This window comes from Hymenobacter chitinivorans DSM 11115, assembly GCF_002797555.1.
GTDB classification, from domain to species: domain Bacteria; phylum Bacteroidota; class Bacteroidia; order Cytophagales; family Hymenobacteraceae; genus Hymenobacter; species Hymenobacter chitinivorans.
Genome location: NZ_PGFA01000001.1, coordinates 1,999,591 through 2,055,347, shown reverse-complemented (window position 1 = coordinate 2,055,347; position 55,757 = coordinate 1,999,591). Strand labels below are relative to the sequence as shown.

At 61.6% G+C, this 55,757-nt stretch carries 57 protein-coding genes (2 of these 57 only partly in view); 41 read left to right on the top strand and 16 right to left on the bottom strand.

Annotation, left to right across the window (positions count from 1 at the left end; all coding sequences use genetic code 11):
- The 7 genes from CLV45_RS08675 to lepA form a co-directional block, all read right to left on the bottom strand.
- Nucleotides 1-119, bottom strand: partial view of a hypothetical protein gene (locus CLV45_RS08675; RefSeq protein ID WP_100335964.1) — the beginning only. It extends 247 nt beyond the left edge of the window; only the first 119 of its 366 coding nucleotides appear in the window; it begins with the start codon at nt 117-119; its stop codon lies beyond the left edge, outside the window.
- Nucleotides 120-423: 304 nt separating this feature from the next.
- Complete coding sequence (locus tag CLV45_RS08670) at nt 424-2,304, bottom strand: OmpA family protein (protein ID WP_245882799.1); 1,881 nt, start codon at nt 2,302-2,304, stop codon at nt 424-426.
- Nucleotides 2,305-2,384: 80 nt separating this feature from the next.
- Nucleotides 2,385-3,035: a 7-carboxy-7-deazaguanine synthase QueE gene (locus tag CLV45_RS08665; protein WP_394338482.1), complete on the bottom strand. Its 651-nt coding sequence runs from the start codon at nt 3,033-3,035 to the stop codon at nt 2,385-2,387.
- A gap of 138 nt (nt 3,036-3,173) precedes the next feature.
- Nucleotides 3,174-4,088: a bifunctional 5,10-methylenetetrahydrofolate dehydrogenase/5,10-methenyltetrahydrofolate cyclohydrolase gene (locus CLV45_RS08660; protein ID WP_100335963.1), complete on the bottom strand. Its 915-nt coding sequence runs from the start codon at nt 4,086-4,088 to the stop codon at nt 3,174-3,176.
- Nucleotides 4,089-4,122: 34 nt separating this feature from the next.
- Nucleotides 4,123-4,596, bottom strand: a complete 474-nt coding sequence (locus CLV45_RS08655) for a hypothetical protein (protein WP_157807378.1) — start codon at nt 4,594-4,596, stop codon at nt 4,123-4,125.
- A gap of 16 nt (nt 4,597-4,612) precedes the next feature.
- Complete coding sequence (locus tag CLV45_RS08650) at nt 4,613-4,810, bottom strand: hypothetical protein (RefSeq protein ID WP_100335961.1); 198 nt, start codon at nt 4,808-4,810, stop codon at nt 4,613-4,615.
- A 105-nt stretch (nt 4,811-4,915) separates the two neighbouring features.
- Nucleotides 4,916-6,703, bottom strand: coding sequence for a translation elongation factor 4 (lepA, locus tag CLV45_RS08645; protein ID WP_100335960.1), 1,788 nt, complete (start codon nt 6,701-6,703; stop codon nt 4,916-4,918).
- Nucleotides 6,704-6,835: 132 nt separating this feature from the next.
- On the opposite strand from lepA, the gene CLV45_RS08640 reads away from it, so the two are divergent.
- The 5 genes from CLV45_RS08640 (at nt 6,836) to CLV45_RS08620 (ending at nt 10,317) form a co-directional block, all read left to right on the top strand.
- Complete coding sequence (locus CLV45_RS08640) at nt 6,836-7,675, top strand: hypothetical protein (RefSeq protein ID WP_100335959.1); 840 nt, start codon at nt 6,836-6,838, stop codon at nt 7,673-7,675.
- Nucleotides 7,676-7,740: 65 nt separating this feature from the next.
- On the top strand, nt 7,741-8,142 hold the full coding sequence (locus tag CLV45_RS08635) for a GlcG/HbpS family heme-binding protein (protein WP_100335958.1): 402 nt from the start codon (nt 7,741-7,743) through the stop codon (nt 8,140-8,142).
- Nucleotides 8,143-8,310: 168 nt separating this feature from the next.
- Complete coding sequence (locus CLV45_RS08630) at nt 8,311-8,664, top strand: hypothetical protein (protein ID WP_100335957.1); 354 nt, start codon at nt 8,311-8,313, stop codon at nt 8,662-8,664.
- Between the two features lie 97 nt (nt 8,665-8,761).
- Nucleotides 8,762-9,364, top strand: coding sequence for a Uma2 family endonuclease (locus tag CLV45_RS08625; protein ID WP_245882797.1), 603 nt, complete (start codon nt 8,762-8,764; stop codon nt 9,362-9,364).
- An 89-nt stretch (nt 9,365-9,453) separates the two neighbouring features.
- Nucleotides 9,454-10,317, top strand: coding sequence for a carboxypeptidase-like regulatory domain-containing protein (locus tag CLV45_RS08620; protein ID WP_100335956.1), 864 nt, complete (start codon nt 9,454-9,456; stop codon nt 10,315-10,317).
- A gap of 475 nt (nt 10,318-10,792) precedes the next feature.
- Here the strand turns inward: CLV45_RS08620 and CLV45_RS08610 are convergent, their stop codons facing one another.
- Complete coding sequence (locus tag CLV45_RS08610) at nt 10,793-11,530, bottom strand: hypothetical protein (protein ID WP_100335954.1); 738 nt, start codon at nt 11,528-11,530, stop codon at nt 10,793-10,795.
- 298 nt (nt 11,531-11,828) lie between these two features.
- Between CLV45_RS08610 and CLV45_RS08605 the strand changes: the two genes are divergently transcribed.
- From CLV45_RS08605 to CLV45_RS08585, 5 genes are all read left to right on the top strand, one after another.
- Nucleotides 11,829-12,092, top strand: coding sequence for a hypothetical protein (locus CLV45_RS08605; RefSeq protein ID WP_100335953.1), 264 nt, complete (start codon nt 11,829-11,831; stop codon nt 12,090-12,092).
- Between the two features lie 53 nt (nt 12,093-12,145).
- Complete coding sequence (locus CLV45_RS08600) at nt 12,146-12,598, top strand: hypothetical protein (protein ID WP_100335952.1); 453 nt, start codon at nt 12,146-12,148, stop codon at nt 12,596-12,598.
- A gap of 92 nt (nt 12,599-12,690) precedes the next feature.
- On the top strand, nt 12,691-16,191 hold the full coding sequence (locus CLV45_RS08595; RefSeq protein WP_100335951.1) for a methylmalonyl-CoA mutase family protein: 3,501 nt from the start codon (nt 12,691-12,693) through the stop codon (nt 16,189-16,191).
- Between the two features lie 35 nt (nt 16,192-16,226).
- Entirely contained in the window at nt 16,227-16,739 is a 513-nt protein-coding gene (locus tag CLV45_RS08590; protein WP_100335950.1) for a hypothetical protein, read from the top strand.
- Nucleotides 16,740-16,961: 222 nt separating this feature from the next.
- The gene (locus CLV45_RS08585; protein WP_100335949.1) at nt 16,962-17,519 is read left to right on the top strand and encodes a transposase; all 558 of its coding nucleotides are present in this window, start codon (nt 16,962-16,964) and stop codon (nt 17,517-17,519) included.
- A 351-nt stretch (nt 17,520-17,870) separates the two neighbouring features.
- On the opposite strand, the gene CLV45_RS08580 is transcribed toward CLV45_RS08585, so the two are convergent.
- Nucleotides 17,871-18,566: a hypothetical protein gene (locus tag CLV45_RS08580; protein ID WP_100335948.1), complete on the bottom strand. Its 696-nt coding sequence runs from the start codon at nt 18,564-18,566 to the stop codon at nt 17,871-17,873.
- 394 nt (nt 18,567-18,960) lie between these two features.
- On the opposite strand from CLV45_RS08580, the gene CLV45_RS08575 reads away from it, so the two are divergent.
- Nucleotides 18,961-19,788, top strand: a complete 828-nt coding sequence (locus tag CLV45_RS08575) for an acyl-CoA thioester hydrolase/BAAT C-terminal domain-containing protein (RefSeq protein WP_100335947.1) — start codon at nt 18,961-18,963, stop codon at nt 19,786-19,788.
- A gap of 242 nt (nt 19,789-20,030) precedes the next feature.
- Here CLV45_RS08575 and CLV45_RS08570 read toward each other — a convergent pair whose 3' ends face one another.
- Nucleotides 20,031-20,702, bottom strand: a complete 672-nt coding sequence (locus tag CLV45_RS08570; RefSeq protein WP_157807377.1) for a hypothetical protein — start codon at nt 20,700-20,702, stop codon at nt 20,031-20,033.
- A gap of 531 nt (nt 20,703-21,233) precedes the next feature.
- On the opposite strand from CLV45_RS08570, the gene CLV45_RS08565 reads away from it, so the two are divergent.
- From CLV45_RS08565 to CLV45_RS08455, 25 genes are all read left to right on the top strand, one after another.
- Nucleotides 21,234-22,304 carry a DUF3667 domain-containing protein gene (locus CLV45_RS08565; RefSeq protein ID WP_100335945.1) on the top strand — a complete coding sequence of 357 codons (1,071 nt, stop codon included), beginning with the start codon at nt 21,234-21,236 and terminating at the stop codon, nt 22,302-22,304.
- Nucleotides 22,305-22,371: 67 nt separating this feature from the next.
- Complete coding sequence (locus tag CLV45_RS08560; RefSeq protein WP_100335944.1) at nt 22,372-22,710, top strand: cupin domain-containing protein; 339 nt, start codon at nt 22,372-22,374, stop codon at nt 22,708-22,710.
- 151 nt (nt 22,711-22,861) lie between these two features.
- Nucleotides 22,862-24,691: a peptidoglycan D,D-transpeptidase FtsI family protein gene (locus CLV45_RS08555; protein WP_100335943.1), complete on the top strand. Its 1,830-nt coding sequence runs from the start codon at nt 22,862-22,864 to the stop codon at nt 24,689-24,691.
- Between the two features lie 55 nt (nt 24,692-24,746).
- A complete protein-coding gene (locus CLV45_RS08550) occupies nt 24,747-25,112 on the top strand; it encodes a hypothetical protein (RefSeq protein WP_100335942.1) in 366 nt (121 codons plus the stop codon).
- A 5-nt stretch (nt 25,113-25,117) separates the two neighbouring features.
- Nucleotides 25,118-26,002, top strand: coding sequence for a tetratricopeptide repeat protein (locus CLV45_RS08545; protein ID WP_157807376.1), 885 nt, complete (start codon nt 25,118-25,120; stop codon nt 26,000-26,002).
- A gap of 187 nt (nt 26,003-26,189) precedes the next feature.
- A complete protein-coding gene (locus CLV45_RS08540; protein WP_100335940.1) occupies nt 26,190-26,873 on the top strand; it encodes a hypothetical protein in 684 nt (227 codons plus the stop codon).
- Between the two features lie 102 nt (nt 26,874-26,975).
- Nucleotides 26,976-28,091 carry an alpha/beta fold hydrolase gene (locus CLV45_RS08535; RefSeq protein ID WP_100335939.1) on the top strand — a complete coding sequence of 372 codons (1,116 nt, stop codon included), beginning with the start codon at nt 26,976-26,978 and terminating at the stop codon, nt 28,089-28,091.
- An 80-nt stretch (nt 28,092-28,171) separates the two neighbouring features.
- A complete protein-coding gene (locus CLV45_RS08530; RefSeq protein ID WP_100335938.1) occupies nt 28,172-28,657 on the top strand; it encodes a hypothetical protein in 486 nt (161 codons plus the stop codon).
- 37 nt (nt 28,658-28,694) lie between these two features.
- Nucleotides 28,695-29,291 carry a hypothetical protein gene (locus CLV45_RS08525; RefSeq protein ID WP_100335937.1) on the top strand — a complete coding sequence of 199 codons (597 nt, stop codon included), beginning with the start codon at nt 28,695-28,697 and terminating at the stop codon, nt 29,289-29,291.
- 71 nt (nt 29,292-29,362) lie between these two features.
- Nucleotides 29,363-29,881 carry a hypothetical protein gene (locus tag CLV45_RS08520; RefSeq protein ID WP_100335936.1) on the top strand — a complete coding sequence of 173 codons (519 nt, stop codon included), beginning with the start codon at nt 29,363-29,365 and terminating at the stop codon, nt 29,879-29,881.
- 77 nt (nt 29,882-29,958) lie between these two features.
- Nucleotides 29,959-30,738: an isocitrate lyase/PEP mutase family protein gene (locus CLV45_RS08515; protein ID WP_100335935.1), complete on the top strand. Its 780-nt coding sequence runs from the start codon at nt 29,959-29,961 to the stop codon at nt 30,736-30,738.
- Nucleotides 30,738-31,796: a bifunctional transcriptional activator/DNA repair enzyme AdaA gene (locus tag CLV45_RS08510; protein WP_100335934.1), complete on the top strand. Its 1,059-nt coding sequence runs from the start codon at nt 30,738-30,740 to the stop codon at nt 31,794-31,796. The genes CLV45_RS08515 and CLV45_RS08510 overlap by 1 nt, the downstream gene beginning before the upstream one ends.
- A 113-nt stretch (nt 31,797-31,909) precedes the next feature.
- Nucleotides 31,910-32,794, top strand: a complete 885-nt coding sequence (locus CLV45_RS08505) for an aldo/keto reductase (RefSeq protein ID WP_211289917.1) — start codon at nt 31,910-31,912, stop codon at nt 32,792-32,794.
- Between the two features lie 83 nt (nt 32,795-32,877).
- Nucleotides 32,878-33,339, top strand: a complete 462-nt coding sequence (locus CLV45_RS08500) for a DUF1572 family protein (protein WP_100335933.1) — start codon at nt 32,878-32,880, stop codon at nt 33,337-33,339.
- Nucleotides 33,340-33,465: 126 nt separating this feature from the next.
- Nucleotides 33,466-34,563 (top strand): OmpA family protein, encoded by a 1,098-nt coding sequence (locus tag CLV45_RS08495; RefSeq protein WP_100335932.1) that lies wholly within the window; start codon nt 33,466-33,468, stop codon nt 34,561-34,563.
- A gap of 96 nt (nt 34,564-34,659) precedes the next feature.
- Nucleotides 34,660-35,199: a hypothetical protein gene (locus CLV45_RS08490; RefSeq protein ID WP_100335931.1), complete on the top strand. Its 540-nt coding sequence runs from the start codon at nt 34,660-34,662 to the stop codon at nt 35,197-35,199.
- 48 nt (nt 35,200-35,247) lie between these two features.
- Complete coding sequence (locus tag CLV45_RS08485) at nt 35,248-36,093, top strand: polysaccharide deacetylase family protein (RefSeq protein WP_245882788.1); 846 nt, start codon at nt 35,248-35,250, stop codon at nt 36,091-36,093.
- A 17-nt stretch (nt 36,094-36,110) separates the two neighbouring features.
- A complete protein-coding gene (locus tag CLV45_RS08480; protein WP_100335929.1) occupies nt 36,111-36,812 on the top strand; it encodes an XAC2610-related protein in 702 nt (233 codons plus the stop codon).
- A 157-nt stretch (nt 36,813-36,969) separates the two neighbouring features.
- Complete coding sequence (locus CLV45_RS08475; protein WP_100335928.1) at nt 36,970-37,920, top strand: hypothetical protein; 951 nt, start codon at nt 36,970-36,972, stop codon at nt 37,918-37,920.
- Nucleotides 37,921-38,055: 135 nt separating this feature from the next.
- Nucleotides 38,056-38,196 (top strand): hypothetical protein, encoded by a 141-nt coding sequence (locus tag CLV45_RS24880; RefSeq protein ID WP_157807375.1) that lies wholly within the window; start codon nt 38,056-38,058, stop codon nt 38,194-38,196.
- A gap of 249 nt (nt 38,197-38,445) precedes the next feature.
- Nucleotides 38,446-38,580 (top strand): hypothetical protein, encoded by a 135-nt coding sequence (locus CLV45_RS25450; protein ID WP_262496868.1) that lies wholly within the window; start codon nt 38,446-38,448, stop codon nt 38,578-38,580.
- Nucleotides 38,581-38,841: 261 nt separating this feature from the next.
- Nucleotides 38,842-39,471, top strand: coding sequence for an FKBP-type peptidyl-prolyl cis-trans isomerase (locus tag CLV45_RS08470; RefSeq protein ID WP_100335927.1), 630 nt, complete (start codon nt 38,842-38,844; stop codon nt 39,469-39,471).
- Nucleotides 39,472-39,570: 99 nt separating this feature from the next.
- Entirely contained in the window at nt 39,571-40,149 is a 579-nt protein-coding gene (locus CLV45_RS08465) for a hypothetical protein (RefSeq protein ID WP_157807374.1), read from the top strand.
- A 113-nt stretch (nt 40,150-40,262) separates the two neighbouring features.
- On the top strand, nt 40,263-42,206 hold the full coding sequence (locus CLV45_RS08460) for a KUP/HAK/KT family potassium transporter (RefSeq protein ID WP_100335925.1): 1,944 nt from the start codon (nt 40,263-40,265) through the stop codon (nt 42,204-42,206).
- 201 nt (nt 42,207-42,407) lie between these two features.
- The gene (locus CLV45_RS08455) at nt 42,408-43,976 is read left to right on the top strand and encodes a S8 family peptidase (protein WP_157807373.1); all 1,569 of its coding nucleotides are present in this window, start codon (nt 42,408-42,410) and stop codon (nt 43,974-43,976) included.
- Between the two features lie 223 nt (nt 43,977-44,199).
- Here the strand turns inward: CLV45_RS08455 and CLV45_RS08450 are convergent, their stop codons facing one another.
- Entirely contained in the window at nt 44,200-45,999 is a 1,800-nt protein-coding gene (locus tag CLV45_RS08450; protein WP_100335923.1) for a M61 family metallopeptidase, read from the bottom strand.
- A gap of 215 nt (nt 46,000-46,214) precedes the next feature.
- On the opposite strand from CLV45_RS08450, the gene CLV45_RS08445 reads away from it, so the two are divergent.
- The 3 genes from CLV45_RS08445 to CLV45_RS08435 all read left to right on the top strand — a co-directional run bounded on the left by CLV45_RS08445 (nt 46,215) and on the right by CLV45_RS08435 (nt 48,745).
- Nucleotides 46,215-47,096: a C40 family peptidase gene (locus CLV45_RS08445; protein ID WP_100335922.1), complete on the top strand. Its 882-nt coding sequence runs from the start codon at nt 46,215-46,217 to the stop codon at nt 47,094-47,096.
- A gap of 643 nt (nt 47,097-47,739) precedes the next feature.
- Nucleotides 47,740-48,180, top strand: a complete 441-nt coding sequence (locus tag CLV45_RS08440) for a DUF2147 domain-containing protein (protein ID WP_100335921.1) — start codon at nt 47,740-47,742, stop codon at nt 48,178-48,180.
- A 124-nt stretch (nt 48,181-48,304) separates the two neighbouring features.
- Nucleotides 48,305-48,745, top strand: coding sequence for a DUF2147 domain-containing protein (locus tag CLV45_RS08435; protein ID WP_245882783.1), 441 nt, complete (start codon nt 48,305-48,307; stop codon nt 48,743-48,745).
- A gap of 11 nt (nt 48,746-48,756) precedes the next feature.
- Here CLV45_RS08435 and CLV45_RS08430 read toward each other — a convergent pair whose 3' ends face one another.
- Nucleotides 48,757-49,224: a hypothetical protein gene (locus CLV45_RS08430; protein WP_100335920.1), complete on the bottom strand. Its 468-nt coding sequence runs from the start codon at nt 49,222-49,224 to the stop codon at nt 48,757-48,759.
- A gap of 121 nt (nt 49,225-49,345) precedes the next feature.
- Here CLV45_RS08430 and CLV45_RS08425 point away from each other — a divergent pair, with 121 nt between their 5' ends.
- Nucleotides 49,346-49,975: a hypothetical protein gene (locus CLV45_RS08425; protein WP_100335919.1), complete on the top strand. Its 630-nt coding sequence runs from the start codon at nt 49,346-49,348 to the stop codon at nt 49,973-49,975.
- 71 nt (nt 49,976-50,046) lie between these two features.
- On the opposite strand, the gene CLV45_RS08420 is transcribed toward CLV45_RS08425, so the two are convergent.
- Nucleotides 50,047-52,050 carry a M1 family aminopeptidase gene (locus CLV45_RS08420; RefSeq protein ID WP_100335918.1) on the bottom strand — a complete coding sequence of 668 codons (2,004 nt, stop codon included), beginning with the start codon at nt 52,048-52,050 and terminating at the stop codon, nt 50,047-50,049.
- Between the two features lie 152 nt (nt 52,051-52,202).
- On the opposite strand from CLV45_RS08420, the gene CLV45_RS08415 reads away from it, so the two are divergent.
- Nucleotides 52,203-54,401, top strand: coding sequence for a gliding motility-associated C-terminal domain-containing protein (locus CLV45_RS08415; protein ID WP_100335917.1), 2,199 nt, complete (start codon nt 52,203-52,205; stop codon nt 54,399-54,401).
- Between the two features lie 92 nt (nt 54,402-54,493).
- Here the strand turns inward: CLV45_RS08415 and CLV45_RS08410 are convergent, their stop codons facing one another.
- From CLV45_RS08410 to CLV45_RS08400, 3 genes are all read right to left on the bottom strand, one after another.
- Nucleotides 54,494-55,141 (bottom strand): cytochrome c oxidase subunit 3, encoded by a 648-nt coding sequence (locus CLV45_RS08410; protein ID WP_245882781.1) that lies wholly within the window; start codon nt 55,139-55,141, stop codon nt 54,494-54,496.
- A gap of 136 nt (nt 55,142-55,277) precedes the next feature.
- Nucleotides 55,278-55,628: a hypothetical protein gene (locus CLV45_RS08405; protein WP_100335916.1), complete on the bottom strand. Its 351-nt coding sequence runs from the start codon at nt 55,626-55,628 to the stop codon at nt 55,278-55,280.
- Nucleotides 55,621-55,757: the 3' portion of a hypothetical protein gene (locus CLV45_RS08400; protein ID WP_157807372.1), read on the bottom strand. It continues 121 nt past the right edge of the window; the window shows 137 of its 258 coding nt (coding positions 122-258); its start codon lies off the right edge, out of view; its stop codon occupies nt 55,621-55,623. Before CLV45_RS08400 ends, CLV45_RS08405 begins: the two co-directional genes overlap by 8 nt.

Genomic DNA, 55,757 nt, shown 5'->3' with positions numbered 1-55,757 from the left:
GTGCGCGTCAGCGTGGTGGCCCGGGCCTGAATGGCGGAAGGTCCGTCGGGGTCGTTGCCGGCAAAAGCTGCCGTTTGGGCACTCAACGCCAGCAGGGCGAAAAACTGGGCTTTTTTCATAACGGTGAAGGATGTGAGGTTAAAATGTGATTGTTGGTCAGAGTCGACTTCAAAAAAATGCCTTTGCTGCTTTCCGTTTGACGAATTAGGTCTGCAGGCCGGTTTTTCTGGAGAACGACCAAACATAGTTCTATTTATTTAATAATACAATGATTTTTTATAACTATTTTATTCAAACACTTTTACGAGTAATACCTAGCAAACTGATTATGAGCCTAATAATATTTCTATCAGGAAGGTATACTACAATAAAAAAACCTGACCGTTGCGGGCCAGGTTTGATTGTATTTTCTGCTGTCGAGCACTATAGGATTTTGAGTTCGATACGCCGGTTTTGCTGCCGATGGGCGTCGGTGTCGTTAGCTACCAGGGGTTTCGTTTCGCCATAGCCCTTGTAGCGCAGGCGGGTAGCCTTCACCCCGTGTTCCACCAGGTAGTTGTACACCGACCGGGCCCGGTTCTGGGAAAGAGTGATGTTATCCGCGTCGGCGCCCACATCGTCGGTGTGGCCCGATACTTCCACCTGCACGTCCTGGTACTGGCGCATGAACTGAATCAGGCGGTTGAGTTCGGTGCGGGAGGTGGGCTTAAGCTCGTACTCGTTGGTGTCGAAGAAGAGGTTGTTGAGCACAATGCTGCGGCCGGCCCGCACGGGTTCGAGGTAGATATCCAAAGTCAGCGGGTCGAAAGCACGCTTGTCAGAATAATCGAAGCTCAGGCTCTTCATCAGGTACTTATCGGCCACGGCGTACATGGCATACTGCCGGCCTTCGTTGAGCACCACGGTGTAGTCGCCGTTTTCCGAGTCGGAAGTTACATACTGGGTCAGCTCGTCGGTGAGCAGGTCGTAGAGCTGCACGTCGGCCTGAATGGGTTTTTTGGTAGTGGCGTCGAACACCCGGCCCTGGGTGTAGGTGCTGGTTTCGCGGGCTTTCACGGGCGGGGGCACTTCGAAGGCAAACAGCTCCACGGGCCGGTCCCGCTCGGCCTTCATGCCTACTTCCGGGGCCCGGGAGCGGCTGCAGAAGCCGCGGCGGTTATCGGAAGTGATAAACAGGGAAGCTTCGTTTTCGAAGGTATTCAGCGGGTAGCCCAGGTTCAGCGGGTCGCTCCACTTGTTGCCGGTTTGCAGCTCACAGCGGTATACATCCAGGCCGCCCATGCCCACCAGGCCGTCGGTGACGTAATACAGCGTGGTGCCGCTGGCGTGAATAAACGGGGCCATGTCCTTGCCCGGCGTGTTGACGGGCTCCCCCAGGTTTTTGGCCACGCTCCAGCTGCCGTTGTCCTGCAGCGTGGTTACGTAAAGGTCCTCCTGCCCTTTGCCCCCACGCCGGGTGGAAGTAAAGTATAACGTGCGCCCGTCGGCCGAGAGCGTGGGCTGGGAGTCCCACTCCACCGAATTCACGTTGCGGCCCAAGTTCTGGGGCTTGCTCCACGAGTTGCCGGTGCGGCGCGAGATGTACAGGTCGCAGTTGCCGACAGCATTGGGCCGGTCGCAGGAGGCAAAAACCAGGGTTTTGCCGTCACCCGAAATCGTGCCGGCGCCTTCGTTATAGCTGGTATTGATGGCCGGCGAAATCGGGACGGGGTTACTTAAGGAGCCGTCCTTGTTTTGCTTGGCAATGAACAGGTCCTCGTTGCTTTGCACCGTAGCCCGGGCCGTGTAGAGCAGGAAGCGGTTGTCGGCCGTTAGGGCGGGGAAATACTGGTAGCGGAAGGTGTTCATCGGCTCGGGCAGGCGCGTAGGCTCGATGCCGACGGGGTTAGCCATGGCCTTGACGGCAAACTCGCAGTTGAGCAGCTGCCGCTGGGCCCGGAATACGAAGCGCTGCCCCTTAGGCGCCGTTTTGACAAAGCGCTTGTAGTTGTCGCCGGCCGTAGTGTAGTCGCCAAAGCTCATGGCCAGGTCGGCCAGGGTGTAGTAGTCCAGGGAGCGGGCCGGGTCCAGGGGAATTTTGCTCAGCCCGTCGCGGTAGGCTTCGTAGGCCCCGCGGTTTTCGCCCATGGCCTTGAGCAAGGAGCCTTTCATAATGTAGGGCTCCCCCAACGACGGAAACTTCTGATTCAGCGTAGTCAGCGTTTCAATAGCCTTGTCGAACTGTCGTTCCTTGGCCTGGGCCTGCGCTTTATCGTACAGGTTTTTGGCCTTGGTGTTGGAGCTCGACAGCTTGTTCTGGCCCACTGCCCCAGTTGGCAGTAAGAAACCCAGACCAAATAGCAGCAAAAGGGGAATTGGTAGCAAACGGCGCATAGGGCAGGAAGCTACGGAATATCGAGGTATTTATGCGTCTGCAAGGACACCTGCCAGCGCGGATTTTCTTTTACGTAATCCACTATCAGCGGCATCATTTGGGGGGCTTTGCTCCACTCGGGCTGTAAGTACAGGCGGGTGTGCTCCCCCACGAGGGCCGCGTGCTGCTCGGCCCACTGAAAGTCGCTTTTGTTGAAGACGATAATCTTGAGCTCGTGGGCCTGTTGCAATACCGAGGGCAGCGGGGCTTTGAATTTCTTGGGCGAGACGCAGATCCAGTCCCACTCCCCGGTCAGGGGGTAAGCCCCCGAGGTTTCAATCCAGTTCTGGCAGCCGGCGGCGTGCAGCGCAGCTGTAAGCTGGGTCAAATCGTGCATCAGCGGCTCGCCGCCGGTGATGACCACGTTGCGGCCAGCATGGGCCGTAGCGGCGGCTACCATATCGGCAATGGTCACGCGCGGGTGGGCCTCGGCGTCCCACGACTCTTTCACGTCGCACCACACGCAGCCCACGTCGCAGCCGCCCAGGCGCAGGAAGTAGGCGGCGCGGCCGGTGTTGTAGCCTTCGCCCTGAATCGTGTAAAACTGCTCCATCAGGGGCAGGGCGGCCACCGCCGGCTCTGCGGCCAGGGGCGCCGACGTAAGTGGAAGTACGTGCAGCAAAACGAGAGAAAAATGGGTAAGTCCGGCCGCGGCCCGAGCGAGCAAAGCGCGTCAGCACCCTGCCCCTGAGCCGCAACCGGACCTCAAAAGTACGATAACCGCCTGTATTTCGAAAGGTTGGCAGCCTATTTCCCGCCTTTAGCGCGGGTACACCTCCCCTTTGGCCGCCCGCAGCGTGTTGAGCAGCAGCATGGCAATGGTCATGGGGCCCACGCCGCCGGGTACGGGCGTGATGTAGCTGGCTTTGGGCGCTACCTCCTCGAAGTTTACGTCGCCCCGCAGCGCCCAGCCGGCCTTCTTAGTGGCATCTTCCACGCGGGTGGTACCCACGTCGATAACCACGGCGCCGGGCTGCACCATATCGGCCGTCACGAAGCCGGGGCGGCCCAGGGCGGCCACCACGATGTCGGCGGTACGGGTAATTTCGGCCAGGTTCTGGGTGCGGGAGTGGCATAAAGTAACCGTGCAGTTACCGGGCTCCAAGTTCTTAGCCAGCAGTATACTAACCGGCGTACCCACAATGTTACTGCGCCCAATTACCACGCAGTGCTTGCCGTCGGTAACCAGCTCGTAGCGGCGGAGCAGCTCCACAATGCCCGAGGGCGTGGCGGGCAGCAGGGCCGGCAAACCGGCCACCATGCGGCCAATGTTCATGGGGTGAAAGCCGTCCACGTCCTTCTCGGGGCGAATGGCTTCAATGACCTTGTTGGGGTCGATGTGCTTGGGTAGGGGCAGCTGCACAATGAAGCCGTCGATCTGCTCGTCCTGGTTGAGCTCCTCGACCTTGGCCAGCAGCTCGGCTTCGGTAATGTCGTCTTCGTAGCGCAGCAGGGTGCTTTCGAAGCCGACCCGCTCGCAGGCCAGCACCTTGTTGCGGACGTAGGTTTCGGAGCCGCCGTCGTGGCCGACGAGGATGGCGGCCAAATGGGGTACTTTTTGGCCGGCGGCCTTGCGCTGGGCAACTTCGGCGGCAATTTCCACTTTGATGTCTTCGGCGGTCTGCTTGCCGTCGATGAGGCGGTAGGTGGCGGGGGCTTCAGGAGCAGTGGTCATGCTGGTTCTGGTTTTATCAGTGAAGGGTCAGTTTTTAGCGAGTTGCGGATTCCAGAGTCAGGGAATTATCAGTATTGACGCAGTAGTGACTTTGGCCCTGGTAGGTAACAAACCAGCTCGTATCAAAATCCTGGTGCGGCGAAAAGTCGTTGAGCAGGTGGAGCGCCTGCCCGTTGGAAAAACCAAGCGTCAGGTCAAACCATTCCGATACCTCTGCGACTTCTACCACCGAGCCTTCCAATGCCGCCAGGGCCGGCGCCAGTACCCCGTCGGAGTCGTCGTGCCAGCTGCACAATATGCCCTGGTCCGCGGCCACCAGGCGCCAGGCGCAGTACACCATCAGCGAGAATTCTCCCTGAGTGGTTTTGCCCGGCAGCGCGGCCCCAAACTCCAGAGTAAAAATGGAGCCCGGGCCGCTACCGGCCCGGCTGCGCCAGGCCCGCATCCCTACCATCTTGGCGCCCAGCTCCCGCAAAACAACCCTGGAAAGAGGAACAACAGGACCCATCAATAAGCTGGTTGAGTTATACTAATCCCTGGTCGGGGTTCGGAGTCGAGGGGTGAGCGGCCTGGTGCCGGGCAATGGCGGCAGCGCCTTCGGTCAGGATGGCCTGCTCCATCTGGGGCCAGTCGTCGCGCCACCGGAACTTACGCTCCTGGCCTTTGACAATTTTTTCCAGCTGAGCCTGGCTCGTGCAGTTCTTGGTGAGGGAAGTAGACATGGGATAAGGGGAAAGTCATACGACGCCTTTGCAAGAATGGTATGAGGTGAAAAATGAGGCAATGCGGGTAAAAAAAAACGCGGCTCGGGGGCCGCGTTTCTGAAATCAGTCGAGTTTGAGGACAGCCAAAAAGGCCTCTTGGGGAATTTCCACGGAGCCCACCGAGCGCATCCGCTTCTTGCCTTCCTTCTGCTTTTCGAGCAGCTTGCGCTTACGGCTGATGTCGCCGCCGTAGCACTTGGCAATTACGTTTTTGCGCAGGGCCTTCACCGTTTCGCGGGCAATGATTTTCTGCCCGATCGAGGCCTGAATGGCAATATCGAACATCTGGCGGGGCAGCAGCTCGCGCAGCTTCTCGCAGATGCGCTTGCCCCACTCGTACGACTTGGAGCGGTGCACGATGGCCGACAACGCATCGACTTTCTCGCCGTTGAGCATGATGTCGAGCTTGACCATGTCCGACTCGCGGAAGCCGATCAGCTCGTAGTCGAGCGAGGCGTAACCGCGGCTGATGGTTTTGAGCTTGTCGAAGAAGTCGAACACGATTTCGGACAAGGGCAGCTCGAAGTTCATTTCCACCCGGTCGGAGGTCAGGTAGCTCTGGCCCTTGATGATGCCGCGCTTCTCCATGCACAGGGTGATGATGGCGCCCACGTAGTCCGAAGCCGTGATGATCTGGGCTTTGATGTAGGGCTCCTCGATGTGCTTAATCAGGTTCGGCTCCGGCATTTCGGAGGGCGCATTGATGGTCAGCAGCTGGTCCTTGGTGCCGGTGGCGTGAAACTGCACGCTGGGCACGGTGGTAATGACCGTCATGTTGAACTCGCGCTCCAGGCGCTCCTGCACGATTTCCATGTGCAGCATGCCCAAAAAGCCGCAGCGGAAGCCGAAGCCCAGGGCCGCCGAGGTTTCGGGCTCCCACACCAGGGAGGCGTCGTTGAGCTGCAGCTTTTCCATGGAGGAGCGCAGCTCTTCGTACTCGGTGGTATCGACGGGGTAGATACCGGCAAATACCATCGGCTTCACGTCCTCGAAGCCCACAATGGCCTCCTGGGTGGGGCGGGCCACGTGGGTGATGGTGTCACCGACTTTTACTTCCCGGGCTTCTTTGATACCCGAAATGAGGTAGCCCACGTTGCCAGCCGCAATTTCCTGGCGGGGCTCCTGATTGAGCCCCAAAATGCCAATTTCGTCGGCGCCGTACTCTTTGCCGGTAGCCATGAAGCGGAGCTTGTCGCCCTTGCGCATGGTGCCGTTCTTGATGCGGAACAGCACCTCGATACCGCGGTAGGAGTTGAAGACCGAGTCAAAAATCAGGGCCTGCAGCGGAGCTTCCGGGTCGCCTTTGGGGGCCGGAATTCTGTCGCAGATGGCGTTCAGAATAGCCTCAATACCGATACCCGATTTGCCGGAGGCCGGAATGATTTCGTCCCGGTCGCAGCCGATCAGGTCCACGATTTCGTCGGACACCTCTTCCGGCATGGCGTGGGGCAAGTCGATTTTGTTGAGCACCGGAATGATGGTCAGATCGGAGCCGATGGCCAGGTAGAGGTTGGAAATCGTCTGGGCCTCAATCCCCTGCGAGGAGTCCACAATCAGCAAAGCGCCTTCGCAGGCGGCAATGGAGCGGGATACTTCGTAGCTAAAGTCGACGTGGCCGGGGGTGTCAATCAGATTGAGCGTGTACATCTCCCCTTTGTAGGGGTACTGCATCTGGATGGCGTGGCTCTTGATGGTGATGCCCCGCTCCCGCTCCAGATCCATGTTATCGAGCAGCTGGGCCTGCATGTCGCGCTTCGACACGGTGCTGGTGAATTCCAGGAGCCGGTCGGCCAGCGTGCTTTTGCCGTGGTCGATGTGGGCAATGATGCAGAAATTGCGAATGTTCTTCACTAGTGGCGTATTTTCAAAGACGAAGGTAGGCAAAACCGCCCGCAAATGCTATTCGGGGCCCGCAGTGGCCTGCGGGAAGACAACTTTAGAGTTAGTACTTTTAGTGCGAAGTAATCCGTTTTAGTTGCTCTTATGTCTGTTCCCGTTCTGTCTGTTAACCACAGCGCCTCCACCAAAATCAAGATTACGGCGCTCAATAGCACCATTATCTATATCCTGACCTATATGCTGGCCCAGGGCCTCTACCAGGCGGCCACCGTGCTCATGGCGCTGCGTCTAAGTATTCCCGGCACCTGGCACGTGAGCAGTATCAAGTTCAGCATTGCCGACCCGGAATGGTGGCGTTCCGGCGTGCTGGCCGTGTACGGCATCGGGCCGGCGGTGTGCGCGGTGGCGGCCATCGGGGCGGGGCTTTGGTTCTGGCACCGGGCCCGCCTGAAGCGGGGCGCATTTAAGCTGATTCTGTTCTGGTTTACGCTGCACGCCTGCAACCTGGTGCTAGGTGCCCTGGTAGCCGACACGTTCGAGGAAAACTGGGCCTGGTACATTCCCAGCTGGCTGTTTCTGGCTGGCAACGGTATCAATATCACCCTAGCCATCATAGCGGGCATCATGCAGGTGGGCTTTGGCTACTTCGCCGCCATTGGCTTTTTGCAGAGCCACGACTCGATTTCGCTGATGCGCTACGAAAACCGCCGCCGCCTGATTACCATGTGTCTGGTACTGCCCTGGCTAGCCGGCAGCCTGGTGGTGGCCTTGTTCAAGCTGCCCGAGCTGAGCGACAACGAGCTGGGGCATTTTCTGAGCATGGGTCTGCTCGTCGTGCCCATTGCCATCAAGAGCGCCCAGGATTTGTTCGAGTTTACGGTGCCCGAGCCCCGCAAAACCCGCCTCGACACCGACTTGCTCCTGCTCACCGGCGGGCTGTGCCTGGTTTGGTGGCTGGTATTGCGCACGGGGCTGCCTTTTTAGCCGGCAACCTTAACCTTATGGCCGGGGCGGGGTTGTTCTAGCTCAACCAACCTACCCCACTACGAATGAGTATTCTGCTCGAACAAGCCCAGGCCGCCGTGCGCGCCGCCCAGCAAAAATCCCTGGAAATGGGCGTTAAGATGAACATTGCCGTCGTCGATGCCGGGGCCAACCTCACCGCCTTTGCCCGCATGGACGGGGCCTGGCTCGGCTCCCTGGACATCTCCATCAAAAAGGCCAAAACGGCCCGCTTCTTTGACATGCCCACCGGCGAATTGGGGAAAATCTCCCAGCCCGGCGGCCCGCTCTTCAACATTGAGCACTCCAACGGTGGCCTGATTACCTTCCCCGGCGGCCTGCCCATTACCGACGCTAATGGCCAGGTAATCGGGGCCATCGGCGTCTCGGGCAGCACCGTGGAAGACGACCACGCCGTGGCCCAGGCCGGCCTGGCCGCCGTGCGCTAGGCTTCCTAGTAAGTATGATTTGGCAGCAGCCGGACTTCCACCAGGGAGTTCGGCTGTTTGTTTTTGGGGCAAGCTCCGCCTTAACGAAAGCTCGGCCGGCGCGTATGGCTGGGTATGTTCCGGGCCCGTGCCACGTGCCCCTACCCACCACCACCCCACACTAGAGCCATGAGCGTCAAACTAAATTCCGCCGCCGTTACCTACGCCAAGCAGCTGATCCGGGACGGTAAAATCAAGAACGATGAAGGCCACTGGGGCGAGCATAACCCCGACTCCTCGGCCGAAAACAAGTTCCTGGATAAGCACGAAATGCAGGAGTACGCCCAGTGGCACCTGGGCCAGGACGCCAGCCACGGCGAGGACAGCAAAGGCCGCTACAAGTTTCCCTACGGCGACTTCAAAACCGTGCACCGCGACGGGCTCATTGCCGCCAAGGAGCGGGCCGCCCAGCAAGGTTACCACGACATCGAAAAAGCCGCCGACGAGCTGCTCCAGGCCCTGGAGCAGCAAGCCGCGAAGTAGAACCCTTCTTTACGCTTTAGGCCCATAGCCGGACTGCTTTCGAGCAGTCCGGCTGTGTCGTTTTTGCGTATCTTGAAGCAGCTAATTCTCCTTGTATATGCGCCCCACCCTCACCGAAGACGTCATTACCCTGCGCAGCCCCCTACTGGCCCGCATGTCCGACGACGAGTTCTTCGAGTTCTGCCAGCAACACCCCGAGCTGCGCATCGAGCGCACGGCCGAGCGTGAAATCATGATTATGTCTCCTACTGGTAGCCGCTCCGGCAAACGCAACGCCCGCCTGAACGGGCAGCTCTACATCTGGTTTCACGCCAACCCTGCGCTAGGCGAAGTCTTCGACTCCAACACTGGCTTCACCCTGCCCGACGGCTCCGTGCTGTCGCCGGATGCTTCCTGGGTGTCGGCCACCAAGTGGAACGCCCTGACCACCGCGCAGCAGGACAAGTTTGCGCCCGTCTGCCCGGAGTTCGTGGTAGAGCTCCGCTCGGCTACCGATTCGCTGCGTACCCTGCAGGCCAAAATGCTCGACTGGCTCCGCAACGGTGCCCAGCTGGCCTGGCTGCTCGACCCCGACACCGAAACCACCTACCTCTACCGCCCCGGCCAGCCCGAGCCGGAAATAGTGCAGGGCTTCGATAATACCCTCTCCGGCGAAGCCGTGCTGCCCGGCTTCCGCCTGGAACTGCGGGAGCTGCGCTAACTTTTATACGATATAAGCTTCTGCTACTCCCCCGCCGGCAGTTTACCGGTTTCCGCCCTTCTTCTCCCCGCGCCCAATTCCCTCACCGAATGCTGCCTCGCCTCCTGGCCAGCCTCTTGCTGCTCTTGTTTGCTTATTCCGCCCCGGCCCAAACCGTCAACGTGACCGGCCAGGTGCTCAACGCCCAAACCCACGAGCCCGTACCCTTCGCCATCCTCGGCGTGCGGGGCAAGGCCATCGGCACCGCCGCCGACGAGCAGGGCCGCTACCTGCTGCGCCTCCCGCCCGATTTGCGCGACACGCTCATCGTCTCCTGCGTGGGCTTCGAGCCCCGCCTCGTGCCGCCGGCCCAGGTTATAGCCGGGCAGCGGGTGTTTCAGCTCACGCCCCAGCAACAGGTGCTCAAGGGCGTTACCATCCAAAGCCGCAAGGTGAAGCCCGGCAAGCTGGGCCGCTCCGCCGACAAGGCCGACGTGCGCTGGATGGGCGGCAGCTCGGGCAAAACCACCGTCGACGACGAATGGGGCTGGGAAATCGGGGCCCTGCTTACCCCCGAGCGCCGCTCCTATTTAGAGGAACTCCACGTCTACTTCACCGACAATAAGTACGAGCTGCTGCGCTTCCGCCTCAACCTCTACACCGTCAAGGACAACCGCCCCGACCAGCTCCTGAGCACCCAGGACGTGCAGCTTATCTGCCCGCCCACCCGCCAGGGCTGGCTCAAGCTGGACCTGCGGCCCTATAATATCGAGCTCGACGCCCAGCCCGTGGCCGCTACCCTGCAGTGGCTCCAGAGCGAAAAGAAAGACCCCGAAGACAAGTACTTCTCCATTCCCGTCGTCCGCCAGAAGCAGCCCGGCATGGTGGAGCGCGAAAACGGCCACGCCGCCTGGACCATCCACAACCTGCTCCCCAGCCTGTATTTCACGGTATTAACGGAGATAAAGAAGTAGCCGACCCGGTATAGCTGGTATAGCTAGTGGCTTGGTATAAGAATCGTCTGTCATCCTGAGCTTGCGAAGGACCTTACCACGGCCGCTCCATGTAGGGCATCAGTCGCCCCACGGTCAACTCCTCTTGTCACTCAGTCACGGAGCATTGTGAGCAGTGCACAAGCCATTGTGAAGAGGTCAGCAAGCATTGCGCGTAGGTCAGCGGCCGTTGTCACGAGGGCAGCACGCCTTGTCACCCGGTCAGTACGCATTGTCACGAGGGCAGATGCCCTTGCCACTCGGTCACCAGCCGTTGCCACGACGGCAGCAGGCGTTGCCACCTCGCCAGTGCTCATTGTCACCCCGCCACCGAGCGTTGCCACTTGGTCAGCCCTCATTGTCACCCCACCACCAGCCCTTGCCACGAGGGCAGCCCTCATTGCCACCCCGCCACCGGCCCTTGCCGCCTCCGCAGCAACCCATGACACTTGAGCAACTATGCTTGCACGCGCAGCCGCTGATTCACGGCCTGCATGTGCCCGGCCCGCAGCACGACTACCAGGTACAGAAAGCCGAGCATGACGGGAATAGTCAGATGGTCGCCATACACGATATTCTCCCCCGTTTCTAGCAGCAGCAACAGGGCAAACACACCAAACACCACTTCCACCACAATAGCCCTTCCGGTGTACCGATAAGGCATTTCGCCGAGCACGCCCGGCAGCTCCGCCCCCCACAGGGCCAGCAGCAGCAGGCCATTTATAATCGGCCAGTAAAACAGTAGAGTAGCCGCACCCTGCATAATGGGAATCCCAATACTATCGGCAAAGGGGGGATAATCACCACGAGCCGCCCGGTACGTGTAATACCAGTTTAAGGCCACGAATAAGATACCCCACCCAGCATTAAACCAGAGCAACACGGCCCCCTTGCCAAACGTCGGCCGCCACCGAAGCTCGGCCGCGGTATCGACCCGTAACACCCGCCCAAGTAGTAGCACTACCAAGCCGCTCACCGCCAGCCCCGAGCCCACATCTAACAGCGTGTTCCGGTTGGTGCGCAGCGCTGCTTCCTTTTTATAATAGGTGGCGCGGGACTCACTCATTAGTTTTAGCCGCAAATCCGCTTCGGTTTTCACCGCCCCATCCACGAAAGCCGGCATCAAGCGGGCGTAGAGCCACAACCCGGTTCCTAGTAGAATTACCCCGATAAGCAGCACTCGAATCCGCATCATAAGTATAGGCTCTTAGCCCGCTAAGATAGACGGCTTAGGACTACCCAACCTACCACCTCCCCCGCCACCAACCCATGACGCTCCCGCAACCAGCCCCAGCGGGGCGACATATTGGTAGCAAACCCAGATAACCTTGATTTTCCCAAGCCCCAGCGGGGCGACACCAATCCTGGCAACGGTAGTGTCGCCCCGCTGGGGCTTTTCAAATGTTTCCTCTATCCTTACTACCGATATGCCGCCCCGCTGGGGCTGGCGTTTCCACTCCGTCCCTGAGAATACTCTACTAAAACCCCGACCTATGCGCTTCACCATCGGCACCCGGCAATTCGAACTCCAATGGTTCAGTGACGTCAGCACCCGCAACGGGGCCGGCTGGGAGTTGTGGGAATGCACGGGAGAAAAGACGCTGCTAATCGAAATCTTCCGCCACGACGACCTGAAGAAGATTGACTTCGCCACGTTCGAGGCCGTCGATATTCCTCTGGCAGCCGTAGATGCCTTGCTCAAAACGTTCAACGAGGAAGGCTCCCGGAGTTTCGTGGATGAGTCTTTGTGGTCATAACCAAGCCTCCGCTCCCACTGCTTAACTTGTAGCTTTACCCTACAAGCCAAATTATGCGGTTCCTCTACCTTCCTTACATCTACCTCGCCCTTCTATCCAGTTGCCAAGGAATCCGCCCCGTTGGTGATACCGAATTCACCGATAAGCAACGGGAGCGGCGCTTCAGGCCGAACTCGGCGAAGCTGGCAGTACTACGTCGGGCAGTGAATAACCAACTCCCCGAAGCATACCGCGACAATCCCACACTTCTTAAACGCTACCACTACTGGCCAGTAGTCGTCGACCACCACTTTCGGGGCTTATGGCACTTCGATAACTCTTCGCACCAGGGCCCTATACTGGTGCTGAATGGCAAGTACAACGCAAGAGTTATTCCCATGCTACTGGACAAAGGCCCAACCCTAGATTCACTTCAGGTTGCTCTTAAAAAATATTCATTGGCTGAAATCAACCAGGAAGTACGAACTGGGATTACCATCGAAGTTGAATCCTACTACCGAAAATAGCTTGACATTCCCCAACAAAAAGCCCCCGCTCCCACCGCCGGGGCTTTTTTCGTACCTTCGCCTACCCAAATTCCACCCCATTCCCCCGCGCTATGCAAGCAGCTCCCGCCGCTCCCTATAAGCCGAAAAACCACATCCGCATCGTCACCGCCGCCGCGCTGTTCGACGGCCACGACGCGGCCATCAACATCATGCGCCGCATCATCCAGAGCAGCGGCGCCGAAGTCATCCACCTGGGCCACAACCGCTCGGTGCAGGAAATTGTGGACTGCGCCATCCAGGAAGATGCCCAGGCCATTGCCATTACCTCCTACCAGGGCGGCCACAACGAGTACTTCAAGTACATGTTCGATTTGCTCAAGGAGCGCGGCGCGGGCCACATCCGCCTCTTCGGCGGCGGCGGCGGCGTGATTCTGCCCACCGAAATCGAAGACCTCCACGCCTACGGCATCGAGCAGATCTACTCCCCCGACGCCGGCCGCGCCATGGGCCTGCAGGGCATGATCAACGACCTGCTCCAGCGCTGCGACTTCCCCACCGGCCAGAACCTGAACGGCGAAGTAACCCACGTCAAGGAGAAAGACGCCCGCAGCATCGGCCGCCTCATCTCCGCCGCCGAAAACTTCCCCGAGGAGTTTGAGAAGGTTAGAGAGTTGTTAGTTGCTAGTTGTCAGTTGTCAGTTGGGGGGGAACAAGCCCAACAGAACGACCCAACAACCGACAACGAAAAACTAACAACTGACAACAAACAACTAACAACTCCAATATTAGGCATCACCGGCACCGGCGGCGCGGGTAAGTCGAGCCTGGTGGATGAGCTGGTGCGCCGCTTCCTGATGGACTTCCCCGAGAAGACCATTGCCATCATCTCCGTCGACCCCTCGAAGCGCAAAACCGGCGGGGCCCTGCTCGGCGACCGGATCCGGATGAACTCCATCAACTCGCCCCGGGTGTACATGCGCAGCCTGGCCACCCGCCAGAGCAACCTGGCCCTGAGCAAGTACGTCCAGGACGCCGTCGACGTAGTGCGTGCCGCCGAGTTCGACCTCATCATCCTCGAAACCTCCGGCATCGGGCAGTCCGACACCGAAATCATCGAGCACTCCGACGCCAGCCTCTACGTCATGACGCCCGAGTACGGGGCGGCCACCCAGCTGGAGAAAATCGACATGCTCGACTTCGCCGACGTCATTGCCCTCAACAAGTTCGACAAGCGCGGCGCCCTCGACGCGCTGCGCGACGTGCGCAAGCAGTACCAGCGCAACCACGGCCACTGGGACAAGCCCCTGGACGACATGCCCGTCTTCGGCACCATCGCCTCGCAGTTCAACGACCCGGGCATGAACCGCCTCTACCGGGCCATCCTCAGCATGATTGAGACCAAAACGGGCGTGCCGTTTGCCTCCCAGCTTGCCACCACCAAGGAAGACTCCGAGAAAATCTATATCATTCCGCCGCACCGCACGCGGTATTTGTCTGAAATCGCCGAAACCAACCGCCAATATGACCAGTGGGTTCTCAAACAAGCTGACACCGCTCAGCAACTCTACGGAATCAAGCAAGCCATCGGAGCCGTCCAAAGTGTCGGAAACGCCGCTGCAGGACCTGGCAGCGGGCACGGCGGCCACCAATCCGAATCCGGAAGCCTCGTGGCCGGCCTGGAGAGGACCTTCGAGGAGGTCAAACTCCGGCTGGACGGGCAGAACTGGAAACTCCTGGAAACCTGGCCGCAAAAAGTAGCCGCCTACAAGGCCCCGGAGTTCGTGTTTAAGGTGCGCGACAAGGAAATCCGCATCCAGACCCACACCACCAGCCTCTCGAACCAGCAGATTCCCAAAGTCAGCCTGCCGCGCTACACGGCCTGGGGTGACCTCTTGCGCTGGCAGCTCCAGGAAAACGTGCCCGGCGAGTTTCCCTACACCGCCGGCGTGTTCCCCTTCAAGCGCGAGGGCGAAGACCCGACCCGCATGTTTGCCGGCGAAGGCGGCCCCGAGCGCACCAACCGCCGCTTCCACTACGTAAGCATGGGCCTGCCCGCCAAGCGCCTGTCCACGGCCTTCGACTCGGTGACGCTCTACGGCGAAGACCCCGACCACCGGCCCGACATCTACGGCAAAATCGGCAACGCCGGGGTGAGCATCTGCTGCCTCGACGACGCGAAGAAGCTCTATTCGGGCTTCAACCTGGCCAACCCCAGCACCTCGGTGTCGATGACCATCAACGGCCCCGCCGCCACCCTGGCCGCCTTCTTCATGAACGCCGCCATCGACCAGCAGTGTGAGCTCTATATAAAGGAGAACGGATTAGAGGCAGAAGTAGAAGCTAAAATCAACCAGCTCTACGCCGACAAGGGCCTCAACCGCCCCCGCTACCAGGGCGAGCTGCCCCAGGGCAACGACGGCCTGGGCCTGATGCTGCTCGGCGTCACCGGCGACCAGGTCCTGCCCGCCGACGTCTACGAAACCATCAAGAAACGTACGCTCAGCCAGGTGCGCGGCACCGTGCAGGCCGACATCTTGAAGGAGGACCAGGCCCAGAACACCTGCATCTTCTCCACCGAATTCGCCCTGCGCCTGATGGGCGACGTGCAGGAGTACTTCATCAAGGAGAAGGTCCGCAACTTCTACTCGGTGTCCATTTCCGGCTACCACATTGCCGAAGCCGGCGCCAACCCCCTCACCCAACTAGCTCTGACGCTGAGCAACGGCTTCACCTTCGTGGAGTACTACGTGAGCCGGGGCATGAGCGTGAACGACTTCGCGCCCAACCTCTCGTTCTTCTTCTCCAACGGCATCGACCCCGAGTACGCCGTCATTGGCCGCGTAGCGCGCCGCATCTGGGCCAAGGCCATGAAGCTCAAGTACGGCGCCGACGCCCGGAGCCAGATGCTCAAGTACCACATCCAGACCAGCGGCCGGAGCCTGCACGCCCAGGAAATCGACTTCAACGATATCCGCACCACGTTGCAGGCCCTCTACGCCATCTACGACAACTGCAACTCGCTGCACACCAACGCCTACGATGAGGCCATTACCACCCCCACCGAAGAATCGGTGCGCCGGGCCATGGCCATTCAGCTCATCATCAACCGGGAGCTGGGCCTGGCCAAAAACGAAAATCCGCTGCAAGGCTCCTTCATCATCGAGGAGCTCACCGACCTGGTGGAAGAAGCCGTGCTGATGGAGTTTGACCGCATCACCGAGCGCGGCGGCGTGCTGGGTGCCATGGAAACCATGTACCAGCGCGGCAAAATCCAGGAGGAAAGCATGCACTACGAGATGCTCAAGCACACGGGTGAGTACCCCATCATCGGCGTGAATACCTTCCTCTCCTCCAAAGGCTCGCCCACGGTGGTGCCCGCCGAGGTTATCCGCGCCACCGACGAGGAAAAGCAGTATCAAATCGAGATGCTCAACATCCTGCACACCCGCAACGCCGACCAGACCGCCAGCCGCCTCAAGCAGCTCCAGCAAGTCGCCATTGCCAACGGCAACCTCTTCGCCGAGCTCATGGAAACGGTCAAGTTCTGCTCCTTGGGGCAGATTACGAATGCGCTGTTCGAGGTGGGTGGACAGTACCGCCGGAATATGTAGGACAGGTTAAGATGACTCTGCACAATAAGCTTTTCATGAGTAATCTTGAGCTCGAAGGTGAGAACTGCCCGGCATGGGACTTCATCACTGACGAAGATTGGCAGAGTGTGCTCAACAACTTCGTATTTAAAATTGCTGACAGCTTTGCTTTTGCAGGGGTTTTCAAGAAAGCTGATTTGTTTCCTGATGGACTAAGCTATTTTGGTGACTGGGTACTTGAAGCTGGTGGCTTAGTCGAAGCTGATGACGATATAGTTTGCATGTTTCAGCTTAATGAGAGCTGTAAGGCAAAACTTTTACAATACGAGTTTGCAGTTCATAATTTCAAGAGCGAGAAATTCAGTGATTACTACGAGTTCGACCAACTCTATTTCTTTAGTGGCGAACGGCTAATAGCGAATTACATCAATCACGAAGGCATGATTGTTTTTCTTGACTTGAATGATAATGAAGCAATACTCATCGAAAGCTTAGATCCGCATCTAAAAGCCGCCTTTGTCGATTCTTCAGCATTTGCTGCTGCCTTTAACGCAAACAGATATTCTTAAACAGACGAAGAATATCCCGTCTGGCGCGTTAGGCGCATTCTTAACTTGACAAATCAAAACGCCGCCCAGAGCAATCCGGGCGGCGTTTTGCTGGGCGGCACCACCGGATGTAGAGACGCATATTTGCGTCTCAATCGTTGCTGATGTTGTTTATCCTGTAGTATTACAGGCGTCCTCGTTCAACGGGGAGACGCAAGTATGCGTCTCTACATCGTTCTATCTATGGCTACCGAATTATACCACGATAAATACCGCGTGGCCTCGGCCCGGCTGCGGGGCTACGACTACGGGCAGAACGGGGCCTATTTCGTCACCATTTGCACCCAGCACCGCACCCGCTTCTTCGGCGACATTATCGTACCGGACCACGACTGGGACCGGGCCTACCTGCACCCCACGCCCGTAGCCGCCCTGGTCACCGCCGCCTGGCAGCAGATTCCGCAGCGCTTCCCCTTTGTGCTGCTGGATGCCTTTATCCTCATGCCCGACCACCTGCACGGCCTACTGCTGTTCGACAAACCCACCGAGCCTACCCCACCCCTGCACTATGAAAACCGCTTCACCCCTCAGCGCGACAACCTAGCTGCCATCCTGCGCGGCTTCAAAGCTGGCACCACCGCCCAGGCCCGCCGCGCCGGCCTGCCCCTCACCTGGCAACCCCGCTACCACGACCGGGTAGTGCGTAGCTCGCAGGAGCTGGACAAAATCCGCCATTACATTGTCACCAACCCTGCCCGCTGGCAGCACGAACAATCCGGCGAAGAAGGCCTGTTCCGCTAAAACGATGTAGAGACGCATACTTGCGTCTCCTCGTTGAACGAGGACGCGGGGGTATAATGCCCGGTAAACAACATCAGCAACGATTGAGACGCAAATATGCGTCTCTACATCCCCCTACTAGCGCGCGTCTCTGACTCGTGACTTGCCAGCACCGCGTTTCAGAAGCGAATTACCCGCGCCGGCGGCAACGGCCCCCAACGGCCGCGTCAGAAACGCGAAACCATTACTGGGAGTCGTCCGGGCGGCGGGGGCCGTTTCAGCAGTGACGCGGCCCCGCAGCAACTTCAGCTCCTGCTAGCGCGCTAACAACCGTACTGCCACCGTTACTCTAGTATTGGGTGCGAGTCAGGTTCAGGAACTACCCGACGCCAATCCAGAAGGCGTATAATTCCGAAGCTGCAGCTCCTGATACTGGGCCACAAAAGCCTCGTAATCAAACTCAGGGACCCAGGCACTCATCATTTCACGGAGTTCAGGGTATTCTGGCGCCAGCCGATGCCCAATGTTGATGCCGTCGTCAGGCAACAGTTGGAGGAGTGCTATTTGCCAGTTCTGATAGCCGAGCGACTTGGTCAGCAGGCGCGCATAGCCCAGCAAATCCAGGTACAGCGGGTAGGGCGGCTCCCCTTCGCCGGGGCAAAACACGTACAGGCCCGGGTCCTGCGCTTGGTCGTGGTAGAGGCCCACGCACACGTCCGTATAAGCCAGGTCGACCACCTTGAAGGCGTGCAGGCGTGAGTCGGCCGGTTCGTGGTGCAAGCCCAGTTCCTTGCTCCAGTCGCTGTAGATGTCGTCCAGCGTCAGCATCTGAAACCGCCCAACGGCCTTTGGCCGGCCGGAGTCATCATCGGGGCTGACCCACTCCGTTACACAGCCGTTGAGCTGCAGGCCGTAGTCCATCACCTGCGGCGGAATCCACGCGGCGTTGGGAATCTTGGCCCAGGCCTTGGGCCGGGGGCGCGAACCGCCCTCCGACTCCCGCAGCACGAACAGCTCCCCGCACCGGTCGCAGGCGTCGAGCAGGATGTGGGCAAACTCATTAATCATAAAAACAGGCTAGGTGAAAACGCGTTGGCAAGAAACTGTGGGCGTGCGCCAACAGTCGGCTGCAAAATAGCTCCATTGCGCCTAAAATTTCCCACCCGGCACGGGTTGCCAACCAGCAGCGCTGGCCTCCCTAAGCCGCTCCGGCGGCCAGCCGGTCCCGCGCCGCGCGGAGTCGTCCAGATCGGCTCCGCGACGCGGGACGCTCGGGGCCAAGCCCCTCCGGCATCGGTGTCACTCGGCATAGCCGCGCGAGTGCGCGAAATCCGGGCGGCGGGGCCATTTTAACGGCAGCGCCTGGCACGCCCTCCAACCATTTTCACCCCCGCAGGCAACGTCCCACCGCCCGCCATCATCTGGAGAACTGCGCACGACCGCGCCGCCTTACCCCCACCAGATGAAAGCCCTCTTGCTACGCCTGCTCTGCCTCTTTACCCTCCCCGCCTTTAGCCAGCAGCTGCCCCCGGGCGTGGTGGGCGACTATCACCCGGCCACTTCCCCCGAAGCCAAATACGCGGTACTGGTGCTCGGGGGCGCGGAAGGCGGCAAGCCCACCGAGTTGGCCCGCCTCTTTGTCGAGCAGGGCTACCCGGTCTTGTCCCTGGCGTATTGCAAGGCGGCCGGGCTGCCCGCCGAGCTGGAGCAGATTCCCCTGGAGTACTTCGACGCGCCGATGAAGTGGCTGGCCCGGCAGGCCCCCGGCAAGCGGCAAGGCATCCTGCTGGTCGGCTGGTCGAAAGGGGCGGAGCTGGCCTTGCTGCTGGCCAGCCGGCACGCCGCCGTGCGGGGCGTCGTCGCCATTTCGCCCAGCTCCGTGGCCTGGGCGGGGATTCTGAAGGACTGGAAAAAGACCCCGGGCTCCAGCTGGACGGCCCACCGCCAGCCCCTGCCCTTCGTGCCGTTCCGGTCCGAGGGCGCCACTTCCCTTTTGACGCTCTACGCCAACTCCCTCACCAATCAGCCGGCGGCGGCCGCGGCCGGTATTCCCCTGGAGCGCAGCAAAGCCGCCGTCCTACTGCTTTCCGGTTCGCAGGATGAGGTGTGGCCCGCAACCCTGATGTGCGAACAGCTCATGGCCCGCCTGCAAGCCGCACGCTACGCCCGCCCCTATAGCCACCTCAATTACCCGGAGCTGGGCCACCTGCTGAATGAAAAGTTTCTCCCCGCCACCCCCGAACACCCCTCCCGGACCGCCATTCTCGCCTTCCTGCGCGCTGTAGAATAAGCCCCCGCGCAGCCGCTCGGCTGTGCCGAGTGACGCTTATGCCGCGGGGGCTTATTCTACGGCGCGCGTCCCGCGCGGCAGGGTTGTTCTGGCCGCGCCAACTAATTCGCCGCCGAGCTGCGCACACCTGGTCGTCACTCGGTACAGCCGAGCGACTGCCCCAGCGTAACAAGCCCCCCTAACAACAAAACCGGCCCGCTCCCCTCTCAGGGAAGCGGGCCGGTTCTCATTTCACCCACCCTCTACGCCTCCGTAGCCCCATTTCCGCCGGTCGTCACCAGCTTCCGGGCCTGCCGATACCCCTTGTACAGCTCCTTGTTCAGCAGCTTAAAGGCCTTCATATCCTCGTCCAGCTGCCGCATTTCGTCCATCAGCTCGTCCAGCAAGTCCTCCAGCGCGGCCCCGGCCACCACCCGCTGGTTGATGGTTTTGCGCGGGGCCGGCGCCGCTACGGTAAAGGCCGCCAGCGCGTCGCGCAGGGGCTGCAGCGTCGCCGGCTGCAGGCCCTGCTTGGCCAGCTCCGGCACCACCGCGGGGCGGGCCGCGCTATCCAGCACCGCCTGCACCACCCCGATAAACGCCAGAGGCCGCAGCTTGCGCAGCTGCTTGCTGGTGAGCGTAACCGAGGCCAGCAGGTCATTGTCCTGCAGGCGGGCCGCAATCCGGCTCAGCGGCCCCAGCAGGGCCGGCAGCAGCTCCAGCAGCGTGGTCCGGGCCGTCTTGGCGTCCTCGGTTAGCTCCTGGGTGCGCTTGGCCGTGCCCCCGCGGGCCCCCTGCACCTGCTCGTAGAGGGCGGCTATTTCCGCGGCCTGCTCCCCGGCCACCTCACTGACGGCCACCGCCGCCTTGTTTTCCGTCACATAATCCACCACCTGTCCACACATCACTAACTGGTCTTCTTTAAACTGATTCATGCTGGTAATCATAGACGACGAAACCGCTTCGCCAGCGTGGTAAGCCTCTGCTAACCAGCGTCAAAGTAGCTGAAACGCTCAACAATAGCAACCGCCCCGAAACCCGCATTCGAGCACCCCCCACTCCAATTTGAGCAAGGCAAAACGCCATTCGAGCAAGATGAAACAGCATTCGAGGAAAGCAAAACGCCATTCGAGCAAGGCAAAACCCTATTCGAGGAAAGCAAAACCCTATTCGAGCGACCCGAAACCTTATTCGAGCAAGGCAAAACGGTATTCGAGGAACTCAAAATAGGATTCGAGCAAAGCAAAACAGGGGTTGATTATCCTAAAACACCCTTCGCGCGAAGCAAAACCCTAGTTGCGCGAAGTAACACCTGCTTGCGCCAAGGCCACACCCTTACCGTCCCGTAGCCACTAGGCCCGGGTTCGGCAACGAGGCTCCAGGAAAATACGCCGGCAGCAGCTAAATGCAGGGGCCGGTTCCTTAATTTGCGCCACCCTATATAGTACCCCCTACTTCTCTCCGCAATGGCGCACTCCGCCTCCAACCTCCCGGCCTGCGCCAACTGTGAGCGGCCCTTTGAAGCCGCCGAAAACTACTGCCCCAACTGCGGCCAGCAAAACCACCCCCTCGACCTCTCCTTCGGCCACGTGGCCGAGGAAGTGCTCGAAGGCGTGTTCCACTTCGACGGCAAGGTTTTTCGCACCCTGCGCCTGCTGCTCTTTGCCCCGGGCACGCTCACGCTGCGCTTCTGGCAGGGCAAGCGCGTGGCCTACGTGCCGCCCGTGCGCCTGTACGTCTTCATCAGCTTCCTGTTTTTCCTGCTGCTCTCGCTGGCCCTGCACGCCCCCGAGCACGGCGAAAACCACACCCTGGGCGAGCGGATGCGCCGCGCCGCCCTAACCTTCCGCGCCGACTCCATCCGCCTGGCCTCCACCCCGCCCACCGCCGATTCAGTCCAGAACCAGCTGCGGCTGCGCAAAAGCCGGCACGTTTCGCTAATCAACGGCATCATAAACCTGGACGTCGACAGCGACACGCTGGAGTACCGCCGCTGGAACGGCGTGCTCTACACCCCCCGGGAATGGCGGGAAGTGCCGGAGTATTCCTCGGCCCAGCTCGACGGGCTGCTGCGCCGCCACGGCCAGGAGCCCTCGGCCCTCGCCCGGTTTATCCTGCGCCAGGGCTACCGCATCGCGCAGTCCTCGGAGCAGGATATTTCCCACCAGTTCGTGCGCGGCATCTCCCTGATGATGTTCGTGCTCATGCCCGTGTTTGCGCTGCTGCTCAAGCTGCTCTACGTGCGCCGCAAGCAATATTACCTGGCCCACCTCATGTTCGCCATTCACGTGCACTGCTTCGCCTTCCTGCTCTTTTCCCTGAGCATGGCCCTGAGCCTGTTTGCCCACGTGCCCGCCAAGTCCATCCTGCTGGTGCTGCCCCTGCTGGCCCTGTACCTGTTTCTGGCCCAGCACCGAGCCTACCAACAGAGCTGGCTGAAAACCGCCGTTAAGTTTGTGTTCCTGCTGAGCCTCTACAGCTTTGTCATTGCTGCCGGGCTGCTGGGCGCCCTGGGCCTGAGTGTCGTGCTGGTGTAAGCCGCCGCCCTCCTCTGCGGCGCCGCGCAGCAGCGGCCGGCTTTTTCTACCCCTTCCCACCCCCGCCATGAACCCCACTCCCCTCACCGTCATTGACCTCCAGCCCGAAACCAACCTGGTAGCGCAGTACAAGAACATTCCCCTGGCCCTGGTCAACGACCACACCGTGCGGCTCAGCGTCATGACCGAGCCTTTCTACTGGCATCACCACCCCAACTCCGACGAAACCTTCCTGGTCCTGGAAGGCACCCTCTGCATCGACCTGGAAGGCCGCACCGTGGAGCTCACGCCCGGGCAGCTCTTCACCATCCCCGCCACTGTGCCCCACCGCACCCGCCCCAAGGAAGGCCGCTCCGTGAACCTCACCTTCGAGCGGGCCGATATCCAAACAAGTAAGTCCACGTAACCTGCCCCGTCTGGCTGCTCCTCTCCTTTTCGGGGACTCCTTGCCTACCGCAGAGGCGGCCAAGGGCCGCGCCACCCCAGCAGAACCGCCAAACCACCCCCTTCACCGAAAAGCGCCGCCCCAAAGCCCGGCAATTGCCTAGCTTTACCCCATGCGCACTGCTACCCTCCGGTGGAAAAACGCCCTGCTAGCCCTACTAGCGGTCCTTACCGCCTGCTCTACCCCCGCCGACCACCCCACCAGCGCCCCCGTTCAAGACCCCAGCACCGGCGAAGTCTACACCCCGCGCCGCGTCGTGGTGGCCGATACTCTCTACCGGGGCCGCCTCCTCGACCGGAATGATTCCGTGCTGGTCGCCACCCGCCCCCAGTTCCTGCTCCGCCTCCCCGGCCGCCACGCCCTCGACACCCTGGCCCTGGGCCAGCTCCTGGGCTGGGACTCCACCACCGTGCGCCGCCGCATCCGGGAAGCCCTGCCCTATCCCGGCGCCTACGGCGTGGCCGTGCAGCTGCGCCTGACCCGAAAAGAAGCCGAGCGCATCCGCCAGGACAGCGGCGCCACCGTGCCCCGCCTCACCCTGCTCCAGCGCCGGCAGCGCACCTACACCACGCCCGCCGGCGCCCCCGTGCTGGGCTACCAGAATGCCGAGGCCCAGCCCTTTTTCCGCCAGGCCCGCCGCACCAACCGGGGCCGCTTCTACCGCCTGCGCAACGGGGGCGTGGAAGCCTACTACAACGGCCTGCTCACCGGCCACCCCGGCTACCTCCACCCTTTGGTGGATGCCAAGGGCCAGCCGCACGGCACCTGGGCCAAAGACACCACCTTCCAGCAGGGCCAGGACCTGCACCTGACTATCGACGCCAAGCTCCAGGCCTACGCCGAAAAGCTGCTCGGCAACCGCAAAGGCTACCTCGTCGCCCTCGACCCGCGCACCGGCGAAATCCTGGCCTACGTATCGGCCCCCGTCTACCCCGCCGCCACCCTCACCGCCCCCGACCAGGCCGCTGTCCGCGCCGAGCTGCTCGAGCACGAAGACATGCCTTTGCTCAACCGCCCCGCCATGCTGGCCAACCCGCCCGGCTCGGTCTTCAAGCTCGTGAATGCCGCCATTGCCCTGCAAATGCACGCCATTACCCCCGGCTCGGCCTTCCGCTGCAACCAGGAGCTGGTCAGCTGCGTGCACCACCACAAGCCCGCCCGCACCCTGACCCTGGGCCTTAAGTACAGCTGCAACCCCTACTTCTACCAGGTCATGCAGAGCCTCATCGACTGCGTGCCCGACTCCCTGGCCCAGGACACCATAGCCGCCCGCCACGCCAATCTCAGCCAGTGGCGGCGCTACGCCCGCTCCTTCGGCCTCGACTCCGTGCTCGGCGTGGATCTGCCCCGGGAGGCCCCCGGCTTTCTGCCCACGGCCGCCTACTACGACAAGGCCCGCCGCACCCGCCACTGGACCTACCGCTCCATCTACTCGCTCAGCATCGGGCAGGGCGAAATCAACCTTACGGGCCTGCAAATGGCCAACATGGCCGCCATTATTGCCAACCGCGGCTGGTACTACCCGCCCCACCTCGTGCGCGGCATCGGCGAGAATGGCCCCCTGGCCCGCTTCACCCGCAAGCGCTACACCCTCGTCGACAGCACCCACTTCGAGGCCCTGATTCCCGGCATGGTGGCCGTGATGCAGCGCGGCGGTACCGCCGACGCCTCCAGCCTCGCCGACGTGGGCATCACCGTGGCCGGCAAAACCGGCACCGTGCAGAACGACGAGGGCGACGACCACGCCGCCTTCGTCGGCTTCGCCCCGGCCCATAACCCCAAGATTGCCGTGGCCGTGTACCTCGAAAACGCCGGCTTCGGGGCCACTGCCGCCGCGCCCTGCGCCGTGATGGTCATGGAAAAGCACCTGCGCGGCACCATTGCCCCCAAGCGCAAGCGCTGGGAAAAGCGGATTCAGCACCGGGCTCGGAATGGGTACTAGCCAAGCAGCTCCCGACCCTGTACATCTATCCGCTAGGGGCTAACGTTCGCCATCAATGCTGAAAGCAACCGCTGCCGTAGCCCGGGTCTGGACCAAAGCCCTGCTCGCCACGCTCGGCGCCTGTCTTATCATCTCGGTTCTGACCTTGGCCACGAAGAGTAACCTGGGGGCGGATGTGTTCCTCGTTCTTTTGGCCGGTGTGGCCGGCATTGCCGCCTTTGTTTGGCTAACTCAGGCCGTCATGATCAGCGTATCTGCCAAGCAGCGGCCTTCTTATGCAGTACTGGGCTGCATGCTTGCAGCCCTCGCCGCCACCGGGTGTAGCGCATTCTACGCCCAGGGGCTATTCTACGGGCAAGAAGTGCTTAGCGCCACCTTCCTAATAACGCGGAACGGGCGCCGCGACCTTGCTCTTTATTGAATTCTATGTCGCCTTCCCGCCTACTGCTAGCTGCAGCCCTGTTGTTCACGGCTTGCGCATCACCCGCCCCTGAGGGCTTAACTTCGCCCACGACCAAGGCCGCCGCCCTGGTACGCTTCACGGAGGAGCTAGAGGTCTTAGCACCCGTGCTGGAGCCAGCGGCCGGAATGAGCCCGGTTGCCTACTTTGTTTCCAAGCCGGCAGCTGGTGAGCAAAATTCGCTGTCGGCGGCCGCGCACCTGCTGCGCCAATCACCGGACCTGTTGAACGAGCTGGCCTCGCTCTATCTCGGCTGCTTCCAGCCGTTTGGCCCGCACAAAGCCGATACGGCGGCCCAACGCACCAAACTGCGCGCCTTGCTGCGTACCCGCCCTGATTTGGACCTCGGTTGGGTGTGGCTGGCCAGCACCCAAAAGAACCCGGCGCAGGCCCTGACCGCGCTTTCCCGGGCTATTGCGTTGAATCAGCAGGTGGGCTATTACTACCGGCAGCGCGCACTCTTGTACGTATTGCAGGACAACTACGCAGCGGCCGTCCAGGACTGCCAGAAGGCCTTGCCGCTGTATCAGGACCGCTCGGGCGTGTATCAGGAGCTGGCCGATATCTACGCCCTGCAGCACGACGACCAGCACTTCAGCCAAACCAGTGAGGTCAGGTTAGCCGGGCTGCGCCACGCGCTGACCCGACTTCAGCGCTACCCGCAAGCCAAGGGCTTCCAGCAGGACAGCATCCGTCGGCTGCGTGAGCTGCTGGGGTATGGCCACCTGACCAAAGCGCTGTACTTCCTGGAAACCCGTCATCAGCCCACCGTGGGCTGTGCTGATCTGGCCAAAGCAGCCGCTTACGGAGTTGAGGAAGCCCCGGCTTTGCAACGCCAGTACTGCCGCTAGGCGGGAAAGCACGTTTCCCGGAATCGTTGCTGGGGTTTAGGGCGCACGGCGGCCCCACAAGCATTCAAAAAACCTATAGCGCCGAATGCGGCCGGCCTCCGCTGGTTTTTCCGGTTGCTGCTAAACAACTTAGAAAAGGACAGCGTACAGCTTGGCACTATGTACCACTGCTGTACGCTACCCTTTTATGACTTCTAACCAAGCCGACTTAGCCAGCCTGCAGCACCGCATCGACTTGCTGGAAAAGCAGCTTAAGCGCCAGCGCCTGCTGGGCATTCTGGGCGGCCTGGCCCTGCTGGCCGCGGCCCTGAGCAGCTTCGTGGCGGCCCGCCCGCCGTACCTGCACGTGCGGGGCATTACGGTGGAAGATGCCGCTGGCAAAGCCCGCATCCTGATTGGAGCACCGGCCGAAACGGCCGGCCGCCGGCGTAAAGATGCCGGCACCGCCTCCCTGGTCGTGCTGGGCCCCAAGGGGCAGGACCGGCTTATTCTGGGCGAGGCCCCCAACCCCGTGCTGCAGGGCAAAGTGTATCCCCGGATTGCGGCTTCCTACGGCCTCACCATCCACGACTCCACCGGGCAGGAACGGGGCGGCATGTCTTTCCTCGACAACGGCCGCGGCGTCATTGCCCTGGACCGCCACAACCAGGACGCCGTCGAGCTGATTGTCAACGACAAGACGGGTTTTGCCGGGCTGACCATGAATTATGAGCGACCCTTCGGGCAATATAAAGAGGCCGTCCGCATCGGTACCAAGGGCACGGAAGTCTGGTGGGCTCTGTCGGACACCGCCGAAACCGAAAGAGCCAGCCTCTACATCCGCGACGCGGCCGCGCCCAAGCTGAGCGTAGTACCCGCCGCGCGCAAGTAAGAAGTAGGCCGGCAGGCAACGCATGTCGGCGGGGCGGCGTCTTGCCAGGCACGGCCCCGGCTGGGCCGGGTGCACTCCTCCGTCTTACCCGCTTGATTTGCTATGAAACAACTCCTGTTTTCCCTTCGCCTGGGGCTGCTATTGCTTGGTTCAGGTACGGCCCGGGCCCAGGGCCCGGCGCCCGCCAACCCCTACGCCGCCGCGCGCCGTATCATTGCCGACCACGACTCCATTGTGACGCCCAACGGGGTACAGGAGACGTATGCCCTGCCCATTGGTGGGGTCAAACAGTGGGTGTACGTGCGGGGACAAGACCGGCGCAACCCCATTATCCTGTTCGTGCACGGCGGGCCGGCCTCGCCCATGGCTCCGGTATCGTGGATGTTTCAGCGGCCCCTGGAGGAGTATTTCACCGTGGTGCAGTACGACCAGCGCGCCGCCGGCAAAACCTACGCCACCAACGACACCACGAATCTGGGCGCCACCATCCGCATCGAGCAGTACGTCGACGACGCCATTGCTTTGGCCGAGGCGGTGCGCCAGAAATACGGGCAGCCCAAAGTTATTCTCATGGGTCACAGCTGGGGCACCATCGTGGGCATGCGCGCGGCCCTGAAGCGCCCCGACCTGTTTTACGCTTACGTCGGCATTGGGCAGGTCATCAGCGTGCAGGACAACGAGCGGCTGAGCTTTGAATATGCGCTGAAGCGGGCTACGGCGGAGAAAAACGAAACGGCCCTGCGGGAGCTTCGCTCCATTGCGCCCTACCCCGGCAACCAGCCCATTACCCGGGAGCGAATCATCATTGCCCGCACCTGGCCCCAGTACTACGGCGGCCTCTCGGCCTACCGGTCCACTTCGGATTACTACTTCAATGCCCCGCTCCTGTCGCCGGCCTACACCGCCGCCGAAACGGCGGCCATCGACCAGGGCAACCAGTTTACCCTGGGCCGACTATTACCCGCTTTTTTGCAGGTCGATTTTAAGCCCGTGAAGTCCTTTCCCATCCCGGTGTTCATGCTCATGGGCCGCCACGACTACACCACGCCTTCGGAACCCACGGCGGCCTGGCTAACTCAGGTGCGGGCCCCGCTGAAAAAGGGCGTCTGGTTTGAAAACTCGGCCCACCTGATTCCGCTCGAAGAGCCCGGCAAGCTGCTGCTCACGCTCGTCAACGAAGTCAGGCCCCTGGCCGCCAAGCCCGCGGGCCGCAAGTAGCCGTAGGGCACCGATGGGTGGCGGCTTTTGCGGCTTTTGCGGAAAAAGCCCTAAGCTTGCTCTTCTAACCAAATCAGCCCATGCCGTATTCCTCCTTCGTATCCAGCACTAGTAAGTTATGGGCGGCCCTGGCGCTGGCCGTCCCGCTCAGCGCCTGCGGCAGTCTGTTTGGCAAAGAAGTGGCCCGCCTGCCCATCAACGCCCTGAGCACCCCGGGCCACGAAGTAACCCGGGAAGCCACGCTGCAGCTGCAGAAAGATGAGCAGGTAGCCCTGTGGTCGGACATGGATATGGCCTACGACGGGGAGGCCCCGGTGCGGTTTCAGGTGCAGGTGCTCCAAAACGGCCGGCCCTACCAGCAGCTGGAGCTGGACCCGACCGAGAAGAACGTTACCGTGGGAGAAGTTAAGACCAACCTCAACGGCAAAGTAAACTGGCGCTTCACGGGCAAGAACGGCAGCCTGACCGTGCCCGCGGCCGGTACCTACACCTTCCGGGCCCACCTGGTAGCGGCGGCCAACCCCACGCTGCGCATCACCAAGGCCGAACTGGTACTCAAAAAGTAAGCTCCTTACCCTTCCTTCCTTCCTTACTAACCCGCGCATGACGCCCGAAATCCGGCAGCTGATTCACCAACTTGGCGGCACTACCCCGGCCGCGCCCGATGCTACGCTGCCGGAGTTTCTGCTGGCCACTTCGTTTCCGCACCCGCTCTACCCGCGCAGCTACGCCGAGGAGCTTTTCGGCCTCGACGAGTTTTACGCCCAGCACCAGAGCCTGTACGCCCAGGATTCGGCGGCTTTTTTTGAGGCTCTGCGCCGGCACTTCTTTTCCGACCACGAGCTTCCCTACGGCCAGGACTTTTACCGGCCTTTCCGGTTCACGCCCTTCACCAAGGACACCCCCAACTACGGCGAGCTGGACGACCTGGTCACGCCCGCGCAGGTGCAGCAGACCATTCCCGGCGAGCCGCTGGAATTCATCTGCTTCTGCTTTTCCTATGGCTTCCCTGACCACTACTTCGTCTGCCTCGGCGACGCCGACCCGCAGAACCCGACCGTGTACGGCACCGACCACGAAGTATTTTTTCAGGAAATAAGCACGGTGGGCAGCCTGGCCGATTTCTTCCGCCGCTACTTAACCCCAACGGAATTTCTGGCCCTGGCCCGGCAGCACTTTGCGGGCCGGGCGGCCGGCTAGCCCCCGACCAGGCCCCACTTGAGCGGTAAGGGCCGCGCGCGTCCGTTTACCCGTACTCTGGCTACTTTCCGATGCTGTATAAAATCTGTTTTCCGCTGCTGTTTCTGGTTGGTTTGTACTTCCTACTTAAAAGCATCGGCCGCACTATTGCCCTCTACAGCCAAAATCAGCTGGAAGTGGATGCTACCCAAGTATCCTTTGACCTGGCCCTGCCCAGGGCCGGCACCTACGAAATAGCCACCAAGCGCAGCCAGTTTGCCGGCCTGGCCCCTACGGATACTCCCTTTGAGGTGGTGCTAAAAGGGACGAACCAACGTCTGCCCGTGCGTCCTCTGACCAACTTAATGAACTTCAAGCGGGTCAATATGGCGGGGGAGCGAATTACGGCCGTGGCCGAGTTTACCGCGCCCGGCGCCGCTGAGGTGGAGCTGCGCAGCCCGCAGGCGCACCGGTTTCGGCCCCAGGACCGGCTCATTATTATGCCTAGCACCGCCGGCCAGGGTCTGGGACTGATTTTGGCCATTGTGCTGGCGGGCCTGGCCACTATCGGCGGCTTTGTTGCCAGCCTCATTGTTCTAACCCGGGGCTAGGCGGCCACTAAAAAAATGCCTGTCCATTTAGCGGTTGCGCCGGCCGGCGTTCCGGGGCTTCCTTTGCCTGAAAAACAATGACCCACCGCCCCTACCACCACTTTAAGAACCTGCATTACCAGGCCGCGCCCCTGTTGCTGGCCCCGGCTTGGGACGCCCGCAGCGCCAGTACCAGCCAGGCCCTGGGCTTCGCCGCCGTGGGCACTTCCAGCGCCGCCATGGCCGCCCTGCTGGGCTACGCCGACGGCGAGCAGCTGCCCTTCCCCGAACTGCGCTACCTAGTTAGCCGGATTTGTGCCAGCACCACCCTGCCAGTGTCCGTCGACCTGGAAGGGGGCTACAGCCGCGACCCGGCCCAGATTGCCGCCCACATTCGGGAGCTGGCCAGCCTGGGCGTAGTCGGCATCAACCTCGAAGACTCCGTGGGTGTTGCCGGGGGGCGGCAGTTGCTGGAGCCCACCGGCTTTGCCGAAACTTTGCGCACCATCCGCACCGAGCTGGCCCAGGCCCGGGTCGAGGTATTTCTCAACGTGCGCACCGACACGTACTTGCTGGGCTCGGCCAATCCGCTGCCAGCGACCCTACTTCGCCAGCAGCTCTACGAAGCGGCCGGGGCCGACGGGCTGTTTGTGCCCGGCCTGACCGAGCTGCCCGCCATGCACGACCTGTGCCGGGCCAGCCGTCTGCCCCTGAACGTTATGGCTGTGCCGGGCCTGCCGGCTTTCGGGGAACTGCAGGCGGCGGGGGTGCGGCGCATCAGTTTGGGCAATTTTCTGTTTGAAGCCCTGACCACTCGGCAGCGGCAGCTTAGCCAGCAGATTCAGCACGACCAAACCTGTACTTCCCTGTTTGCCTGATGCCCCACCCGGAACTCTTCGCCCTAACTCCGGTAGAATGCTACCAGGCCCTGCTGGCAAAAGATGCCCGCTACGAAGGCCGCTTTATTGCCGCCGTCAAAACCACCGGCATCTTCTGCCGACCTACCTGCCCGGCCCGCAAGCCCAAGTTCGGCAACGTCGAGTTTGTTGCCACCGCCCGGGAGGCCCTGCTGCGCGGCTACCGCCCGTGCAAAGTGTGCACGCCCCTGGCCCCCCGCGACGCGACGCCGGCCTTCATTGCCCGCTTGCTGCACCAGCTGGCCGAGCAGCCCACGGTCCGCATCTCCGACGCCGACCTGCGGCAACGGGGCCTGGAACCGGCCACGGTGCGGCGCTGGTTTCGGCGCCAGCACGGGCTTACATTTCAGGCCTATCAGCGCCTGAATCGCCTGAACCGGGCTTTCGGGCAGCTGCAAAGCGGCGAAACGGTGACGGCCGCCGCCTTCGATAGCGGCTACGAGTCGCTCAGCGGCTTTCAGGATTCGTTTAAGGCCGTCTTCGGTGTAGCCCCAACCCGTAGCCGACAGCAGCATATCATCAACCTTACGCGCCTGGAAACGCCTTTGGGCAGCATGCTGGCCTGCGCCACCGAGCGTGGCATCTGTCTGCTGGAGTTTACCGACCGGCGCATGCTGGAAACGGAGCTTAAGGAGTTGGCCCGGCGCCTGACGGCCACCATCGTACCAAGTGAGAATCCCCATTTTGCGGTGCTCCGGGCTCAACTGGCCGAGTACTTCGGGGGCCGGCGCCAGCAGTTTTCGGTTCCGCTGCACACGCCCGGCACCGCCTTCCAGCAGGCTGTGTGGCGGGCCCTGGAGCAGATTTCCTACGGCAGCACCCGCTCCTACGGGCAGCAGGCCGCGGCGCTGGGCCGGCCTAGCGCCGTACGGGCCGTGGCGGCCGCCAACGGGCTGAACCGGGTGGCCATCCTGATTCCCTGCCACCGCGTGCTGGGCGCCCACGGGCAGCTGACCGGCTACGGCGGGGGCCTGTGGCGCAAGCAATGGCTGCTCGAGCTCGAACGGGGCGGCGCCTAGTACCCAAGCCCGGCGGCGGGGTTAAATGGCTGCTTGGGTAACAGGCAGACCTAGCCTGCCGTTTTGCGTAGGGCTTTTACTGCATGCCGTCTTTCCTGCTTAACTCCTTTTCCATGTCCGTTCCGACCACGATTACCATTGCCCCGAATTCAGCTCAGCCCCTGACCGTTTCCCGCCTCGGCTACGGCACCATGCGCCTCACCGGGCCCGAAATCTGGGGGGAGCCCGCCAACCGGGCCGAGGCCCTGCAGATTCTGCGCACCGCCGTCGAGCAGGGCGTTACCTTTCTCGACACGGCCGACTACTACGGCCAGGACGTCACCAACCGCCTGATTCGGGAAGCCCTGCACCCGTATCCGGACAATTTGGTTATCTGTACCAAAGTGGGCGCCACCCGCCGGCCCGATAAGAGCTGGGTGCCCTACCACCGCCCCGAACAGCTGCGCGCCAGCATCGACAACAACCTGCGCACCCTGGGTCAGGAGCAGATTCAGCTGGTGCACCTGCGCCTGATGGGCGCCGGGCCGGTGCCGCTGGCCGAACAGCTCGGGGCCATGTTTGAATTGCAGCGCGAGGGCAAGATTCTGCACGTGGGCCTGAGCAACGTAACCCGGCCGGAGCTGCTAGAAGGCCTGCAGCTGGGCTCTATTGCGACGGTTGAAAACATGTACGGCTACGCCCAGCGCACCACCGTACAGCTGCCCCACGGCGGTGCCAACCCCGGCGGCGAGGAAGTGCTGGATTTGTGCGAGCAGCACGGCCTGCCGCTAATTCCCTTCTTTTCCCTGCTCCACGCTCTACCCAAGGCCGACAGCCGCATTAGTGAAATTGCCCGCCGGCACCAGGTCTCCGAAGCCCAGGTAAACCTGGCCTGGCTGCTGCACAAGTCGCCCTGGCTGCTGCCCATTCCCGGCACTTCGTCGCTGGCCCACCTGCGCGAAAACCTGCAGGCCCGCGACCTGCACCTCAGCGCCGAGGATATGGCCTACCTGGGTTAGCCGGGTACGTTCCTGCCGGCTGATTCGCATTGCGGCGGGGCTCCATTACTCGTGGGGCCCCGCCTTTTTTGATACCTTGCCGCATGCTCACCGACACCCTCCGCCAGCTCTTCCGGCGCGACCTGCACCGTCTCCACCAGGAAATCACGCAGTACCACCACGAGGAAAACCTCTGGCTCACCGCGCCGGGCATTGCTAACCCCGCCGGTAACCTGTGCCTGCACCTGGTCGGCAACCTGAAAACCTACATCGGGGCCGAGCTGGGCGGCGTGGCCTACACCCGGCAGCGCGACCTGGAATTCTCTGCCAAACACGTGCCTCGGGCCGAGCTGCTGCGCCAGCTCACGGAAACTACCCAGCTCGTCGACCACACCCTACGGCACCTGCCCGCCAGCCGCCTGGCCCAAGAATATCCGCTGCTAATATTCGAGGAAAAAACGTCCACCGAATACTTTCTGGTGCACTTGGCTACGCATCTGGCTTATCATTTGGGCCAAGTCAATTACCATCGGCGGCTACTGGACGCGCAGCCCGCGAAACAGTAGCCGGGGAAGTTTAGCGGCGGGCTTGGAACGGAATCCGGCGTTTGCCCCCTTTTGAGCAGCTATTCGGCCCACCAAAACCAACTATACCCTCTGGATTCTGAGCCTAAATCAGCTTTATTTCGCGGCATGAAACGCAGCTTTTGGTATGGCATTGTGGGCCTGCTACTGGCGGGCCCGGTACACGCCCAGTCTGTGACGGGCGTATGGCAGGGCGTGGAAACGGATACCGGGGAACCGGGGGCCAACTGGCCGGCCGTGCTCCGCCTCCAGAAAGGCAAGGGCACCGGCCTGTTTGGGGTGCTCTACCAGGAAGTAGGCGGGCAGCCCGGCACCTCGGTCACGTTTCAGGTGCAAGGCACGCCCACGGCCAAGGGAGTACGCATCGAGCACGGGCGCAAGCTCAATGAAACCGGGGGCTCGGCCTTCACTTACTGGTGCGACGGGGCCATTACCTTCACCTACGACCCCGCCCTGGAAAAGCTCACCGGCAAAGCCGCCTACCGCCCCGTGGGCGACTGCGACGTGGGCACGTTCACCTTTTACCGGGTCAAGCTCAAATCGGCGGCAACGGTGGCGGCCGGCGTCGAAACCACGATTCGCGTCACGGGCCGCAACGTGCTCTGGTACGCCGATGCTGAGCTTAAGCAGCCCGTCACGACGGGCAACACTTACCGCACCAAGCTCGCCAAAACCACCACGTTTTACCTGGCCCAGGGCTACTATCCCACCAAGCAGAGCCCGGTGGTGCCCATCACCATTCGGGTAACCGGCAGCCCCCCCGCGCCCAAAGCCACCCCGCCAGTGGCCGCCACGCCCCCCCCGGCGCCTACGCCCACCCTGCCGCCCCTCGACACGGCCCGCCCCGCCCCAGCTCCGACGCCCGTAGTCGTGGCCCCGACGCCCGTGGTGCTGCCCACCGTGCTCTTTAAGCTGGGCACGGCCGAGCTGCTGACCGAGGGCGTACCGGCTCTCCACCAGCTAGCCGCCGAGCTCAAGGCCCGGCCCACGCTGCGGGTGCGCATCAGTGGCCACACCGACAAAATTGGGGAGCCCGAGAAAAATCAGGCGCTTTCCGAGCAGCGGGCTGAGGCGGTAAAAGCGTTTTTGGTAAAGGATGGCATTGCGGCGGAGCGCATCAGCACCGCCGGCTACGGCGACACCCGCCCGCTCTACGCCTCGCCCGACGCCCGCAACCGCCGCGTGGAAGTGGAGGAGGTAAAGTAAGCCCGGCTAGTCTGCCACAGGATTCACTAGCTTGCGCCAAACAATCGTTTATGCCCCCTTCTTTACGCCACTTTCCAGCTCTGGCCGGACTAGCTTGTGCAACGCCGCTTTGCGCTCAGCAAGCCCCCCAAAACGACTACCCAAGTGCGGGTAATGCCCCGTGGTGAGATTATTAAGAAAAAGCTGCCCGCTGATTTGCCACAGACCAAACTGCTATTCATTACGTATGAAGCTGCGGAAGTGCCTTCCCAACGACCCAAAGGCATGAACCCCATGCAGTACGGGGCTCACAAAGATCATAACTCGGTGATTGGTGAAGCCAACACTCAACTGCAGGAAACGGCAGCGCAGTACCCGTATGCCTATCGAATTACCACGGACGATTCCATTGCTTACTACCAAGACCACGGCTACAAGTACTTATTTTTCAATTCATCCTTCTACACGTTTATTGCGGGGGAATATATAGGCTATAATCCGAACCGTGGTACCCTGTACCCAGAATCGGTGGACGCGTATATTCGTGACTTGACTACCAACGATAAGTACGTGTTCAATTTTGTGGGGGAGCGGGACACGTACAAATACAGAGTTATGGTAGAGATGCTGCTAAAAAAGATTGCCAAGCAGTTTTAGGCCGCAAACCACCTGACGACCACAATGCCCCAAGCTTCCCCTGAACGTATGCAACCCGCCTCCAAGCTACCTATGGCCGTCCGATTAAGTAGTGCTACTACCGCCCTGTTGCTGATTGTGGGCATTCACTCCGCCACCAACGCCCAGACGAACCCCGCCTGGAACAACAAGCAGTGCGCCGTGGTACTGACCTACGACGACGCCATCGACGGGGACCTGGACATCGTAGTGCCGGCCCTAGACTCGGTGAAGCTGCGGGGCACATTTTATTTGATTGGCTCCTCGCCGGTGGTGGCCAAGCGCCTGCCCGAGTGGCGCCGTGCCGCCCAGCGGGGCCACGAGCTGGGCAACCACGCCCTGATGCACCCCTGCGACGGCAGCCTGCCCGGCCGCAGCTTCGTAACGCCCGACAACGACCTGAGCAAGTACACCGTCAATCGGGCCGTGCAGGAAGCGCGGGTCAACAACGTGCTGCTCAACGCCATCGACGGCAAAACGGCCCGCACCTTCGCCTACCCCTGCGGCGACCTGACCATCGGCGGCGTCAAGTTCTACGACCAGCTCCGCCCCGACTTCGTGGCCGCCCGCGGCGTGCAGGCCGGCCTGCAAACGCCCGCCCAGATTGACTTGACCAACATCGAGAGCTACATGATTAACGGGCAGTCGGGCGACTATCTGGTAGACTTGGTGAAGCAGGCCCAGGCGTCGCACACGCTGCTGGTGTTTCTGTTTCACGGCGTGGGCGGCGGCCACGGCCTCAACGTGGATTTGAAGGCCCACCGCCAGCTGCTGCGCTACCTTAAAGCCCACGAAAAGGAAATCTGGGTGGCCCCGATGGTAGAAGTAGCCGAAAAAGTTAAAGCCGCCCAAGCGTCAGCTACTCGGAAGCCCTAACCGCCCGGCCCACCCGAATGACGCTCCGCTTTTCCCTTCTGCTCCTACTCAGCCTGAGCCTGGGTACTGCCAGCCAGGCCCAGCGCCGCTTCACTCTCAGCGCTGGCTCGGCCCGGTACTCGGCCGAGCTGACCGTGGCCGGCTGCGCCGACGGCCAGTGCGAGGGCCCGGGCACCGTGCGGCTGTTCAGCAAGCAAACCAAGCAGCTGGTTCAGACCTTCACCTCCGCCGACCTGAACTTCTTTCTCGACGACAAGAACCACACTCAGCCGACGGTGAACGTGGTGGAGCTTTACGGGGAGCAAAGCCCGCTGATTTTCGCCGATTTCAACTTCGACGGCACCGAGGACCTGGCCATCCGCAACGGCAACAACAGCAGCTACGGCGGCCCGTCCTACGACGTGTACGTGTACGCCAGCCGCCCCCGCAAATTCGTGCCCAGCGCCGAGCTGACCACCCTGGCCTCCGAAAACCTGGGCATGTTTCAGGTCGACCGGGCCCGGCAGCGGCTTATTACCTATGAAAAAGACGGCTGCTGCTGGCACCTGACCACCGAATACGCCGTGGTGCCGGGTAAAGGCCTGCTCGAAACCAAGACCGTGGAAGAAGACGCCACCAGCGCCGCAGAGCAGGTCGTCGTCACGACCCGCCAGCTGGTACAGGGCCGCTGGCGCACGGCCGTGCGGCGCTTTCCCCTCAAAGAGTATTACAAGGACTAGCGCCCAACGCTTCGAAACTAGACGTGGCGGCCGGGGCCCGGTGCCGGCCCATTTGGTTTTATCTATATAGATTTGCCCCCATTAATACGGCGGGGCCCTTTCCAGCGTCCCGCCCCAGCTGGTCTTTCCTTTCTATCCTTTCCTTTCTCCTTTCGCTATGCGCATAACCCGTTCCGTTCTGGCCGCGGCCGTGCTGCCCGCCACCTTCGTGCTGGCCGCCAGCTTTACCCCCGCCCCCGTCGCCGACGCCTTTACCCAGGGCGTCATCACAACCCGCGTCTCGTTGCCGGGCAACCCCTACGACAAAATGCTCACCAAGCTCGACCCTACCAAGGGCGACCTGAAGGGCCAGATGGAGCGGCTGGCCGCCAGCCTCACCCCGGCCGAGCAGCAGCAGTTTCAGGCGGAGGCTGCCCAGCTAAGCCCGGCCATGACGATGGGCGCCCTGATGTTGCCCCGCACCGGTACCATCTACTGCCGCGGTACCCAGGCCCGGGCCACCACCGACGCGCTGTCGTACCACCTGGAAAACTTCTTCGACAGCGCCAAGAACACCGGCCTGCTGCTGCTCGCAGCCCAGGCCGCCCCCGACCAGGTGGCCTACACCTACAACGCGGCATCGGTGAAGAAAACCTGGCAGAGCATCGTGGTAACGGAAGTGGACTATGCCGTGAAGCCCACCACCGAAACGGCCGTGGTAGCCGGCCTGCCCAGCCAGAAAACCACCTACACCCTCAAAAACCCCGCGGCGGCTACCACCACTGGCCCCGGCGCCACGGGCAGCCAGAAGCCCTTTGCCCTCGACGTCTGGACCTCGGCCCAGATTCCGGCCGCCCTCAACTTTGCCCACCCGGTCTACGTCAAGGAAAAGCAGGGCATCACCAAGCTGGTCGTGTACTTCGACAAGGAACGCAAGCAGCGCATGGTCTACGAGTTTGCCAACGTGCAGCGTAAGCCCGTCACCGACCAGGACCTCAAAATCAAAACCACCACCCCCGTGCTCGACTACGCCAAGGACGAGATGCAGATTGCCGGTATGTCGCTGCGCATCATGCTCGGGGGCATGGGTGGCGGCCCCAGCCAGGGCCAGGATTCGGGCCAGGACTAGGGCCGGGTTGTGGGCAGCCAAGCCCGGCTTTGGCAACCAGGGCACCGGGCAACTGACGGCGGGGCCGGCCTTATACAGCAAAAGGGCTATATTGGCCCCAAATTCCCTGACATTCACCTTTGACCAGCTTATGTCATGCGAAAACCATCCACCACTTTCTCCGCCCTGCTCCTGCTCGGCGGCGTGGGCACCCTGGGCTTCCTCTGGAGCCAGCTGCGCGGCCTAAGCCTGCGCTTCGACCTGCGCGACGAAGACGCCCCCGACGAGTACTGCTGAGCGGACTCGCCACCGGCGCTAATTTCACCAAAGCCCCGTTTCCGACGGGGCTTTGCTGTTTTCCGGCCGGATTACTTCTAGTCAGAGCATTGATTTACCGGCTGGTGCTCACCCCGCAAAAGCAATTCGGACTGAAAAAAGCAGGCGGCGGGAACAACAAAAAAGTTATGCTTGCATAACAATATCCTAACCATTCCGTATTACCTTTGCACTCAACAAGCTGAATTGCTTTAACATACCTGTATTATCATGAAAAAGACCACTGCCTTATCGTCGCTGCTATTGCTGGGCGGCCTTGGGTCCCTGGGCTACCTGACGGCTCAACTCAAAGACCTCAACCTGCATTTTGACCTGCGGGGCGAAGACCAGTGCTACTACTGCTAAGCTCCTGCGCGGGCCAAGCGTAAAGGAAAGCTCCGCTGCGGCGGAGCTTTTTTGTTTTTAGGCCGTAAATAATCCGCCAGTCAGAATCAGGGGGTTAGCCGGGCCAAAATAAAAAAACCACATCCATTCGAGCCGGTTTTCGGTACTTCACAGTTCCACGGCCCGTGCGGGGCCGCTGGCTTTGTTTCACCCACCGACTTCTTCCGCCCCGAGCCCACGGTGCTGCGCCGGGCCGGAAGCCGCGTACAACCTCACTGGTTTATGAATTTAAACAGCCTCCAGGAGCAAATCAGCTACATCATCGGGCGCGATTTGGCCCGCAACTTTGCCCAGCAGGGCCTGCAGCTCGACATCGACGTGCTGGCCGCCAGCCTCAAGGAAGGTTTGGCCGGAGAGCCCAGCCGCCTCAGCCAGGAGCAGATGCGCAGCGCCATGGAGCAGCTGCAAGCCCAGATGGGCGGCCCCGAAGAAGATGACACCCAAGAATCCCAAGATATGAGCAACAACAAACAGGCCGGCGAAGACTTTCTGGCCGAAAACAAGAACAAGCCCGGCGTAACCACCCTGCCCAGCGGCCTGCAGTACGAAGTGCTGACCGAAGGCAGCGGCCAGAAGCCCGGCCCCCGCAGCTCAGTAACCACCCACTACCACGGCACGCTCCTCAACGGCACCGTATTCGACAGCAGCTACCAGCGCGGCCAGCCCGCCACCTTCGGCGTCAATCAGGTTATTGCCGGCTGGACAGAAGCCCTGCAGCTGATGCCCGAAGGCTCAAAGTGGCGCCTCTACATCCCCTCCGACATGGCCTACGGCAAGCGTGGCGCCGGCCGCGACATCGGGCCCGACTCGGCTCTGATTTTCGACGTGGAGCTGATCAAAGTAAACAACTGAAGCCCGGCTTCGGCCTCTCGTACCGCTAGTGCCACCCAGCCCCCGAGCTGGGTGCGCACCAGCACGGCCGAAGTAAAACGCCCTGCGGCCCCGGCCCCCATGTCTGCCCCTGATACTCCGCTCCCCTCCGACGAGCCACATCCTATTCCGCAACCCGCCGCCCGGGCTGAAGCTGCCCCGCTGCCCACGCTCCGCAGCGAAAACGGCCGCCTGGAGCTCACCGCCGACAACCTGACCATCAACGGGCAGCGCTATGCGTTGCTGGAACTGGAAGGCGTGGAAGTGCAGCCCGTACGCTGGCTGCTCTGGTTTATGCTCGGCGGCCTGGTACTGGCCGGCTTTACCCTGGCTTTTCTGCAAAACTGGCTGCGGACCATGCCCGCCATGTTTGGCATGGCCCTGGGCGCCCTTATTCTGGCCTACGGCAACCGTGGGGCCAACCGCCTGCGCCTGTTTCGCCTGGGCCGTGAAGCCGCCTACTTTTCCTTTTCCGGCGCCTCCGAGCCCTGGCTCCGCCTGGCAGCCGAGGCCAACCACCGCATCCGTCAGCGCCACGACGAAGCCGCCGCCGCTGCCGAAGCTCTCTTGCGCGCCGAAACCGAAGCGGCGGCAGTGGCTGCAGCCGCGCAAGCGCAACACGCCGCTGATGCGGCGGAAGGCTTTACGCCGCTTCCCTAAGCGCCGGCGCCGGGCTGGTCAACCTAATCTATCCTTCATCATTGATTTAGCGGGTTTGCCCTACCTTTGCCCGCTTTTATTTGTAAGGCAAGCTTCTCCTTTTCCCTCCTCTCATGGACGCCAAACATCGGCACACCGCCATTTCCACTGCCGGCCTACTCATTGCCCTCGGAATTATCTACGGTGACATCGGGACTTCCCCGCTCTACGTGATGAAGGCCATTGTGCCCGAGCTCATCGACCCGCGGCTGGTGCTGGGGGGCATTTCCTGCGTGCTCTGGACCCTGACCCTGCAGACTACCATCAAGTACGTACTGCTCACTCTGAATGCGGACAACAACGGGGAAGGCGGCATTTTCTCGCTCTACGCCCTGGTGCGCCGCCGGGCCGCCTGGCTGACCGTGCCGGCCATCATCGGGGGTGCGGCCCTGCTGGCCGACGGCGTGATTACGCCGCCCATTTCGGTGGCCTCGGCCATTGAGGGGCTCAAGCAGGTGTATCCGCACCTAAGCCAGGACATTATCGTCTACATCGTCATTGCCATCATTGCGGGCCTGTTTTTCCTGCAAAGCTTCGGCACCCAGATTGTGGGCAAGGCCTTCGGGCCGATTATGTTCCTGTGGTTCAGTATGCTGGGCGTACTGGGCGTGAGCTGGATTGTGCAGAACCCGACGATTCTGAAAGCCGTCAACCCTTACTACGCCTACGAGCTGCTGGTGGAATATCCCGGCGGGTTCTGGCTGCTGGGGGCCGTATTCCTGTGCACCACCGGGGCCGAGGCCCTGTACTCCGACTTGGGCCACTGCGGCAAGGGCAACATCCGCATCAGCTGGGTGTTCGTCAAAACCTGTCTGGTGCTCAATTACTTCGGCCAAGGTGCCTGGCTGCTCAGCCACCAGGGCCAGCAGCTGGCCGGCCGCAACCCGTTCTATGAGCTCATGCCCAGCTGGTTTCTGCTCATCGGTATCGGCATTGCCACCATTGCCGCCATCATTGCCTCCCAGGCCCTGATTACGGGCTCCTTTACGCTGGTGGCCGAGGCCATTCGTCTCAACATGTGGCCCAAGGTGAAGCTCAACTACCCCACCGACGTGAAGGGCCAGCTCTACGTGCCTAGCATGAACCGCCTGCTGCTGCTGGGCTGCATCGGGGTGGTGCTCTACTTCCGCGAGTCAAGCAACATGGAAGCCGCCTACGGCCTGGCCATTACCCTGACCATGCTCATGACCACGCTGCTGCTCACCATGTGGCTGCGCTCCAAGCGGGTGCCGCTGGTGGTTGTGGTGCTGTTTGCCTTGCTCTACGGCGGTATTGAGGGCTCGTTTTTGGTGGCCAACCTGATTAAGTTTCCCCACGGCGGCTGGGTGTCGCTGGCCATCGGCTCCACGCTCATTGGGGTAATGTACGTGTGGCTGCGCGCCTACTACATCAAGCGCCGCCTGACGGAATTCGTCAAGATTGACCCCTACATGGACGCGCTGAAAGAGCTCAGCAACGACGAATCGGTGCCGAAGTACGCTACTCACCTGGTGTTCATGACCTCGGCCGAGCGGGCTTCCGAAATCGAGTCCAAGATTATCTACTCCATCTTCCAGAAGCGTCCCAAGCGGGCCGATATCTACTGGTTTGTGCACGTGGACACCACCGACGAGCCGTATACCATGGAGTACAAAGTGGTGGAGCTGGCCCCCGACGACGCTTTCCGTATCACCTTCCGCCTGGGTTTCCGCGTCGAGCAGCGCATCAACCTCTACTTCCGCAAGGTGGTGGAAGACCTGGTGCGCAACCGCGAGGTGGACATTACCTCCCGCTACGAGTCGCTCAGCAAGCAGCACGTCACCGGCGACTTCCGCTTCGTGGTGCTGGAGAAATTCCTCTCGGTGGAAAACGACTTCCCCGTCATGGAAAAGCTCGTGATGCAGGCCTACTTCTACATCAAGCAGTTTATTGCCTCGGAAGACAAGTACTTCGGCCTCGATACCTCCTCGGTGAAGGTGGAAAAGGTGCCGCTGGTCATTACCCCCGTGCGCGACGTGGCCCTGAAACGGGTGATGTAAGAATTTCTGAACCCGCCGATTTAGTCGACCTGCCGAAAAAAGCCCTGCTGTGCACCAGCGGGGCTTTTTTCGTTTTCAATGGTGGCTGGGCTACGAGTCCGATGGCCAAAATGTTATGCTAGCAGCATATTGTATTTAAACTATGTTTTGCGTCCATTCGCCTATTGCTCTGTTCGTTCCAACCCAAACACCCACAATTCTATGCGTACCACTACCCTTTCCGCGGCCCTGCTCGGGCTGCTCTTGGCCGGCTGTCAGCAGCAGGCCGACGACCAGCTCCTGCCCCAGCCCGCCGACAACCCCAAAGAGGCCCTCAGCAGCCAGCAGCTCGACGAGCACATTCTCAAAACGCTCAACCAAACCGGCGTCTTCGACTGGAACCAGGCCACGCCCCACTTCGTGTGGAGCGCCCTGACCCGCTCCGACTATGTGCTGTCGGTGGGCTACCGGCCAGTGGGCGCGGGTGCTGCCATTCCCGACAATGCCGCCACCGACCCCGCCTGGCTGGCCGCCCGGGAGCAGGTGCTGGCCCTGATTCTGGCCGAGGAGCGCAAAACCCGGCCCGAGTTGACGCTGCAGGACCTGATTGCCTACCAGGAAAACGTGCTGCCCGTGCTCGACGTGACCGTGCGGGAGCTGAGCACCATTCAGCAGCTGCGCACCTCCCCGCTGGTGCGCTACGCCGAGCCCATCGGCTACGAGCCCAACCGGCCCACTACTATAGCTAATAAAACGGCCTCTTCCCTGAGCAGCAGCGGCTGCGGCAACAACACGGCTACGGCCGGCCTGGTAGCCGGCTCCGACTACGCCACGCTCAGCAACGGCAGCAAGTCGAGCTGGAACCAGGCCGACCAGTACCACGGCATCCGGGCCAGCTGGAGCCAGAGCTCTGGGCAGGGCGTTAAGATTGTCATTATCGACTCCGGAAGCTCTGATGCTCAGGAGAATCTGGACTCGGCCTTCAACCAGGGCCTGAGCTCGGGCCGCACCATCGAACGGCTCGTGACCCTGCCCCGCAACTCCATCTTCGGCATTCCCTACGGCGAGGCCGAAACCCCCAACGACGGCTGCGGGCACGGCACCAGCATGGCCGGGGCCGCCGCCGCCCCGCGCGGCACCGACGGCGCCTCAGTGGGTGTAGCCTACAACGCCAGCCTGATAACCATCCGGGCTTCGGAAGACGTGTTTATCGACGGCAGCCGGGAAGTAAAAGGGGTGTCGGACGCCTACATCCTGGCCGGCAACCGCGCGGACGTGCGCATCATCAGCATGAGCATGGGCCGCCTGACCTCGTCGTCGCAAATGACCGACGCCATTCGCTACGCCTACGGCAAGGGCAAGCTCATCTTCTGCGCCGCCGGCACTTCCTTCGACTGGAGCGCGGGCTGGGTGGGCGTAATCTACCCCGCTTCCCTGGCCGAAGCGGTGGCCGTGACCGGCCTCAAGGACGACCTCACCAGCCGCTGCGACGAGTGCCACACCGGCGCCGATGTGGAGTTCAGCGTGGTAATGCAGCGCACCAGCAACGACCGGCGCGCCCTGACGCTGGCCATGAGCGGCGACGCGCCCAGCACCGTGGGCGGCTCGTCGGTGGCCACCTCCAGCATGGCCGGCATGGCCGCCGTCGTCTGGTCGCGCTACCCCGCCGAAAGCCGGGCCCAGATCATGAGCCGCCTGGTGGCCAGCAGCAGCAACCGCAACGCCCGCAGCAGCAGCTTCGGTTGGGGCCGCGTCAACGTGGGTGCCGCCGTAGGCGTGCTACCGCTGTAGCATCCTTGTTATTAAACACAAAAGGCCGCGGAGTATATCTCCGCGGCCTTTTATCATTTAGCACGTCCTTTCGAGCCTAGCAAGACATCTCGCGTGCTGAGGTTGCCACAGTAACCGTCATGCTGAGCGAAGTCGAAGCATCTCTCCCGCAATGGTAATTGATTTTACTTTGGCGGTAGAGATGCTTCGACTTCGCTCAGCATGACCGTTCTACAGCTTTACCCTACTTCACCCGCAGCCACTTGTTGAACACCGTTTGCTGGGCGGCCGTGGGGTTGGGCAGCTTCTCGATGCGGTAGCGCTGGGTGGCATTGGCAACCAGCGGCAACGTCAGCTCCTTGATTTGCCCGTCGCGGTTTACGAGCAGCGTGATAGTAGCGCCGGCCGGGGCGCCGGTCAGCAGCTTGTTGGGGTCGTCGGTAAGGCGGGCGCCGTTGATGGCCAGGATTTCGTCGGCCACGCTCAGGCCGCCCTGCCAGGCGCTGCCGTTGCGCACCACGCTGGTCACGGTGTACTTACCGCCCGTGGTGCTGACGTTGGCGCCCAGGGAAGCATCCGAGGAAACCGGCGTGGTGGTCAGCGTCAGGCCGGCGTAGCCCAGGGCCGTGCTGTAGGGCAGAGTTTCGGTGCCGTACACGTTTTTGCGGAAGAAGTCGTCGAAGCGGCGGCCGGCTACTTTGGCCACGGCATCCTGGTACTCATCATCCGTAAAGCCCCGGCCCAGCTTCTTGTAATACTGGTCGTAGAGGTAGCGCATCACGTCGTCGAGGCTTTTCTGGCCCTTGGTTTCGTTGATGACCATCAAGTCCAGCACGGCCCCGATTACCTCGCCCTTGTCGTAGTAGCTGATGCCGGTGTTCTGCGAGTTTTCGTTGGGCCGGTAGTACTTAATCCAGGCGTCGAAGCTCGACTCGGCGGCCGACTGCTGCTTGTTGCCGGGCGTATTCTCGACGCGGCCAATGCCGTTGCTCAGGTCGGCCAAATAGCCGTCCGGGGTTACGAAGCCGGCGCGCTGCACAATCAGGTTGCTGAAGTATTCGGTGCCGCCCTCACTGACCCAGAGCATGTGGGTGTAGTTTTCCTGGTCGTAGTTGAACGGGCCCAGGGCCACGGGCCGGATGCGCTTCACGTTCCAGAGGTGGAAATACTCGTGGGCCACCAAACCCAGAAAGCCTTTCCAGCCGGCTTCCGAGCTGTAGGCGTTGCGCGAAACCGAGAGCGTAGTCGAAAACAGGTGCTCCAGGCCGCCCGTACCCCGGTCAATGTTGTGGATGATGAACACGTAGCGGTCCAGCGGGTTCTGGCCCACCACGCGGTGCGCCTCCTCGCAGGTGCGCTTCATGCCGTCCAGCAGCCGGGCCTCGTCGTACTGGGGGTTGCCAAACATGGCAATGGTGTGGGGCGTGCCGTTGGCCTCAAAGCTGAGCACCTTGTGGGTCCCGATTTCGATGGGCGAATCGGCCAGCTCATCATAGTTGGCCGAGCGGAAAGTGAAAGCGCCGCCGGTGGGCTTGAGGCTGGTCGTGACCTGGGTCCAGCCCGGGGCGGGCTGCACGGTGAGGGTACTGGGCAGCTGCTGGCCCTCGGCCGGGTACATAAACACGCTCGTGCCGTTCAAATAGCCGTGGGCCGCGTCGATAAAGCTGGTGCGCACGCTCAGCTCGAAGGCATACACGCGGTAATGCACCGTGAAGTCCTTGGCTTTGGGGTGGTACACCCGCCAGGTATTCTTGCTGATTTTCTCGGTCCGCAGCGTTTCGGAGCCGGCTTTGGCCCCGAAGCCCTCGACGTTTTTGGCAAATTCGCGTACTAAATACGAACCCGGCGCCCACACCGGCATCTTCACGTCAGTATACTGTTTGCTGAAGCCGCCCAGGGCCATATCAACTTCGAAGTAGTGCGTCTGCGGCGCCGGCATCGACAGGGTGTAGCGCAGCGTGGAAGCCGCCTGAGCCGGCGCAAACTGGCTCAGCAGCAGCAGAGCGGCCACGGCCAGCAGCCGGCGGAGAGAAGAGTGAATCATGCGGAAAAAGGAGTGAGTAAGGAAAGGAACTACGGGCGGCCAGCGCCACTTTCCCGACACCAAAAAGCGGCCGGGGTTGCAAGATAGCGCCGAAACCCAACCCGGCCGTAACGCGCTTTGGCGGGCCCAAACCATTTTTTCGAGGAACCCGCACCCGAGCTCCTCCGTTAGGGCAAGGCGGCCCGATATATCCCGGCGCCTATGTTTACGGCAGTATGCGGTACGTTTGGCTTACATTCCTGACCCTGGTAGCTGGCCTCGTGGCTTTCTTTAGCTGGCAGCACCTGCACAAGCAGCCCGGCCGCACGGTGGCCGTGGTAAGCTCCGACGTGCCGGCCCGGGCCGTGTCGGACACCATGCCCCCGGCGGCAGCCCCCAGTGGAGAGCTGCCCGGCGCCGACCGCCTCATCGACTTTGCCATGCAGCAGCTGGGCTCGCCCTACACCTACGCGGGCACCACCCCTACCGGCGGCTTCGACTGCTCGGGCTTTCTGCTCTACGTTTACAACCACGTGGGTATTGCCGTGCCCCACTCCACGGCCTTGCTCATCAACGCGGGCCGGGCGGTGCCGCGGGAGCAGGCCCGGCGCGGCGACATGGTCATCTTCACCGGCACGGCCCAAACCTCGACCACGCCGGGGCACGCGGGCATTATCATCTCGGAGCCGGGCGAGCCGCTGCGGTTTATTCACTCCTCGTCGGCCCGGCGCGAGTCGGGCGTGAAAATCAGCCAGGTGGAAGGCACCGATTATGAGCGGCGCTTCATGGGCATCCGGCGGGTGCTGGATGGGGCCGTGGTTAATAGCCCCGCTAAGTCGTCGCCGCCGAAAGCAGCCGGGCCCGCCGTGGCTCCGGTGACTCCGCTTAAGCCCAAAGCGCCGCAGGTGGCCAGCACGCTCGTAGTACCCGCGCCCAGAGTAGTCCGCCGCCCGGTGAAGCGCACTAAGACCAAGACGGTGGTAAAAACCACGCACCCGGTTCCGGCGAAGGTCAAAACCAAAGTCGCTACGGCACGCAAGCCCGCGGCCAAACCGGCGGCGAAGAAGACCACGAGCAAAAAACCGGGCACAAAAAAGCCGGTAGTTCATCAGAACTAACGGCCCGGCAATTCATAACGGCTATAAAAAACGATACCCGGTTTGCCTATGCAGAACCTCCAGGGAGGCTGCTGGGCAAAACCGGGTATCTAATCCTTCAAATCTTACCAAGCGACGAGCCTGGGGTACAGCCCCGTCATCCGTTGAGTAAGACCTTGCCAGAATGCGGGAACCCGCCCTGAAGGGCTAACAAAGGTTCCGCGCGAAAGCTGTTGTTAAGCGCGTCCGGCGGTGAAGCGGACTACATTCGACAGGCTTGGCAGGATTTGTTTGGGACTACTAGACATTTTGTACCTCCTTTCTTTAGATCCGACATCCCCCATCGGCGCTACCCAGCACCTTAGGGCTGCTTGGATGGGGTCGTAGCACTCACTACTGGCAGTTAAAGTAAATAGAGGGCGGGATGGTTCAAAATGGAAACGCCTTTTTTTAGGCTGTTTGCGAAGATTTTTAGCCATACCACTGACCATCAGCACCTTTTTTTCATTAAAAAATTTCTAATGCGGTAGCTCCGGATGCGGATTGCGTCTTGGCCTCAAACTTGCAACTGCCGGCCCCAACGGATAAACTGGGGCGCATGCCGCGTATTCCAGAGTTTTATCCTATCTTTTTCGCGTCAATATCCCACTCACCCTTAGTACCCATGAAAAAAACCCTGTTCCTGTGTCTGGCCCTGCTGTTGGGCTTCGCGAACCTGGCGTCGGCGCAAAAACTTTCCCCGCTCGGTATCTGGACCAACGAGGAAAAGAAGGCCACGTTTGAAATCTACCAGCAGGGCGACAAGCTCTACGGCAAAATCGTGACCCTGACCGTACCCAACGACCCGGCCACCGGCAAGCCCAAGCTTGACTCGCAGAACCCCGACCCCAAGCTGCGCAACCGCCCCCGCCTGGGTCTGGTGTTCATGAAGGACTTCAAGAAGGACAGCGAGAACAAGTGGGACGACGGCACCATCTACAACCCCGAAGATGGCAAAACCTACTCCTGCTACATGAAGGTGCTCAACGCCAACACCATGGAAGTAAAAGGCTACATCGGCTTCTCGCTGATCGGCAAATCCCAGACCTGGACCCGGGTGAAATAACCACCCACCCGGCCCCGAACGGACAAGCGACGCCCCCCTCGGGGCGTCGCTTTTTTTCTGCTACCTTCCAGCCGGAAACCTTCCCCGGCCATCGGCGGTTTAGGCGGTCCACTCCTTCCGCGCCTTGAAAACCATTCTGCTCAGTTTGCTGCTTTGCCTGGCCTGCTCGTGGGGAGCCGCGGCCCAAACGGTCGTGCCCCTGGGCGTGTGGGCCGACGACACGGGCGAGTCGCACATCGAAATCTACCGCTGCGGGGAGCTGCTCTGCGGCAAACTAGTGTGGCTGCAACAGCCCCAGGAGGCCATTACCGGCAAGCCCAAGCTGGACCAGCACAACCCCGACCCCGACAAGCGCACCGTGCCGTTGCACAACATGCCGGTGCTGCAGGGCCTGCGCTACAACCCGGGCTCCGACCGGTGGGAAGACGGGCAGATTTACGACCCCAGCAACGGCCACACCTACTCTTGCTACCTGAGTATGGCCGGCAAGGACAAGCTGGAAGTGAAAGGCTATATCGGTTTTTCGCTCATTGGCCGCTCCCACTACTGGGTGCGGGTGCGCTAGAGGTTAGGTACCTAAAACACCTCCTCAATGCGGTAGGGCTTGCCGCGGAAACTGAAAGTTTCGCCCACCCGGCTCTGGGCCATGGCCTGGTAAAGCGGGGAAAACGCCGAAATAGCAAAGTAGGGCGTGCCGTCAACCTTGATTTCGCCCAGGCTCACCGAGATATAGAAGCGCTGCGAATCGGTGACGACGACCGTGCCCACGCCGGGTTGGTTTTTGGGCGGCCGGGCTTCGGGGACGCGCTGCAGGGCCTGCAGGCCGTTTAGGGCCTCGTCGAGCTGGCGGGCAAACAGGTCGCGCTGAATCTGGCAGGCCTCCCGAAACGACTCAAACTTGTCTTCGATGGCGCCCTGGCTCTCCTTGGCGCTTTCCTGCACGTCGAGCATGGCCTGGCGGGCGTTGTCGGCCTTGAGCTGCTGCACGCGGCGGCACTCCGACAGCAATTGTTTCTTAAGAACGGTACGTTGTTTGGTAGTCATAAAGTAACGGGCAACGGTAAGGATAGAAAACCAAAGACCCGGATTTGGCGCCCCGGGCTGCGCGTCCCTTAAAAACTATTTACGGACGCCAGTGTTTCATTCTCAAACTCACTCCCTCCCCTTGCTTTCCTTTTTCAAGAAGATATTCTCTGGCCGGCACCCGGCAGGGCCCACCAGCTGGCAGCCGCTGAAGCGTACTGCGGCCCAGCAGCGGGCCCACGAGCAGTGGGTAGCGCAGCAGGTATATCTGAACTGGATGGGGCCGTTTTTTAAAGCCTACCACTTCCAAAAAACTGGCGTGTGCGCCAAGCAGCTGCGGGTGCAGCTCATCAAGGACGAGGCCCGGCAAGGCGCCCTGTTCTTCTACGACCCCAGCATCGGGCCCGGCAACTTCCGCCACCTCTTCGATTTTATCCGGGACCAGCTCATTGCCCAGGGCTACAATGCAGCCGTGTCGGACCAGCGCCTGGTAAAGCACGAGCGGTACACGGAGAGCATCGAGAAGCACTTTCTCAAGCCCCAGCCCCACGACTGCACCGCCACGGGCCGCTGCAACCAGCGCTTCGGCAACGTGACGGTGGATTTGGTCAGCATCAACGGGCAGCCGGGCTTTATCCGTTTTGTTGCCAACCCTTACCAGGACGCCATTTTCACCCCCGCCGCTTCGTTCGATTCCCTGATGGACACCTTATTCAACCTGCCCCCGGCCCCGCCCGAGGTGCAGCAGCTCATCAAACAGTATCATAAATAAGTGGCTCCCACAACTGAAAAGCCCCGCCGGATAACCGGCGGGGCTTTTTATTAGCACGAAAATGGCGGGCTTTACTCGCGCACGAAGCGGGCCAGGGACACTTCCCCTTCCGGAGTGGTTACCTGCAGATGGTAGAGGCCCGGGGCCAGGGCGGCGGTAGAAAGCTGGGTGTGGCTGGCCCCTATCGTCTGGCGCAGTACCACGCGGCCGGTTAGGTCCGTTACCACGGCCTGGGCCGTGCGCATGGTCAGGCTGCCCAGCTGCAGGGTTTCGCGGCAAGGGTTGGGGTACACGGCCAGGGGGAGCACCGCCGCGGCCGTCTTAGTAGCCAGCGTGTTGTCGCGGCTCACCAAGCCGCTGCCGTTGAGTAGCCACTGGTCAGGGTCTACTTGAATGCTGCTCACGGTGCCGGCTACGGGCAGGGTGAATGAGGTTTCGGCCTGGCTCTGGCGGCGGCGCACCGTCTGGCTGGTCCCGTTGGTATAGTTGATTTTGTAGTCTACTTCAGTGTCGAAGAAGGGCGTCACGGTCGGCATCGACACGGTTTCGGTGGACTTAAGGTAGAGCGAAGTGCCCACCTGGTTCCAGCGGACGGTGAAGGTCGGGTAGCCTTCCCCGCGGTACCACTGCCGGAAAAAGGTATCCAGCGACACGCCGGCTTCGGCCTCAAAGATGCGCTGCAGATCCGTGGTGCGGGCCGTGCTGCCGGCAAACTGCGTCTGGTAGGTGCGCAGGGCCCGGAAAAACTTCACGTCGTCGTTGAGCAGGTAGCGCAGCATGTGAATCACGGCCGCGCCTTTCTTATAGCTCAGGCGGGGGCTGAAAATGCGGTTGACGTTGGTCGTGTCAAGCACCAGTACGCTGCCCCCGGCGCTTTGCATGGTCGTGGCGTGGGCGTTGTCCATCCAGCTGCGGGCCTGGGCAGGGGTCGAAAAAGCATTCAGCGACAGGTACTCCCCGTAGGAAGCAAAGCCTTCGTTAAGCCAGATATCCTGCCACGAAGCGCAGGTCACATTGTCGCCAAACCACTGGTGAAACAGCTCGTGGGCCGTTAGGGTGAAGCTGAACCCATCCTGGGTGGTCATGGTCTGGTGCTCCATGCCGCCGCCGATGGGGCCCATCGAGTGCCCGTATTTCTCCTTGGCAAACGGGTAAAGGCCGACCAGATTGGAGTAGTTCTCGATAAAGCCCGGGGTCCGGTCAATTTCGGTGCGGTAGTAGTTCAGGGCCGCCGTGTTGTAGAGGTAGTTGACAATCGGAATCCGGGGGCCGCCGGCGGGGTTGGCGTAGTTGACGTACTCCACGTAGGGCGCCACGGCCACCGAAATCAGGTAGTAGTCGATGGGGTAGCGGGACTTCCACTCGTAGCGGCTCTTGCCGTTGGATTGGGGCGTGACGCGCTCCAGAACCCCGTTGGAGCCCACCTTGTTGATATTGGACGTCGTGACCCAGACGTCGGAAGAGTCTGCTTTATCGGTCAGCACCTGCTTGCAGGGCCACCACTCGTAGGCGTTGAACGGCTCACTCAGGCTCCAGGTCACGCTGGTGCCGAAGTCCGGATCTACGTCCGTGTCCAGGGCGTTGCCGATGGCGGCCGAGTTGCCGTTGGGCGCGGTGCCGCGGTAGTAGATGTAGGCGTCAAACAGCGCATTGGCGGGGGCCGCCTGGGCCAGGCCCACGGTCACGTCGCCGAGGGCGCGCCGGATGCCGGTGACCTTTTTTTTGTTTACCACCACCGAGTCGATAGTCAGCGTGGGGTAGAGCTCAAAGGCCAGGGAATCGAGGCTCTGGGCGCCGGCCCGGGCCAGCATGCGCACGGAGCCCCCCACATTGCGGGAGTTGTTTTCCAGGGCAATATTGAGCTTGTAGTACTTCACGTCGTAGCGCTCCATCTTCTGGCGGTGGGCCACCGTGGTGGCGGGCTGCCGCAGGGCGGCCTTCTGGTGAGTCAGGGCGCAACTACGGGCCGCAGTGCCGTTGAGGTCGGCCGCCTGGGGCTGGTAGCTGGGAATCTGGGCCTGAGCGGCCCCGGCCAGCAGCCCGCTGGTCAGCAAGGAGTAAAAAATACGACGCATGCGAAGCAAGTAAAATGGATGCCTCCCCAAGGGCTGGGATGCCCCGGGAATAAGTGCAGCTAAGATACGCACCGGGGCGCAAACTCCGGGCGAAACGCTGGGGCCGCCGCCGTAGGTTTTGTATCTTTCGAAAGCCCTTAGCCTTCGCGCCTATGCCTCGTTTTTTACTTTGTTTTTTTTCGATTCTTCTTCTCCTTGGGCTAGCAGCCCCGGCCGGGGCCACCCATATTGTGGGCGGCGAGCTCGACTTGCAACATCAGACGGGCAGCACCTACCGCCTAAACCTGAACCTGTACTTCGACGCCGTGAACGGCAACCCCGGCGCCCTGGATACGGACCTGTCGGTGGGCATCTTCGAAAAGGGCACCGACCGGCGCATGCAGAACCTGACGCTGCCGCTGGTGTCGAATACGGCCGTGGTGTATTCCGACATTGCCTGCACCCTGCCCATTTTGGGTACCCGCCGCATTCAGTACTCCAGCCTGCTTACGCTGGCCGCCACGACCTACAACAACCCGGCCGGCTACTACGCGGCCGTGGAGCGGTGCTGCCGCAACAACAGCATCCGCAATATTCGCAACCCCGGCAACGCGGGCCAGACCTACTACCTGGAGTTTCCGGCCGTCGTGCGCAACGGGCAGCCATTTATCAATTCCACGCCCCGGATTTTTCCGCCCCTGAGCGACTACGCCTGCCTCGGGGAGCTGTTCTACTACGACTTCGGCGGCCAGGATGCCGACGGCGACTCCCTGGTGTATGAGCTGGCCACGCCCCTCAACGGGCACTCCAGCACCAACCAGCCCAAGCCTCCCCAGGCCGACCCCCAACCCTACTCGCTCGTGCAGTGGATGCCGGATCTGAGCGAACTAAACCAGATTCCGGGCAACCCGGCCCTGACGGTAAACCGCTTTAGCGGCCGGCTGGAGGTGCGGCCCAGCAGCGTGGGCTTGTTCGTGTTCGGCATTAAATGCCTGGAGTACCGCAAAGGCATAAAAATCAGCGAGGTGCGCCGCGACTTCCAGCTGCAGGTCATCGACTGCCCCCGTAACATCAAGCCCGAGGTGAAGGTGCTGCTGCCGGGCAGCAACCAGCCTTACCAGTCCACCAAGGACGTACTGCACCTGGTGCCCGGCAGCAGCCGCTGCCTGCGGCTGCGCTTCACCGACCCCGACCCCACTTCCCGCCTCACGTTGTCGCTGCACCCGGTCAATTTTAGCGGCCCCCTGCCTTCCTTTAGCCTGGTGCAGGGCACGGTGCGCACGGCCGGGGCTCCCGACACGCTGTTTTCGGAAATGTGCTTTCCCAAGTGCTTAGACACCAAAGGCCGGGTGTATCTGCTCGACGTCATCGTGGCCGACAACGGCTGCAGCCTGCCCAAGCGCGACACGGTGCGCCTGGCCTTTACCGGCGTACCCGACCCGAATAGCCCGCCCACGGTGGCTACCACGGCCGGGCCGGGCCTGCCCCTGCACGTGCGCATCGGCGACCTGGTTACCTTCCAGGTAACGGGCCAGGACCCCGACGCCGACCCGGTAACGCTGGAAATGACCGGCCGGGGCTTTACCCCCGGCAGTCTGGGGGCCTCCCTGGTGCCGGGCCCGGCCGGCTCCCCCACCCGCGGCACCTTTAGCTGGCGCGTACCCTGCCCGCCCACCGATAAGTTTCTGTACGAATTTGAGTTTACGGCCGCCGCCAAGCCCTGCGACGAGCGGCAGGCCTCCCCGCCGGTGGTGGTGCCCATCCAGATTGACTACACCAACACGCCCCCGACGCTGACGGCCTCCGATGTGGCCCCGCTGATCAAACGGTACCTGGGGGAGCCCTACACGCTCACGCTCGAAGGCCTCGACGCCGACAACGACCAACTGACGCTAACTGCTTCGGTCAACGGTATTTCCCTGGCCGAGGCCGGTATGCGCTTCACGGCCCGTAACGGCGCCGGCAAAGCCACCGCCACCTTTGAGTGGGACCCGAGCTGCACCGTGGCCCAGCGCGAAATCACCGAGGTAACCTTCCTGCTGCAGGAAACTACCTGCCGGCCGGTACCCACGAGTCACAAGCTGCGCTTTGAAGTGCTGCGCCCCGAGGTGCCGGATTTCCTGCCGGCCAATATTTTCACGCCCAACAAGGACGGAGTGCACGACTTCTTCGAGCTTCCAACCCTGCCCCCCGACTTCTGCGACTCGCGGCTGGCCAACATCAAAATCTTCAGCCGCTGGGGCAACCTGGTGTACCAAACCACGAACCGCACCTTCAAGTGGGACGGGGGTAGCTTGCCGGCCGGGGTGTATTTCGTGCTGATTGAATACACCGACAAAAGCTACAAGGGTACCGTGACCATTGCGCCGTAGGCCCCGCTTACGCCTGACCGACGCGCATAAAACAGCCCCGGCACCTCACATGAGGTGCCGGGGCTGTTTTATGCGCGTCGGTCGGTACGGGCTTAGTACAGAAAGAGGAAAACGCCGAATAAGCCGACCCAGAGCGCGTCGATAAAGTGCCAGTAAATGTTAAGCATCCGCAGCTGGCGGTGACGGTACGGGTCCCGGATAAATACCAACGAGCGGACCGCATCCCGGGAAGCGTGCATGGTGCGCAGCATCAGGGCCAGCAGGAAGAGCATGCCCCCCAGCAGGTGGGCCACGTGCAGGGCCGAAATCAGGTAGATGTAGGTGCCGCTGGCTTCTCCCACGAAGAAGATGCCCTGGGTCATCAGCTCCCGCCAGCCCAGCACCTGCAGGCCGGCAAAGATGCTGCCCAGCAGTAGCGTGGCGCCCAGGCAGCGCGTGAGGTTGCGCATGTCGTCGGAGCGGTAGATGCGCTGGGCCTGGCTGAGCGTGTAGCTACTGATGAGCAGCACAATGGTGCTCAGGGAGAAATAGCGCGGCAGCGGGTGGGCCCCGGTCGGCATTCCGCTCTGGTGGCGAGTCTGGATGTAGGCCGCCACCAGGATGACGAACATTACCCCAATGCCAAGCAGGCCCAGGTAGAGGAGCATGAGCAGCGGCGGCACCCGCTCGATGCGGGTAAAGGCCGACGGGGGGCGGCCGGCACCTACTTTATCTTTACGTTCTTTGTCGGAATTCATCATCGGGGCAGGGAGCAAGCAGCGTATGTTCTGGAAACCAATCCAAGAGCCATAAGTTCCGTACTCGACCTCGCCGGCGGTGCTAGTGGCTATTTACCAAGATACGTAAAATACCATTCGAAGGGCATGCTTATTTTGGCTATCCGCCCTTGAAAAAGGACCCTATTTTTCCCAGCACCGCGTTGAGCGTAATCTTGGCCGTGCGGCCCGCCCCGAAGGTGACGTAAGTTTTGCCGGCCACCCGCAAATCCAGAATCAGCCCCAGCTGCCGGGCCAGGTCGTTGAGCTGCTGCAACGGGTCGGCACCCTTCTCGCCGCTGGGCTTCTCCTTTTTGGCCCCCGGTGGCTTGGGTGGGCCGCTGGTGAGCTTGTCGAGCACGCGCTGGCTGGGCAAATTCACAATCAAATAGGAGCCCGAGCCGGCAATCTGGATATCGTCGCCGTCCATCGTTAGCACCAGGCGGGCCTCAATGTCGAGGCCACTAGCCAAGGGGCTCCGACTTGGAAGCGGGCAACTGCGGGGCCGCCGCACCGGCCGCCGGGTTTTCGCCGCGGGTGCGGATGCGCAACGAGCCGTTCAGACGCCAGGTGGCGGCCGGACCGCCGGGGTTCTGGGGGT

Excerpts from the sequence above, each read along its gene's own strand:
- CLV45_RS08660 (WP_100335963.1), bottom strand. The coding sequence starts at position 4,088 with ATGACCACTGCTCCTGAAGCCCCCGCCACCTACCGCCTCATCGACGGC.
- CLV45_RS08655 (WP_157807378.1), bottom strand. The coding sequence starts at position 4,596 with ATGGGTCCTGTTGTTCCTCTTTCCAGGGTTGTTTTGCGGGAGCTGGGC.
- CLV45_RS08650 (WP_100335961.1), bottom strand. The coding sequence starts at position 4,810 with ATGTCTACTTCCCTCACCAAGAACTGCACGAGCCAGGCTCAGCTGGAA.
- CLV45_RS08640 (WP_100335959.1), top strand. The coding sequence starts at position 6,836 with ATGTCTGTTCCCGTTCTGTCTGTTAACCACAGCGCCTCCACCAAAATC.
- CLV45_RS08635 (WP_100335958.1), top strand. The coding sequence starts at position 7,741 with ATGAGTATTCTGCTCGAACAAGCCCAGGCCGCCGTGCGCGCCGCCCAG.
- CLV45_RS08630 (WP_100335957.1), top strand. The coding sequence starts at position 8,311 with ATGAGCGTCAAACTAAATTCCGCCGCCGTTACCTACGCCAAGCAGCTG.
- CLV45_RS08625 (WP_245882797.1), top strand. The coding sequence starts at position 8,762 with ATGCGCCCCACCCTCACCGAAGACGTCATTACCCTGCGCAGCCCCCTA.
- CLV45_RS08620 (WP_100335956.1), top strand. The coding sequence starts at position 9,454 with ATGCTGCCTCGCCTCCTGGCCAGCCTCTTGCTGCTCTTGTTTGCTTAT.
- CLV45_RS08610 (WP_100335954.1), bottom strand. The coding sequence starts at position 11,530 with ATGATGCGGATTCGAGTGCTGCTTATCGGGGTAATTCTACTAGGAACC.
- CLV45_RS08605 (WP_100335953.1), top strand. The coding sequence starts at position 11,829 with ATGCGCTTCACCATCGGCACCCGGCAATTCGAACTCCAATGGTTCAGT.
- CLV45_RS08600 (WP_100335952.1), top strand. The coding sequence starts at position 12,146 with ATGCGGTTCCTCTACCTTCCTTACATCTACCTCGCCCTTCTATCCAGT.
- CLV45_RS08595 (WP_100335951.1), top strand. The coding sequence starts at position 12,691 with ATGCAAGCAGCTCCCGCCGCTCCCTATAAGCCGAAAAACCACATCCGC.
- CLV45_RS08590 (WP_100335950.1), top strand. The coding sequence starts at position 16,227 with ATGAGTAATCTTGAGCTCGAAGGTGAGAACTGCCCGGCATGGGACTTC.
- CLV45_RS08585 (WP_100335949.1), top strand. The coding sequence starts at position 16,962 with ATGGCTACCGAATTATACCACGATAAATACCGCGTGGCCTCGGCCCGG.
- CLV45_RS08580 (WP_100335948.1), bottom strand. The coding sequence starts at position 18,566 with ATGATTAATGAGTTTGCCCACATCCTGCTCGACGCCTGCGACCGGTGC.
- CLV45_RS08575 (WP_100335947.1), top strand. The coding sequence starts at position 18,961 with ATGAAAGCCCTCTTGCTACGCCTGCTCTGCCTCTTTACCCTCCCCGCC.
- CLV45_RS08570 (WP_157807377.1), bottom strand. The coding sequence starts at position 20,702 with ATGAATCAGTTTAAAGAAGACCAGTTAGTGATGTGTGGACAGGTGGTG.
- CLV45_RS08565 (WP_100335945.1), top strand. The coding sequence starts at position 21,234 with ATGGCGCACTCCGCCTCCAACCTCCCGGCCTGCGCCAACTGTGAGCGG.
- CLV45_RS08560 (WP_100335944.1), top strand. The coding sequence starts at position 22,372 with ATGAACCCCACTCCCCTCACCGTCATTGACCTCCAGCCCGAAACCAAC.
- CLV45_RS08555 (WP_100335943.1), top strand. The coding sequence starts at position 22,862 with ATGCGCACTGCTACCCTCCGGTGGAAAAACGCCCTGCTAGCCCTACTA.
- CLV45_RS08550 (WP_100335942.1), top strand. The coding sequence starts at position 24,747 with ATGCTGAAAGCAACCGCTGCCGTAGCCCGGGTCTGGACCAAAGCCCTG.
- CLV45_RS08545 (WP_157807376.1), top strand. The coding sequence starts at position 25,118 with ATGTCGCCTTCCCGCCTACTGCTAGCTGCAGCCCTGTTGTTCACGGCT.
- CLV45_RS08540 (WP_100335940.1), top strand. The coding sequence starts at position 26,190 with ATGACTTCTAACCAAGCCGACTTAGCCAGCCTGCAGCACCGCATCGAC.
- CLV45_RS08535 (WP_100335939.1), top strand. The coding sequence starts at position 26,976 with ATGAAACAACTCCTGTTTTCCCTTCGCCTGGGGCTGCTATTGCTTGGT.
- CLV45_RS08530 (WP_100335938.1), top strand. The coding sequence starts at position 28,172 with ATGCCGTATTCCTCCTTCGTATCCAGCACTAGTAAGTTATGGGCGGCC.
- CLV45_RS08525 (WP_100335937.1), top strand. The coding sequence starts at position 28,695 with ATGACGCCCGAAATCCGGCAGCTGATTCACCAACTTGGCGGCACTACC.
- CLV45_RS08520 (WP_100335936.1), top strand. The coding sequence starts at position 29,363 with ATGCTGTATAAAATCTGTTTTCCGCTGCTGTTTCTGGTTGGTTTGTAC.
- CLV45_RS08515 (WP_100335935.1), top strand. The coding sequence starts at position 29,959 with ATGACCCACCGCCCCTACCACCACTTTAAGAACCTGCATTACCAGGCC.
- CLV45_RS08510 (WP_100335934.1), top strand. The coding sequence starts at position 30,738 with ATGCCCCACCCGGAACTCTTCGCCCTAACTCCGGTAGAATGCTACCAG.
- CLV45_RS08505 (WP_211289917.1), top strand. The coding sequence starts at position 31,910 with ATGTCCGTTCCGACCACGATTACCATTGCCCCGAATTCAGCTCAGCCC.
- CLV45_RS08500 (WP_100335933.1), top strand. The coding sequence starts at position 32,878 with ATGCTCACCGACACCCTCCGCCAGCTCTTCCGGCGCGACCTGCACCGT.
- CLV45_RS08495 (WP_100335932.1), top strand. The coding sequence starts at position 33,466 with ATGAAACGCAGCTTTTGGTATGGCATTGTGGGCCTGCTACTGGCGGGC.
- CLV45_RS08485 (WP_245882788.1), top strand. The coding sequence starts at position 35,248 with ATGCAACCCGCCTCCAAGCTACCTATGGCCGTCCGATTAAGTAGTGCT.
- CLV45_RS08480 (WP_100335929.1), top strand. The coding sequence starts at position 36,111 with ATGACGCTCCGCTTTTCCCTTCTGCTCCTACTCAGCCTGAGCCTGGGT.
- CLV45_RS08475 (WP_100335928.1), top strand. The coding sequence starts at position 36,970 with ATGCGCATAACCCGTTCCGTTCTGGCCGCGGCCGTGCTGCCCGCCACC.
- CLV45_RS24880 (WP_157807375.1), top strand. The coding sequence starts at position 38,056 with ATGCGAAAACCATCCACCACTTTCTCCGCCCTGCTCCTGCTCGGCGGC.
- CLV45_RS25450 (WP_262496868.1), top strand. The coding sequence starts at position 38,446 with ATGAAAAAGACCACTGCCTTATCGTCGCTGCTATTGCTGGGCGGCCTT.
- CLV45_RS08470 (WP_100335927.1), top strand. The coding sequence starts at position 38,842 with ATGAATTTAAACAGCCTCCAGGAGCAAATCAGCTACATCATCGGGCGC.
- CLV45_RS08465 (WP_157807374.1), top strand. The coding sequence starts at position 39,571 with ATGTCTGCCCCTGATACTCCGCTCCCCTCCGACGAGCCACATCCTATT.
- CLV45_RS08460 (WP_100335925.1), top strand. The coding sequence starts at position 40,263 with ATGGACGCCAAACATCGGCACACCGCCATTTCCACTGCCGGCCTACTC.
- CLV45_RS08455 (WP_157807373.1), top strand. The coding sequence starts at position 42,408 with ATGCGTACCACTACCCTTTCCGCGGCCCTGCTCGGGCTGCTCTTGGCC.
- CLV45_RS08450 (WP_100335923.1), bottom strand. The coding sequence starts at position 45,999 with ATGATTCACTCTTCTCTCCGCCGGCTGCTGGCCGTGGCCGCTCTGCTG.
- CLV45_RS08445 (WP_100335922.1), top strand. The coding sequence starts at position 46,215 with ATGCGGTACGTTTGGCTTACATTCCTGACCCTGGTAGCTGGCCTCGTG.
- CLV45_RS08440 (WP_100335921.1), top strand. The coding sequence starts at position 47,740 with ATGAAAAAAACCCTGTTCCTGTGTCTGGCCCTGCTGTTGGGCTTCGCG.
- CLV45_RS08430 (WP_100335920.1), bottom strand. The coding sequence starts at position 49,224 with ATGACTACCAAACAACGTACCGTTCTTAAGAAACAATTGCTGTCGGAG.
- CLV45_RS08420 (WP_100335918.1), bottom strand. The coding sequence starts at position 52,050 with ATGCGTCGTATTTTTTACTCCTTGCTGACCAGCGGGCTGCTGGCCGGG.
- CLV45_RS08415 (WP_100335917.1), top strand. The coding sequence starts at position 52,203 with ATGCCTCGTTTTTTACTTTGTTTTTTTTCGATTCTTCTTCTCCTTGGG.
- CLV45_RS08410 (WP_245882781.1), bottom strand. The coding sequence starts at position 55,141 with ATGATGAATTCCGACAAAGAACGTAAAGATAAAGTAGGTGCCGGCCGC.